This is a genomic window from Synechococcus sp. TAK9802 (assembly GCF_014279535.1).
Classification (GTDB): Bacteria; Cyanobacteriota; Cyanobacteriia; order PCC-6307; family Cyanobiaceae; genus Parasynechococcus.
Window position 1 is genome coordinate 916,797 of record NZ_CP047937.1, and the last position, 45,973, is coordinate 962,769.

Annotated in this window: 83 protein-coding genes (2 of these 83 only partly in view); 43 read left to right on the forward strand and 40 right to left on the reverse strand. The window is 60.5% G+C overall.

Annotation, left to right across the window (positions count from 1 at the left end; all coding sequences use genetic code 11):
* Together SynTAK9802_RS05230 and SynTAK9802_RS05235 are read right to left on the reverse strand one after the other, a co-directional pair.
* On the reverse strand, positions 1–113 hold the start of the coding sequence (locus tag SynTAK9802_RS05230; protein ID WP_186497642.1) for a lipocalin-like domain-containing protein. 343 nt of this gene lie to the left of the window's left edge; 113 of the gene's 456 nt are visible here — the first part of the coding sequence; the start codon lies at positions 111–113; its stop codon lies off the left edge, out of view.
* Positions 114–237: 124 nt separating this feature from the next.
* Entirely contained in the window at positions 238–447 is a 210-nt protein-coding gene (locus SynTAK9802_RS05235; RefSeq protein ID WP_255487868.1) for a DUF1651 domain-containing protein, read from the reverse strand.
* A gap of 245 nt (positions 448–692) precedes the next feature.
* On the opposite strand from SynTAK9802_RS05235, the gene SynTAK9802_RS05240 reads away from it, so the two are divergent.
* The 5 genes from SynTAK9802_RS05240 to SynTAK9802_RS05260 all read left to right on the forward strand — a co-directional run bounded on the left by SynTAK9802_RS05240 (position 693) and on the right by SynTAK9802_RS05260 (position 2,023).
* Positions 693–1,058, forward strand: a complete 366-nt coding sequence (locus SynTAK9802_RS05240; RefSeq protein ID WP_186497647.1) for an AbrB family transcriptional regulator — start codon at positions 693–695, stop codon at positions 1,056–1,058.
* Positions 1,059–1,119: 61 nt separating this feature from the next.
* The gene (locus SynTAK9802_RS05245) at positions 1,120–1,320 is read left to right on the forward strand and encodes a hypothetical protein (protein ID WP_186497648.1); all 201 of its coding nucleotides are present in this window, start codon (positions 1,120–1,122) and stop codon (positions 1,318–1,320) included.
* A gap of 48 nt (positions 1,321–1,368) precedes the next feature.
* A complete protein-coding gene (locus SynTAK9802_RS05250; RefSeq protein ID WP_170951960.1) occupies positions 1,369–1,536 on the forward strand; it encodes a hypothetical protein in 168 nt (55 codons plus the stop codon).
* Positions 1,537–1,644: 108 nt separating this feature from the next.
* Positions 1,645–1,827 carry a hypothetical protein gene (locus SynTAK9802_RS05255; RefSeq protein ID WP_186497649.1) on the forward strand — a complete coding sequence of 61 codons (183 nt, stop codon included), beginning with the start codon at positions 1,645–1,647 and terminating at the stop codon, positions 1,825–1,827.
* A gap of 46 nt (positions 1,828–1,873) precedes the next feature.
* Positions 1,874–2,023: a hypothetical protein gene (locus SynTAK9802_RS05260; protein ID WP_170950621.1), complete on the forward strand. Its 150-nt coding sequence runs from the start codon at positions 1,874–1,876 to the stop codon at positions 2,021–2,023.
* On the opposite strand, the gene SynTAK9802_RS05265 is transcribed toward SynTAK9802_RS05260, so the two are convergent.
* Positions 2,020–2,448, reverse strand: a complete 429-nt coding sequence (locus SynTAK9802_RS05265; RefSeq protein ID WP_186497650.1) for a tellurite resistance TerB family protein — start codon at positions 2,446–2,448, stop codon at positions 2,020–2,022. The two genes, SynTAK9802_RS05260 and SynTAK9802_RS05265, sit on opposite strands and share 4 nt — an antisense overlap.
* A gap of 110 nt (positions 2,449–2,558) precedes the next feature.
* The gene (locus tag SynTAK9802_RS05270) at positions 2,559–2,720 is read right to left on the reverse strand and encodes a hypothetical protein (protein WP_170950620.1); all 162 of its coding nucleotides are present in this window, start codon (positions 2,718–2,720) and stop codon (positions 2,559–2,561) included.
* A gap of 119 nt (positions 2,721–2,839) precedes the next feature.
* Here SynTAK9802_RS05270 and SynTAK9802_RS05275 point away from each other — a divergent pair, with 119 nt between their 5' ends.
* The 3 genes from SynTAK9802_RS05275 to SynTAK9802_RS05285 all read left to right on the forward strand — a co-directional run bounded on the left by SynTAK9802_RS05275 (position 2,840) and on the right by SynTAK9802_RS05285 (position 3,417).
* Positions 2,840–2,992: a hypothetical protein gene (locus tag SynTAK9802_RS05275; RefSeq protein ID WP_244272254.1), complete on the forward strand. Its 153-nt coding sequence runs from the start codon at positions 2,840–2,842 to the stop codon at positions 2,990–2,992.
* Between the two features lie 83 nt (positions 2,993–3,075).
* Positions 3,076–3,237, forward strand: coding sequence for a hypothetical protein (locus SynTAK9802_RS05280; RefSeq protein ID WP_170950619.1), 162 nt, complete (start codon positions 3,076–3,078; stop codon positions 3,235–3,237).
* A gap of 3 nt (positions 3,238–3,240) precedes the next feature.
* Positions 3,241–3,417 (forward strand): hypothetical protein, encoded by a 177-nt coding sequence (locus SynTAK9802_RS05285; protein WP_156783051.1) that lies wholly within the window; start codon positions 3,241–3,243, stop codon positions 3,415–3,417.
* Here the strand turns inward: SynTAK9802_RS05285 and SynTAK9802_RS05290 are convergent.
* Complete coding sequence (locus SynTAK9802_RS05290) at positions 3,411–3,560, reverse strand: hypothetical protein (protein ID WP_170950618.1); 150 nt, start codon at positions 3,558–3,560, stop codon at positions 3,411–3,413. The genes SynTAK9802_RS05285 and SynTAK9802_RS05290 overlap by 7 nt on opposite strands.
* A 108-nt stretch (positions 3,561–3,668) precedes the next feature.
* Here SynTAK9802_RS05290 and SynTAK9802_RS05295 point away from each other — a divergent pair, with 108 nt between their 5' ends.
* A complete protein-coding gene (locus SynTAK9802_RS05295) occupies positions 3,669–5,342 on the forward strand; it encodes a protein adenylyltransferase SelO family protein (protein ID WP_186497651.1) in 1,674 nt (557 codons plus the stop codon).
* Positions 5,339–5,875 carry a DUF924 family protein gene (locus SynTAK9802_RS05300; RefSeq protein WP_186497652.1) on the forward strand — a complete coding sequence of 179 codons (537 nt, stop codon included), beginning with the start codon at positions 5,339–5,341 and terminating at the stop codon, positions 5,873–5,875. Before SynTAK9802_RS05295 ends, SynTAK9802_RS05300 begins: the two co-directional genes overlap by 4 nt.
* Here SynTAK9802_RS05300 and SynTAK9802_RS05305 read toward each other — a convergent pair.
* The gene (locus tag SynTAK9802_RS05305; RefSeq protein WP_186497653.1) at positions 5,864–6,043 is read right to left on the reverse strand and encodes a hypothetical protein; all 180 of its coding nucleotides are present in this window, start codon (positions 6,041–6,043) and stop codon (positions 5,864–5,866) included. The genes SynTAK9802_RS05300 and SynTAK9802_RS05305 overlap by 12 nt on opposite strands.
* Positions 6,044–6,155: 112 nt before the next feature.
* Here SynTAK9802_RS05305 and SynTAK9802_RS05310 point away from each other — a divergent pair, with 112 nt between their 5' ends.
* The 3 genes from SynTAK9802_RS05310 to SynTAK9802_RS05320 all read left to right on the forward strand — a co-directional run bounded on the left by SynTAK9802_RS05310 (position 6,156) and on the right by SynTAK9802_RS05320 (position 7,956).
* A complete protein-coding gene (locus SynTAK9802_RS05310; RefSeq protein WP_186497654.1) occupies positions 6,156–7,349 on the forward strand; it encodes a glycosyltransferase family 2 protein in 1,194 nt (397 codons plus the stop codon).
* Positions 7,319–7,621, forward strand: a complete 303-nt coding sequence (locus tag SynTAK9802_RS05315; RefSeq protein WP_186497656.1) for a hypothetical protein — start codon at positions 7,319–7,321, stop codon at positions 7,619–7,621. The genes SynTAK9802_RS05310 and SynTAK9802_RS05315 overlap by 31 nt, the downstream gene beginning before the upstream one ends.
* Positions 7,622–7,710: 89 nt before the next feature.
* Positions 7,711–7,956 (forward strand): RNA-binding protein, encoded by a 246-nt coding sequence (locus tag SynTAK9802_RS05320; protein ID WP_006850138.1) that lies wholly within the window; start codon positions 7,711–7,713, stop codon positions 7,954–7,956.
* A gap of 19 nt (positions 7,957–7,975) precedes the next feature.
* Here the strand turns inward: SynTAK9802_RS05320 and SynTAK9802_RS05325 are convergent, their stop codons facing one another.
* Entirely contained in the window at positions 7,976–8,242 is a 267-nt protein-coding gene (locus SynTAK9802_RS05325; protein WP_255487869.1) for a hypothetical protein, read from the reverse strand.
* Between the two features lie 112 nt (positions 8,243–8,354).
* On the opposite strand from SynTAK9802_RS05325, the gene SynTAK9802_RS05330 reads away from it, so the two are divergent.
* Both SynTAK9802_RS05330 and SynTAK9802_RS05335 read left to right on the forward strand, forming a co-directional pair.
* A complete protein-coding gene (locus tag SynTAK9802_RS05330) occupies positions 8,355–8,525 on the forward strand; it encodes a hypothetical protein (protein ID WP_186497658.1) in 171 nt (56 codons plus the stop codon).
* Positions 8,525–8,719 (forward strand): hypothetical protein, encoded by a 195-nt coding sequence (locus tag SynTAK9802_RS05335; protein ID WP_186497660.1) that lies wholly within the window; start codon positions 8,525–8,527, stop codon positions 8,717–8,719. The genes SynTAK9802_RS05330 and SynTAK9802_RS05335 overlap by 1 nt, the downstream gene beginning before the upstream one ends.
* Position 8,720: 1 nt before the next feature.
* Here SynTAK9802_RS05335 and sodC read toward each other — a convergent pair whose 3' ends face one another.
* On the reverse strand, positions 8,721–9,257 hold the full coding sequence (gene sodC / locus SynTAK9802_RS05340) for a superoxide dismutase family protein (protein WP_186497662.1): 537 nt from the start codon (positions 9,255–9,257) through the stop codon (positions 8,721–8,723).
* Positions 9,258–9,342: 85 nt separating this feature from the next.
* On the opposite strand from sodC, the gene SynTAK9802_RS05345 reads away from it, so the two are divergent.
* Positions 9,343–9,579: a hypothetical protein gene (locus SynTAK9802_RS05345; RefSeq protein ID WP_006851383.1), complete on the forward strand. Its 237-nt coding sequence runs from the start codon at positions 9,343–9,345 to the stop codon at positions 9,577–9,579.
* Between the two features lie 9 nt (positions 9,580–9,588).
* Here the strand turns inward: SynTAK9802_RS05345 and SynTAK9802_RS12560 are convergent, their stop codons facing one another.
* A complete protein-coding gene (locus SynTAK9802_RS12560; RefSeq protein ID WP_255487870.1) occupies positions 9,589–9,711 on the reverse strand; it encodes a hypothetical protein in 123 nt (40 codons plus the stop codon).
* Positions 9,712–10,069: 358 nt separating this feature from the next.
* On the opposite strand from SynTAK9802_RS12560, the gene SynTAK9802_RS05350 reads away from it, so the two are divergent.
* Entirely contained in the window at positions 10,070–10,423 is a 354-nt protein-coding gene (locus SynTAK9802_RS05350; RefSeq protein ID WP_186497664.1) for a hypothetical protein, read from the forward strand.
* Positions 10,424–10,454: 31 nt separating this feature from the next.
* Here the strand turns inward: SynTAK9802_RS05350 and SynTAK9802_RS05355 are convergent, their stop codons facing one another.
* Positions 10,455–10,859 (reverse strand): YccF domain-containing protein, encoded by a 405-nt coding sequence (locus SynTAK9802_RS05355; protein WP_186497666.1) that lies wholly within the window; start codon positions 10,857–10,859, stop codon positions 10,455–10,457.
* A gap of 65 nt (positions 10,860–10,924) precedes the next feature.
* Here SynTAK9802_RS05355 and SynTAK9802_RS05360 point away from each other — a divergent pair, with 65 nt between their 5' ends.
* The 3 genes from SynTAK9802_RS05360 (at position 10,925) to SynTAK9802_RS05370 (ending at position 12,396) form a co-directional block, all read left to right on the forward strand.
* The gene (locus SynTAK9802_RS05360; protein ID WP_186497668.1) at positions 10,925–11,785 is read left to right on the forward strand and encodes an SDR family oxidoreductase; all 861 of its coding nucleotides are present in this window, start codon (positions 10,925–10,927) and stop codon (positions 11,783–11,785) included.
* A 171-nt stretch (positions 11,786–11,956) separates the two neighbouring features.
* A complete protein-coding gene (locus SynTAK9802_RS05365; protein ID WP_170951019.1) occupies positions 11,957–12,103 on the forward strand; it encodes a hypothetical protein in 147 nt (48 codons plus the stop codon).
* Positions 12,103–12,396 (forward strand): hypothetical protein, encoded by a 294-nt coding sequence (locus SynTAK9802_RS05370; RefSeq protein ID WP_186497674.1) that lies wholly within the window; start codon positions 12,103–12,105, stop codon positions 12,394–12,396. The genes SynTAK9802_RS05365 and SynTAK9802_RS05370 overlap by 1 nt, the downstream gene beginning before the upstream one ends.
* On the opposite strand, the gene SynTAK9802_RS05375 is transcribed toward SynTAK9802_RS05370, so the two are convergent.
* Entirely contained in the window at positions 12,381–12,602 is a 222-nt protein-coding gene (locus tag SynTAK9802_RS05375; RefSeq protein WP_244272250.1) for a hypothetical protein, read from the reverse strand. The genes SynTAK9802_RS05370 and SynTAK9802_RS05375 overlap by 16 nt on opposite strands.
* Positions 12,603–12,750: 148 nt before the next feature.
* A complete protein-coding gene (locus SynTAK9802_RS05380; RefSeq protein ID WP_186497675.1) occupies positions 12,751–13,137 on the reverse strand; it encodes a DCC1-like thiol-disulfide oxidoreductase family protein in 387 nt (128 codons plus the stop codon).
* Between SynTAK9802_RS05380 and SynTAK9802_RS05385 the strand changes: the two genes are divergently transcribed.
* Positions 13,137–13,502 (forward strand): hypothetical protein, encoded by a 366-nt coding sequence (locus tag SynTAK9802_RS05385; protein WP_255487871.1) that lies wholly within the window; start codon positions 13,137–13,139, stop codon positions 13,500–13,502. The two genes, SynTAK9802_RS05380 and SynTAK9802_RS05385, sit on opposite strands and share 1 nt — an antisense overlap.
* Before the next feature lie 12 nt (positions 13,503–13,514).
* Here the strand turns inward: SynTAK9802_RS05385 and SynTAK9802_RS05390 are convergent, their stop codons facing one another.
* Together SynTAK9802_RS05390 and SynTAK9802_RS05395 are read right to left on the reverse strand one after the other, a co-directional pair.
* The gene (locus tag SynTAK9802_RS05390) at positions 13,515–13,775 is read right to left on the reverse strand and encodes a hypothetical protein (RefSeq protein ID WP_114989305.1); all 261 of its coding nucleotides are present in this window, start codon (positions 13,773–13,775) and stop codon (positions 13,515–13,517) included.
* Between the two features lie 215 nt (positions 13,776–13,990).
* Positions 13,991–14,242 carry a hypothetical protein gene (locus tag SynTAK9802_RS05395; RefSeq protein ID WP_186497676.1) on the reverse strand — a complete coding sequence of 84 codons (252 nt, stop codon included), beginning with the start codon at positions 14,240–14,242 and terminating at the stop codon, positions 13,991–13,993.
* 97 nt (positions 14,243–14,339) lie between these two features.
* Between SynTAK9802_RS05395 and SynTAK9802_RS05400 the strand changes: the two genes are divergently transcribed.
* Positions 14,340–14,531 (forward strand): hypothetical protein, encoded by a 192-nt coding sequence (locus SynTAK9802_RS05400; protein WP_186497677.1) that lies wholly within the window; start codon positions 14,340–14,342, stop codon positions 14,529–14,531.
* Positions 14,532–14,758: 227 nt separating this feature from the next.
* Here the strand turns inward: SynTAK9802_RS05400 and SynTAK9802_RS05405 are convergent, their stop codons facing one another.
* Entirely contained in the window at positions 14,759–16,144 is a 1,386-nt protein-coding gene (locus tag SynTAK9802_RS05405; RefSeq protein WP_255487872.1) for a serine hydrolase, read from the reverse strand.
* Between the two features lie 61 nt (positions 16,145–16,205).
* Positions 16,206–16,448, reverse strand: coding sequence for a hypothetical protein (locus SynTAK9802_RS05410; RefSeq protein WP_170950614.1), 243 nt, complete (start codon positions 16,446–16,448; stop codon positions 16,206–16,208).
* A gap of 170 nt (positions 16,449–16,618) precedes the next feature.
* Here SynTAK9802_RS05410 and SynTAK9802_RS05415 point away from each other — a divergent pair, with 170 nt between their 5' ends.
* Positions 16,619–17,209, forward strand: a complete 591-nt coding sequence (locus SynTAK9802_RS05415; protein ID WP_186497681.1) for a nucleoside kinase — start codon at positions 16,619–16,621, stop codon at positions 17,207–17,209.
* 431 nt (positions 17,210–17,640) lie between these two features.
* Here SynTAK9802_RS05415 and SynTAK9802_RS05420 read toward each other — a convergent pair whose 3' ends face one another.
* Together SynTAK9802_RS05420 and SynTAK9802_RS05425 are read right to left on the reverse strand one after the other, a co-directional pair.
* Positions 17,641–18,024: a hypothetical protein gene (locus SynTAK9802_RS05420; RefSeq protein WP_255487873.1), complete on the reverse strand. Its 384-nt coding sequence runs from the start codon at positions 18,022–18,024 to the stop codon at positions 17,641–17,643.
* 60 nt (positions 18,025–18,084) lie between these two features.
* Positions 18,085–18,339 (reverse strand): DUF1651 domain-containing protein, encoded by a 255-nt coding sequence (locus SynTAK9802_RS05425; RefSeq protein ID WP_370586384.1) that lies wholly within the window; start codon positions 18,337–18,339, stop codon positions 18,085–18,087.
* 396 nt (positions 18,340–18,735) lie between these two features.
* Between SynTAK9802_RS05425 and SynTAK9802_RS05430 the strand changes: the two genes are divergently transcribed.
* The gene (locus tag SynTAK9802_RS05430; RefSeq protein WP_006849985.1) at positions 18,736–19,020 is read left to right on the forward strand and encodes a 2Fe-2S iron-sulfur cluster-binding protein; all 285 of its coding nucleotides are present in this window, start codon (positions 18,736–18,738) and stop codon (positions 19,018–19,020) included.
* Here the strand turns inward: SynTAK9802_RS05430 and nth are convergent, their stop codons facing one another.
* The gene (gene nth / locus SynTAK9802_RS05435; RefSeq protein ID WP_186497683.1) at positions 19,021–19,674 is read right to left on the reverse strand and encodes an endonuclease III; all 654 of its coding nucleotides are present in this window, start codon (positions 19,672–19,674) and stop codon (positions 19,021–19,023) included.
* A 188-nt stretch (positions 19,675–19,862) separates the two neighbouring features.
* Here nth and SynTAK9802_RS05440 point away from each other — a divergent pair, with 188 nt between their 5' ends.
* Positions 19,863–20,741, forward strand: coding sequence for a metal ABC transporter substrate-binding protein (locus SynTAK9802_RS05440; RefSeq protein ID WP_255487897.1), 879 nt, complete (start codon positions 19,863–19,865; stop codon positions 20,739–20,741).
* Entirely contained in the window at positions 20,741–21,496 is a 756-nt protein-coding gene (locus SynTAK9802_RS05445; RefSeq protein WP_186497685.1) for a metal ABC transporter ATP-binding protein, read from the forward strand. The genes SynTAK9802_RS05440 and SynTAK9802_RS05445 overlap by 1 nt, the downstream gene beginning before the upstream one ends.
* A 1-nt stretch (position 21,497) precedes the next feature.
* On the opposite strand, the gene SynTAK9802_RS12565 is transcribed toward SynTAK9802_RS05445, so the two are convergent.
* The gene (locus tag SynTAK9802_RS12565) at positions 21,498–22,262 is read right to left on the reverse strand and encodes a hypothetical protein (protein WP_255487874.1); all 765 of its coding nucleotides are present in this window, start codon (positions 22,260–22,262) and stop codon (positions 21,498–21,500) included.
* 9 nt (positions 22,263–22,271) lie between these two features.
* On the reverse strand, positions 22,272–22,862 hold the full coding sequence (locus SynTAK9802_RS12570; protein WP_255487875.1) for a 1-acyl-sn-glycerol-3-phosphate acyltransferase: 591 nt from the start codon (positions 22,860–22,862) through the stop codon (positions 22,272–22,274).
* 32 nt (positions 22,863–22,894) lie between these two features.
* On the opposite strand from SynTAK9802_RS12570, the gene SynTAK9802_RS05455 reads away from it, so the two are divergent.
* Positions 22,895–23,719 (forward strand): metal ABC transporter permease, encoded by an 825-nt coding sequence (locus SynTAK9802_RS05455; RefSeq protein ID WP_011364450.1) that lies wholly within the window; start codon positions 22,895–22,897, stop codon positions 23,717–23,719.
* A gap of 24 nt (positions 23,720–23,743) precedes the next feature.
* On the opposite strand, the gene SynTAK9802_RS05460 is transcribed toward SynTAK9802_RS05455, so the two are convergent.
* The 5 genes from SynTAK9802_RS05460 to SynTAK9802_RS05480 are packed head-to-tail and all read right to left on the reverse strand — an operon-like array spanning position 23,744 to position 25,860.
* Positions 23,744–23,899, reverse strand: coding sequence for a hypothetical protein (locus SynTAK9802_RS05460; protein ID WP_186497687.1), 156 nt, complete (start codon positions 23,897–23,899; stop codon positions 23,744–23,746).
* A 13-nt stretch (positions 23,900–23,912) separates the two neighbouring features.
* Positions 23,913–24,113, reverse strand: a complete 201-nt coding sequence (locus SynTAK9802_RS05465; RefSeq protein ID WP_006851769.1) for a hypothetical protein — start codon at positions 24,111–24,113, stop codon at positions 23,913–23,915.
* A 55-nt stretch (positions 24,114–24,168) separates the two neighbouring features.
* Positions 24,169–24,957 carry an ABC transporter ATP-binding protein gene (locus SynTAK9802_RS05470; RefSeq protein ID WP_186497695.1) on the reverse strand — a complete coding sequence of 263 codons (789 nt, stop codon included), beginning with the start codon at positions 24,955–24,957 and terminating at the stop codon, positions 24,169–24,171.
* A complete protein-coding gene (locus SynTAK9802_RS05475; protein ID WP_186497697.1) occupies positions 24,947–25,378 on the reverse strand; it encodes an NUDIX hydrolase in 432 nt (143 codons plus the stop codon). Before SynTAK9802_RS05475 ends, SynTAK9802_RS05470 begins: the two co-directional genes overlap by 11 nt.
* Positions 25,375–25,860 (reverse strand): hypothetical protein, encoded by a 486-nt coding sequence (locus tag SynTAK9802_RS05480; RefSeq protein ID WP_255487876.1) that lies wholly within the window; start codon positions 25,858–25,860, stop codon positions 25,375–25,377. Before SynTAK9802_RS05480 ends, SynTAK9802_RS05475 begins: the two co-directional genes overlap by 4 nt.
* Before the next feature lie 50 nt (positions 25,861–25,910).
* On the opposite strand from SynTAK9802_RS05480, the gene SynTAK9802_RS05485 reads away from it, so the two are divergent.
* Positions 25,911–26,102, forward strand: a complete 192-nt coding sequence (locus tag SynTAK9802_RS05485; RefSeq protein ID WP_114989292.1) for a hypothetical protein — start codon at positions 25,911–25,913, stop codon at positions 26,100–26,102.
* Here the strand turns inward: SynTAK9802_RS05485 and SynTAK9802_RS05490 are convergent.
* Positions 26,086–26,271: a hypothetical protein gene (locus SynTAK9802_RS05490; RefSeq protein WP_114989374.1), complete on the reverse strand. Its 186-nt coding sequence runs from the start codon at positions 26,269–26,271 to the stop codon at positions 26,086–26,088. The two genes, SynTAK9802_RS05485 and SynTAK9802_RS05490, sit on opposite strands and share 17 nt — an antisense overlap.
* Positions 26,272–26,336: 65 nt before the next feature.
* Between SynTAK9802_RS05490 and SynTAK9802_RS05495 the strand changes: the two genes are divergently transcribed.
* The 6 genes from SynTAK9802_RS05495 to SynTAK9802_RS05520 all read left to right on the forward strand — a co-directional run bounded on the left by SynTAK9802_RS05495 (position 26,337) and on the right by SynTAK9802_RS05520 (position 29,036).
* Positions 26,337–26,831 (forward strand): hypothetical protein, encoded by a 495-nt coding sequence (locus tag SynTAK9802_RS05495; RefSeq protein ID WP_255487877.1) that lies wholly within the window; start codon positions 26,337–26,339, stop codon positions 26,829–26,831.
* On the forward strand, positions 26,828–27,049 hold the full coding sequence (locus SynTAK9802_RS05500) for a chlorophyll a/b-binding protein (protein ID WP_115009146.1): 222 nt from the start codon (positions 26,828–26,830) through the stop codon (positions 27,047–27,049). The genes SynTAK9802_RS05495 and SynTAK9802_RS05500 overlap by 4 nt, the downstream gene beginning before the upstream one ends.
* A 3-nt stretch (positions 27,050–27,052) precedes the next feature.
* On the forward strand, positions 27,053–27,709 hold the full coding sequence (locus SynTAK9802_RS05505) for a methyltransferase domain-containing protein (RefSeq protein ID WP_011364441.1): 657 nt from the start codon (positions 27,053–27,055) through the stop codon (positions 27,707–27,709).
* 78 nt (positions 27,710–27,787) lie between these two features.
* Positions 27,788–27,937, forward strand: a complete 150-nt coding sequence (locus tag SynTAK9802_RS05510; RefSeq protein WP_255487878.1) for a hypothetical protein — start codon at positions 27,788–27,790, stop codon at positions 27,935–27,937.
* A gap of 13 nt (positions 27,938–27,950) precedes the next feature.
* The gene (locus SynTAK9802_RS05515) at positions 27,951–28,673 is read left to right on the forward strand and encodes an esterase (RefSeq protein WP_186497701.1); all 723 of its coding nucleotides are present in this window, start codon (positions 27,951–27,953) and stop codon (positions 28,671–28,673) included.
* 18 nt (positions 28,674–28,691) lie between these two features.
* Entirely contained in the window at positions 28,692–29,036 is a 345-nt protein-coding gene (locus tag SynTAK9802_RS05520) for a molecular chaperone DnaJ (RefSeq protein ID WP_115132713.1), read from the forward strand.
* A 25-nt stretch (positions 29,037–29,061) separates the two neighbouring features.
* Here SynTAK9802_RS05520 and SynTAK9802_RS05525 read toward each other — a convergent pair whose 3' ends face one another.
* The 6 genes from SynTAK9802_RS05525 to SynTAK9802_RS05550 all read right to left on the reverse strand — a co-directional run bounded on the left by SynTAK9802_RS05525 (position 29,062) and on the right by SynTAK9802_RS05550 (position 31,986).
* A complete protein-coding gene (locus SynTAK9802_RS05525) occupies positions 29,062–29,184 on the reverse strand; it encodes a hypothetical protein (RefSeq protein WP_006849913.1) in 123 nt (40 codons plus the stop codon).
* Positions 29,185–29,946: 762 nt separating this feature from the next.
* Positions 29,947–30,201, reverse strand: a complete 255-nt coding sequence (locus SynTAK9802_RS05530) for a hypothetical protein (protein ID WP_186497703.1) — start codon at positions 30,199–30,201, stop codon at positions 29,947–29,949.
* Positions 30,202–30,218: 17 nt separating this feature from the next.
* Positions 30,219–30,572 carry a hypothetical protein gene (locus SynTAK9802_RS05535; protein WP_186497705.1) on the reverse strand — a complete coding sequence of 118 codons (354 nt, stop codon included), beginning with the start codon at positions 30,570–30,572 and terminating at the stop codon, positions 30,219–30,221.
* Positions 30,573–30,819: 247 nt separating this feature from the next.
* Positions 30,820–31,365: a DUF1543 domain-containing protein gene (locus SynTAK9802_RS05540; RefSeq protein WP_186497707.1), complete on the reverse strand. Its 546-nt coding sequence runs from the start codon at positions 31,363–31,365 to the stop codon at positions 30,820–30,822.
* A complete protein-coding gene (locus SynTAK9802_RS05545) occupies positions 31,362–31,760 on the reverse strand; it encodes a hypothetical protein (RefSeq protein ID WP_186497709.1) in 399 nt (132 codons plus the stop codon). Before SynTAK9802_RS05545 ends, SynTAK9802_RS05540 begins: the two co-directional genes overlap by 4 nt.
* A 25-nt stretch (positions 31,761–31,785) precedes the next feature.
* The gene (locus SynTAK9802_RS05550; RefSeq protein WP_255487879.1) at positions 31,786–31,986 is read right to left on the reverse strand and encodes a hypothetical protein; all 201 of its coding nucleotides are present in this window, start codon (positions 31,984–31,986) and stop codon (positions 31,786–31,788) included.
* Positions 31,987–32,144: 158 nt separating this feature from the next.
* On the opposite strand from SynTAK9802_RS05550, the gene SynTAK9802_RS05555 reads away from it, so the two are divergent.
* Positions 32,145–32,303 (forward strand): hypothetical protein, encoded by a 159-nt coding sequence (locus tag SynTAK9802_RS05555; RefSeq protein WP_186497711.1) that lies wholly within the window; start codon positions 32,145–32,147, stop codon positions 32,301–32,303.
* A 2-nt stretch (positions 32,304–32,305) separates the two neighbouring features.
* Here SynTAK9802_RS05555 and SynTAK9802_RS12575 read toward each other — a convergent pair whose 3' ends face one another.
* Entirely contained in the window at positions 32,306–32,911 is a 606-nt protein-coding gene (locus tag SynTAK9802_RS12575) for a hypothetical protein (protein WP_255487880.1), read from the reverse strand.
* A gap of 425 nt (positions 32,912–33,336) precedes the next feature.
* On the opposite strand from SynTAK9802_RS12575, the gene SynTAK9802_RS05565 reads away from it, so the two are divergent.
* Together SynTAK9802_RS05565 and SynTAK9802_RS05570 are read left to right on the forward strand one after the other, a co-directional pair.
* A complete protein-coding gene (locus SynTAK9802_RS05565) occupies positions 33,337–34,137 on the forward strand; it encodes a PfkB family carbohydrate kinase (RefSeq protein ID WP_255487898.1) in 801 nt (266 codons plus the stop codon).
* Positions 34,138–34,197: 60 nt separating this feature from the next.
* Positions 34,198–34,494 (forward strand): hypothetical protein, encoded by a 297-nt coding sequence (locus SynTAK9802_RS05570; RefSeq protein ID WP_186497713.1) that lies wholly within the window; start codon positions 34,198–34,200, stop codon positions 34,492–34,494.
* An 83-nt stretch (positions 34,495–34,577) separates the two neighbouring features.
* Here SynTAK9802_RS05570 and SynTAK9802_RS05575 read toward each other — a convergent pair whose 3' ends face one another.
* Positions 34,578–37,079, reverse strand: coding sequence for a ligase-associated DNA damage response DEXH box helicase (locus tag SynTAK9802_RS05575; RefSeq protein ID WP_186497714.1), 2,502 nt, complete (start codon positions 37,077–37,079; stop codon positions 34,578–34,580).
* The gene (locus SynTAK9802_RS05580) at positions 37,079–38,734 is read right to left on the reverse strand and encodes an ATP-dependent DNA ligase (protein WP_186497715.1); all 1,656 of its coding nucleotides are present in this window, start codon (positions 38,732–38,734) and stop codon (positions 37,079–37,081) included. Before SynTAK9802_RS05580 ends, SynTAK9802_RS05575 begins: the two co-directional genes overlap by 1 nt.
* 119 nt (positions 38,735–38,853) lie before the next feature.
* Between SynTAK9802_RS05580 and SynTAK9802_RS05585 the strand changes: the two genes are divergently transcribed.
* Positions 38,854–39,114 (forward strand): hypothetical protein, encoded by a 261-nt coding sequence (locus SynTAK9802_RS05585; RefSeq protein ID WP_114989278.1) that lies wholly within the window; start codon positions 38,854–38,856, stop codon positions 39,112–39,114.
* On the opposite strand, the gene SynTAK9802_RS05590 is transcribed toward SynTAK9802_RS05585, so the two are convergent.
* Complete coding sequence (locus tag SynTAK9802_RS05590) at positions 39,111–40,097, reverse strand: ligase-associated DNA damage response exonuclease (protein WP_186497717.1); 987 nt, start codon at positions 40,095–40,097, stop codon at positions 39,111–39,113. The two genes, SynTAK9802_RS05585 and SynTAK9802_RS05590, sit on opposite strands and share 4 nt — an antisense overlap.
* A 73-nt stretch (positions 40,098–40,170) precedes the next feature.
* Between SynTAK9802_RS05590 and SynTAK9802_RS05595 the strand changes: the two genes are divergently transcribed.
* Positions 40,171–40,398 (forward strand): hypothetical protein, encoded by a 228-nt coding sequence (locus SynTAK9802_RS05595; RefSeq protein WP_186498050.1) that lies wholly within the window; start codon positions 40,171–40,173, stop codon positions 40,396–40,398.
* Here the strand turns inward: SynTAK9802_RS05595 and SynTAK9802_RS05600 are convergent, their stop codons facing one another.
* Both SynTAK9802_RS05600 and nadA read right to left on the reverse strand, forming a co-directional pair.
* Complete coding sequence (locus SynTAK9802_RS05600; protein ID WP_186497719.1) at positions 40,399–40,830, reverse strand: hypothetical protein; 432 nt, start codon at positions 40,828–40,830, stop codon at positions 40,399–40,401. It lies immediately after the preceding gene.
* Between the two features lie 67 nt (positions 40,831–40,897).
* Complete coding sequence (nadA, locus tag SynTAK9802_RS05605) at positions 40,898–41,830, reverse strand: quinolinate synthase NadA (protein ID WP_186497720.1); 933 nt, start codon at positions 41,828–41,830, stop codon at positions 40,898–40,900.
* Between the two features lie 53 nt (positions 41,831–41,883).
* On the opposite strand from nadA, the gene SynTAK9802_RS05610 reads away from it, so the two are divergent.
* The 3 genes from SynTAK9802_RS05610 (at position 41,884) to SynTAK9802_RS05620 (ending at position 44,738) form a co-directional block, all read left to right on the forward strand.
* Positions 41,884–42,732, forward strand: a complete 849-nt coding sequence (locus SynTAK9802_RS05610) for a TIGR04168 family protein (RefSeq protein WP_255487899.1) — start codon at positions 41,884–41,886, stop codon at positions 42,730–42,732.
* Positions 42,726–43,811, forward strand: coding sequence for a hypothetical protein (locus SynTAK9802_RS05615; RefSeq protein WP_186497721.1), 1,086 nt, complete (start codon positions 42,726–42,728; stop codon positions 43,809–43,811). Before SynTAK9802_RS05610 ends, SynTAK9802_RS05615 begins: the two co-directional genes overlap by 7 nt.
* Positions 43,812–44,018: 207 nt before the next feature.
* On the forward strand, positions 44,019–44,738 hold the full coding sequence (locus SynTAK9802_RS05620; RefSeq protein WP_186497722.1) for a glycoside hydrolase family 104 protein: 720 nt from the start codon (positions 44,019–44,021) through the stop codon (positions 44,736–44,738).
* 25 nt (positions 44,739–44,763) lie between these two features.
* Here SynTAK9802_RS05620 and SynTAK9802_RS05625 read toward each other — a convergent pair whose 3' ends face one another.
* On the reverse strand, positions 44,764–45,573 hold the full coding sequence (locus SynTAK9802_RS05625; RefSeq protein ID WP_115132697.1) for a TPM domain-containing protein: 810 nt from the start codon (positions 45,571–45,573) through the stop codon (positions 44,764–44,766).
* Between the two features lie 40 nt (positions 45,574–45,613).
* Between SynTAK9802_RS05625 and SynTAK9802_RS05630 the strand changes: the two genes are divergently transcribed.
* Positions 45,614–45,973 carry the 5' portion of a class I SAM-dependent methyltransferase gene (locus SynTAK9802_RS05630; protein WP_255487881.1) on the forward strand. It continues 813 nt past the right edge of the window, so the window shows 360 of its 1,173 coding nt (coding positions 1–360); the start codon lies at positions 45,614–45,616; its stop codon lies beyond the right edge, outside the window.

A 45,973-nucleotide genomic window follows, 5' to 3' on the forward strand; every position in this document is an offset into this window, starting at 1 on the left:
GCAAAGGTGTTGCCCTTGGCTTGTTCCTCAACGTCGTAGCTCAACAATTGCCAGGCGCCATGCACGCTGGTGGAACTGATCGCTTGGGCGGGCTGAACCGAACTGACGCTCACAACTGAATCTGTTCCTGAGCGGCAACCTATCGATCGTGGCTTGGCTTGGACAGCCTGAAGCGAGGCATTGCTGTGCAATTGATGCCATTGATTGCCGAACCAGTAGCAACAACAACGAAAGTGATCAGCGTGCTGGAGCGCGGCAGGGCCGCCAGCCCCGCTTCAACATCACACTCCAGGTGTCGATCGCGTTCTGATGCAGAACGCGGCGATGGTTGATGGGTTGCGGTGGTCGGGGCGGGTCGTAGTGATACGTCCTGATCGAAACCCAGGCCGTGGTTTCTGAATTCAGTTCCGGCTTGAAATGCACCAGCCGCTGTTGGGTTGTGTTCACCAACCATCCCCGCCCACCCTGGTCAGGGTTTGATTGGGATGTTGATTGGTGCTGGGAGTTGGCCATTTGAACGCATTCTCGAGGCCAACTGTTTGACGCCGAGGGCTTTGTCAAACCACCAACACAAGCTGCTCACACATGCTGATTTTTTGTTTTTCCAGCCACTCAACTGAATTCAATCCTTTTTCCCCCTTGTGAGCAGCACAATATTTGTTCTAATAGAGAAGTAACGACCTCACAGACCTATGCTTACCGGAGCTGAATTGCTCAACCGCGTCAAGGAACTTGGCGATTGCGCCAAAACAGATCTGGCCAGGGGTTGTGGTTACGTCGTCAAAAAGAAAGACGGCTCTGAGCAGGTGAAATTCACCGCGTTCTACGAGGCTCTGCTGGAAGCCAAGGGCCTTTCCTTCTCCACCGGTGGATCCGCTGTGGGCAAAGGTGGTCGCAAGCTGTCTTACAAAGCTGTGGTTCAGGGCAACGGCAATCTGTTGATTGGCAAGGCCTACACCGCTTTGCTGGAACTGCAGCCCGGCGATGAATATGAGATCAAGCTTGGACGCAAGCAGATCCGCCTGATCCCTGTTGGCGGTTCCGAAGAAGAGGATTGATCTCCGGTTCAGCAACAACACCATTCTCCCCGTGGTTCCCTTAGGTTCCACGGGGACTTTTTTGGCTCCGATGCCCTATCAACCCACCAAGGAGCATCTGGACCATCAGATTCCAGACGCGTTCAAGAGCATCAATAGTTTGATGCGACAGCTCAAGCAGGACATCGGCATGGATGACCGCTACATCGCCCTGATGCTTGATGCGCTCTCGCGGGAGTATTCCGCCAAGCAGCCGATCCGAGAAGGTTTCGGCTTCCGCTGAAGATCAAGCTGTTGCTATCAACCGGTGGAACGGCGTCTTCCTCCACCCATGAAACGACTCCTGCTCGTCCACAACCTGGTGCACGGTCAGAGCGTTGTGCACGAACTGGATGACAAGGATTTCGCTGTGGAGCTGGTGGAGGGCGATCCGGAGACCGATGATCAGGGCGAGATGGACGTGGAGAGTCGCTTTTTCATCCGCGTCGACAACGAATGAGCTCGCGTTGACCTCAGTGCCGAACCACGCCCGGTGCGCAGCTCAGCACAGAGATGATTGATCGGGTTGGATCAGCGCTATCGCGAAGGAACCTCTGGGTGGAAGGTGATGGCAACGCGCTACGTGCTTCGGACGGGGGAGGTGATCCACTCCAACCGCAATCCCGAGGAGCTCGACGTCTACTGCTACCGAACCGGCGCCAACGACCACACCTGCCTGCTGCTCTCCGATCAATCCGAAGCGGATTTCCTGCTCCGCTATGGATCAGACGAGTTGAACGTGGCCTATTGACGCCGCTCGGATCGTGGCCTGAATGGGTGGGCATCTAGGCAACGCCATGGACGACGTCAGGCTGCAACAGCTGCTTCAGGAGGCCGAAGAGCATCTCCGTGCCCGCAGCTGCCGCCAGCGCTATGAGCGCGCCGTGGTCCGTCTGCCCGACAGCCGCCGGGGCATCTGGTTCGGTGATGACAAGCGTGCGGCCTAAGGCGCGCCGTTGACCAGAAGGGCTGGCTCCAGGGGGGCGTGCAGTAACTCAAAAACCGAATCGATGCGCTCGGCTTCCACCTGCGAGATCGAGAGCATCAAGGCCAGCAGATCCAGCCTTCGCCGCTCCTCGGCGGAATAGGGCCCATCGGAGCGCATCAGTTCTGAGGCCATGGCGTAGGCCGTGAGCGCTTGATCGGCCGTGAGCGCCTTGGCTGCTTCCAGCATCAGCGCCTTGGTGCCCTTCTCAAGGCGCATGGCCAGCACCGCATCCATCAGCAGCACCACTTCGTTTTCACTCATCCGGCAGTAGGGCGCGCGGTAGTCGAGGGCATGCCGGAATGCCCTGGCCCCAGCCCGGCTGAGGGTGTCGTCCCACGACACCGCGGTGAGGCCGACGGCCGCAAAAGCAGTGACGACATTCATCAGGAATGGCGCAAGCGTTGGCCAACTGTCAACGAATGGTCGCGATCCCTGTTGTTAAAAGCGCAACAGCTCTGCGCAGATGAGTCGTTGCACCTAGTTGGCCTGTCGCCTCATTCCGGCAGGCGCTCCACGGCCACATGCATGAACCGCTTCACCATGGCGATCGGCCAGCCTTCCCGCTGCAGGTCTTCAGCGATCTGATCGATCTGAAAGCCGATCTCTTCGGCCACCAGCTCTTCCAGCAGCTGGTTCGAATGTTGCGTGGTGGTCATGGGCCGGTGCTCAAGCTAAGCAGCACTGCATCGGGCCTAACCCACCTCGGCTGTGTTTCGCCACCTTGATTTGGTCGCGTTCAGTTGCAGGCTTGCGGCGCCGTTGCCAGCTTGAAGGCATGAAACAGGCTTCCCTGCTCCGGCGCATCGGCACCTACCTGCTCGGCTTGGTGGATGAGTACTGGGCCATGCGTCGTCCCTGGCAGTACGGCGCCAAGCAACCCCAATGCGGCCTGCAGTGCGATGGCGATCACTGCGAACCCGTCGACTGAGTCAGCCCTGCGCACAATGCGCGTTTACACGGGTTGCCGCTCCTCCATGTCCCCACAACAGTGAGGTCAGCCAAGGAGATGAGATGGAGTTCAAAAGCCGCATTTTTGCCACCTCGCGTGGGTCCACCATCGACGCCATCGGCGACGGCAAATATCTGGTGTGCAATCCGGCCTATTGCTTCATGGTGCATGGCCTGCGCCAGGCCCATGAGGCCGTGCAACGTCAGGAAAAGCCCGCCCTCTGAGCCATGGCTGAATACCGGATTCACTGCAAGCACTGCGGCTATGAAGGGCAGGCCAACTCCCGTTGGATCCCCTTCGTTCAGGTGGAGAAGCGGGGGCAGGATTGCCCCCATTGCGGGCGCCCCACCCTGCTGGAGCCCTGGTGCAGGCTGCGGGCTGAGGCGTCCATGCCTGATTACTGAAAGGTCTGCCAGCTGCTGGTGAGCCACTGGGGAGCCACGCTCCACCAGATGGCCGTGGCCACAAAAATGGCAGTCAGCCCGATCAGGCTGGTGATCAGCTCCTCCTGCCGGTTGTCGGAGCGAAGTTTCCTGGCTTTGCCCACGGTTGTCCTTGGATGCTTCCCTCGGTGTAAGGCCTCGGCTCGGCATTGGCCATCGGTCAAAACACCCGGCCGCAGCTCTGGCGATGATGGGTTCAGCGTCATGGTCCGATGAGCACCGCCACGTTTGCTGAGTTCGCCGAACGGGCCGACTACTCCCTGCTGGAAGCCCTCACGCCTGACCCGGAGTCCACAGCGGATGGGGAGGACCACCGTCCCCGCCAGGTGCTCTCGGGCCACTACGTGCCGGTGACGCCCACCCCGATCCCCGAGCCCCAATACCTGGCGCACAGCCGCAGCCTGTTCAGCGAGCTGGGTCTCAACGACGACCTGGCCCAGGACGATCAGTTCCGCCGCATGTTTTCCGGTGATCTCGGTGTGGCCACCGGTCCGATGCGGCCCTGGGGCTGGGCCACCGGCTACGCCCTCTCGATCTACGGCACCGAATACACCCAGCAGTGCCCCTTCGGCAATGGCAACGGCTACGGCGATGGCCGAGCCATGTCGGTGTTCGAGGGCTTGTTTGAAGGGCGCCGCTGGGAGATGCAGCTCAAAGGTGGTGGTCCTACCCCTTACTGCCGTGGTGCTGATGGTCGCGCCGTGCTGCGCTCCAGCGTCCGTGAATTTCTGGCGCAGGACTTCATGCATGCCCTCGGTGTGCCCACCTCCCGGTCGTTGACGCTCTACGTCTCCCATGCCGAGACGGTGCGTCGCCCCTGGTATTCCGAGAACTCACGCTCGATGGATCCGGACGTGATGGTCGATAACCCGGCGGCCATCAGCACCCGGGTGGCGCCATCGTTTCTGCGGGTGGGGCAGCTGGAGTTGTTCGCCCGCCGTGCCCGCAGTGAGGCCCATCCCCGGGCGCATCAGGAATTGCACCAGATCGTGGTGCACTTGATCGAACGCAATTACCGCCAGGAGATCGATCCCGGCCTGCTCTTCAGCGACCAGGTTGTGCTGTTGGCGCGCTTGTTCCGTGATCGCCTCACGACCCTTGTGGCCAACTGGATCCGTGTGGGCTATTGCCAGGGCAACTTCAACAGCGACAACTGCGCCGCCGGTGGCTTCACTCTCGACTACGGCCCGTTTGGCTTCTGCGAGCTGTTCGATCCGCGCTTTCAGCCCTGGACCGGGGGCGGCGCCCACTTCTGCTTCTTCAACCAGCCGGTGGCCGCGGAGGCCAACTACCGCATGTTCTGGAAATCCCTGCGCACGCTGATGGAGGGCCAGGCGGAGGTCCAGGCCCAACTGGATCAGTTGCTGGAGCAGTTCCCCGCTGCCATGCAGGAGGCCATGCAACGGATGTGGAGCAGCAAACTCGGTCTGCCCAGTGCCGACGACGCCCTGGTGCAAGAGCTGTTGAAGCTCCTCGTGGAGTCCAGCGCCGATTACTCGATGTTTTTCCGCCGCTTGTCGGATCTGCCCGAGCAGATTGATCCGCTGCGGGACTGTTTCTATCTGCCCCTTTCGGCCCCCCTTGAATCCCAATGGAACGACTGGTTGCTGCGCTGGCGTGCCCAGTGGCCCAGTGGCGTTGATCCGGCCCTGATCTCTGCTGGCATGCGACGGGTCAACCCGGCCATCACCTGGCGTGAATGGTTGATCGCTCCGGCCTACCAGCAGGCTGGCGCAGGCGACACCTCCTTGATGGCTGAACTGCAGCAGCTGTTCAGCACCCCCTACGAGCCCCCTTCCGCTGAATTGGCGGCTCGCTACGACCGCTTGAAACCGCGGGAATTCTTCAGCGCCGGTGGGGTGTCCCACTACAGCTGTTCGTCTTGAGCGCTGACGACGTTCTGGAGTTCTGGTTCCAGCAGTGCTGTCCCTGGCAGTGGTTTCGTCGCCGCGACAGCTTCGATGCCCTGGTGCGAGAGCGATTCGGCGAGTCCGTTGAGCGTGCCCTCGCTGGAGAGCTGGACCACTGGAGCTGTGGACCCAGCAGTGGTCTGGCCCTCGTGCTGCTGCTGGATCAGTTCACCCGTCAGATCTGGCGGGGCCAGGCCCAAGCCTTTGCCGGAGATCCTCAGGCTCTGAAGCTGAGCCTGGAGGCGCTGGAGCGGGGATGGATCGCAGCGGAATCGCAACGACCGCGGCGGCAGTTCTGGCTGATGCCTCTTCTGCATAGCGAAGACATCAGCGTGGTGGCCAAGGCCATCCCTTTGCTGAAGCACTTCGCGGACGCTGCCACCGCCGATGTGGCCCGCCGCCATCTCCTCCAGCTGCAGCGCTTTGGCCGCTATCCCCATCGCAATGCTGCTCTTGGACGGGTGAGTTCACCGGAGGAAATGGTGTTTACGCAGCAATCACAACGTTGAGGGTCCCTCGCCTTCGTCTTTCATCAGACGCAGCGCTGCATTCATCACGGCAGCTTTCACGGCTCGGCGCTCCAGCCCCTGGCGTTCGAAGTGCCGAACGATGCGCGACAGGTCCCACCAGACCGCCACTTCCACTTCATCCATCTCATTGGCGACGTGGAGAGTCATGGTTGCGCTGGGTCTAATTCAGCTGTAGCCCCGTGCCAGCACCGCCTGAGGCGTCTGCGGAATGACTGCTGAATTCAGTTAAGACTGCTGCACTGCATGCCGTTGTTTGGCCTTGACGCTTGCCCTGCTTGAGCCCCTGCTGTTTCTTGCTGCGGCTGGTTCAGCTGCAGCGGGATTGCTGATCCTTCAGTTGGGGCTGCAACGGGTGTTTTCTGTGGCACCGCGCTTGAAGCCGGCCCAAGACGTTGCTGTTCCCGACACGTCGCTGACCGTGGTGATCCCGGCCTTCAACGAGGCCCACAACATTGAGGCCTGTGTCGCCAGCGTTCTGGCCAATCAGCCCCCCTGCCGGGACTGGTCGCTGCTGGTGGTGGATGACGAGTCCAGCGATGCAACGGTGGAGAACGCCCTCCGGGCTGGTTCTGCAGCGCCCCACTTTCGGCTGATCCAGGCCGGCCCCAGGCCCGTCAACGAACGCTGGGTGGGCAAGAACTGGGCCTGCAGCAGGGCCGTTGACCAGGTCTCCAGCGAGTGGCTGTTGTTCATCGATGCCGATGTTCGGCTCAAGCCCGATGCCCTCAAACGGTCCCTGGCTCAGGCCCTTGATGAGCAGGCCGATCTGCTGAGCCTGGCGCCGCGGTTGAGTTGCGGATGCCTGGCGGAATGGATGGTGCAGCCGATCATGGCCAGCCTCCTGGGCCTCGGCTTTCCCATCCTCGAAACCAACGACCCGGCATCGCCGGTGGCGTTTGCGGCGGGGCCCTTCATGTTGTTCAAGGCCTCCACCTATGCGCAGATTGGTGGGCACCGGGCCCTGGCTGGAGAGGTGGTGGAAGATCTGGCCCTCGCCCGTGCCATCAAGGGAGGAGGCCATCGGCTGCGTTACATCCTGGGGCTTGATGCGGTCGATCTGCGGATGTACAGCGACCTCGCGGCGCTCTGGGAGGGCTGGACCAAGAACTGGTTTCTGGGCCTGGACCGGGACCCCGTCAAAGCCCTTGGCGCCGCTTTGGTGGTGGTGTTGATGTTCACCGTGCCCTGGCTGTTGCTGCCGGCATCGCTGCTGCTGCTCTGGCTCCAACCCCTGCTGGCGTCGGCTTGGTGGTGGGTGTTGGCGCTGGCGAGCTTGGCCATCCTGCAACAGCTGCTGCTGCGGCTGTGGACGCGCAGCAACTTTGATGTGCCCCTCAGCTACTGGTGGCTGATGGGAGCCGGTGGGTTGCTGGTGGGTGCGATTGGCCCTGTCTCGATCTGGCGCACCCGCACGGGACGCGGTTGGACCTGGAAAGGCAGGGCTTTGAATTAGGCGTGGTGTCCCTTTTTGCGGGCATCTTCGGCCCGCCGCCGGATTGCCGCATGCCGGAATGCTTTTTCCAGCTTGGTCAATTTGGGTTGTTTGTCTTGCAGGGCAGCTTCGCCACGGGCTTTGGCTGCGTTGATGAAATCGTCCGATTTGGTACCGCTGAGTCCACCCATGTCCATGCCTCAACTGAATCAAGCCTGGTTTCGTTGCGGCTTCATTGGGCTCGAAGCAAAGGCTTTTTATCGAATTCAGGTTTGAACGGAATTGTTTGGTAGTCCTTGATCCCATTGATGAGCCATCCCTTTTGAAGGCTCGGCCTCAGGCCGCTGTGTGCGAAGGTAAGTAGTCTTGATCAATTCTTTTTTTGACGATCTTTATCGGAAATCTCTCCTGGGACGCTGAGCGGGAGGATCTCATTCATCTGTTCGGTCAGTACGGCGAAGTGAGCAAGTGCTCCTTGCCCCTCGACCGGGAGACGGGCCGCAAGCGTGGTTTCGCTTTTGTTGACCTCAGCAGCGAAGCCGATGAGCAGTCGGCAATCGACGACCTGCAGAACGTTGAGTGGATGGGTCGCGCCATCTCCGTTCGCAAGGCCGAACCCCGCCGCTGAGCTTCACAACAGCTTCGCTTCACCTCACTGTCCAAAACCGCGTTCCGTTGTGGATGGTGAGGTTTTGTTCTGCGTTGGGCTGTGGCTGTTGAGAGGCCTGCTGTTGTGAGGCCTGGTTGAACCGACTGTCGAGCCAACGCGAAACGATGTAGATCCCAATGAACATCGGGATGTAGATCTGATAGGCACTTTGTTGTTCAATCTCGAGCTGATTGACGACCGTGACAGCTGCGGTGCTGAGCACGAGGTAGATCCCGACGCGCCGAAACAGGGGAGATTTGAACAACGTTGTGAGAGCTCAAGCGTTTGATCATGTTCTCCTGCCGTTGAACTCCCTCAATTGGGGGATGTGCCTGACGTGCTTCACCTGCTGAATGGGGAGGCAATGCAACGCTCCGATGCCACCCGCCTATGACCTGATCATTGAGCGTGGGGGCTCGATCGTGGTGGAGACCATCGAGGCCTGTGACGAAGACGCCGCCTGGCGCGCTGGCCTGATGTTGCACATCGACGCGCTGATGGCCGTGGTCTGCAGGGATGAACACCACCACGAATCGACGCGGGCTTAGTGTTTCTTAAGAGTTGGAGCGATGCTGTGATCGGTTTGATCGCCTCAGGTTTGTTCCTGGTGTTTCCCTCAATTCCCGGAGGAGATCTTTCCCTGTTCCAGCAGCTGAACAGGGAACTCGGTGCCCTCTGTCAGGAGCCACCCGCTCAGGCCATCAGGGTCTGTCGCCTACATGCCCGCCTGGTGAACGGCTGAGTCAGCGCTCGTCCGGCACCACACCACAGGCAACCCGTGCTCCACCTCCACCGAGGGGGGGCTCATCCCTGTAGGTGTCGCCGCCTGCATGAACAATCAGTGCTTTTCCCTTCAGGTCAGCGGTGCTGAGCCGTGGCGCCACCACGCTGGTGTTGGTCTTGCCGTCGTCATCCACCACCAGCCTGCTTAGATCGCCCCGGTGACCGTTTCCGAAGGGGCCGAGGTGTTGACCCGTTTCGTCAGGGTCCCAGTGACCTCCGGCAGCCAAGCCGGCAACAGGTGTGCCTTCGGCGGTTACGCCCACGTCACAGCTTCCCGTGCTGTGGAGATGGAAGCCATGTTCTCCAGGGCTCAGCCCGGCCAGATCGGGATAAATCACCAGGCCCTGGTCGGTGTCTTGCGCGGTGACGCTGCCGATCGATTCGCCAATGCCGTTGGCATCAATGCGTTGCAGGCTCACCTCCAGGGCTCCGCACCAGCCCGGTGTGAGCGTGAGCAGGCCGATGAGCAGAACGAGCTGGGCGAGCAGGCGACGCATCACAGAACAGTGTGTTCTTGAATTGTCGCCCCCGGTTGGTGCCGTCTGCGGTGAAGATGGTGCGTCGTTCAGCTGATGCTTGGTGATGCGTTGGGAATACACCCAGTTGCGCTTCGTGCCCCGGGGGAAGTCGTGGACCGGGGAAATCGAGGAGCTCTGGCTGGATGATCGCCAGCTGATCTCCAGAAGTCATCCGCAGCGTGACGTCACCCTGGTGGGCTTGATGAATGAATTGGGAGAGCAGGGTTGGGAATTGGTGACCTACGCCCAACCCTTCACCGGCTACCACGGTGGTTGCTACACCTTCAAACGTCAGAAGTGAGCAGCTGCTTCAGAGCGGGCTGGCATTGATGTGCTGGGCCATGCCCATAAAACCGATCACGAGAAGAGCAACAGCAACGGTTGAGGCAATGGATGCCAAGCCCATTTGTGTTTGATGGCTCAGGCTTTTCATGCATCAACCTCGTTTTTCAGATGCACGAGAATGCATTGTTCATAACAACTGCCATCATCAAGATTGCAGAGGGTCAGGCATTCGAAATAGGCATTCACTTGTGATTCAGTGACGCAGGCTTGGGAGGCATTTGGTGACTCCAGGTTTGTATTCAGCACGCCTTTCTCAATTCGCAGAGCGACACTATGCCGATTTTCTTTTTTGGGCAATGAAATTATTGCGGCGGGTAAATACCTAGATAGGAATACCTATTCGAGTCAAATGTAGCTTCCAGCTTGATTCATTCTTGTCATTAATCCAGTGCTGGAGCGCTCTCCAGTCGATCTGATTGCAGGCCCAAGCTCTTTAAAGTGAGCCGATGAGCAAGGGCAACCCCGCTGAACGGCTCGAGGACGAGCTGGATCGTGCCAAGGCTCGTGGCCGTTGGCTCAGTGACGATGAGCAGGCTGCGCTTGATCGTGAAGCTGACGCCGAGGCCCTTCTGGTGGAGGCCAAGCAAAAGCGTGATCGCAAGCTGATGATCCTCACCGGGGTCTGCCTGTTGATTCCGCCGTTGTGGCCTGTGGCCCTCGGGCTGACCTTGTTTCTTCTCTATCCAGACACCATGGCCAGGATCGGGCTGGCGGCCGCCATCACCTTGCTGCTTGGCGGATTGCTGTTGGCCGGCTTGCTCGGTTTGGCGATGGTCTGGCTGATTCAGGTGCTGTTCTGATCAGGTGCTGTTCTGATCAGCTCTGCTGAGATCAGTTGCGAGATTTCACCACCGTCATGCCGACGGGAGCCAGGGCAATCAAAGCCAGCTTGATGTGCTGAATGCCGAAGGGAATGCCGATGATCGTGACAAAACAGGCCAGGGCACTGCTGAGGTGACCCAGGGCCAGCCACCAGCCGGCCACAAGGAACCAGATCAAATTACCGAGCGCCCCCAGGGGGCCCGTCCCCAGATCACCCCGTCCCCTGAGCTGACGACGGCTCACGACTTCGGAGCCGAAGGGCCAGAGCGAGAAACAACCGACCACCCAGCACGACCGTGCCCATGGCAGGCCAACGATGGTGATGGCGCAGATCAACGCGGCCAGCCACCAGGCCAGAGCCATGGGAAGTCCGCCGAGAACAACCCAGAGCAGGTTGAGGATCATCGAGATCATGTCTCCATTGTCACGGCAGGCCCAAGGCTCGTTCGTTAAATTCTGTAAAAGGTGTTTGACCGGGCATGGCGGGCAGTTGGGGGATTGTGGGTTGTGGATATGTGGGATCCGCTGTCGCCACCCATCTCAGGCGCCAGGGCCATGAGGTTGTCGGCACCACCACCAGCCCCGGACGGTTGGCTGAGCTATGCGATCTGGTCGACCACCCCCGCCTCTACAGCGCTGGCGATCCGATGGCGGATCCCAGTTTCCTGGATCGGCTCGATGGGGTTCTGATTGCGATGGCGCCCACCACCGCCACCTTTGAAGAAGATCAGTACGAGAAGGTTTACGGCCAGGCGGTACCGGCCCTTGTTGAGGCGCTGCGTCAGCGCCAGGGACACCGACCGCTGCATGTGACCTACCTGAGCAGTGCAGGGGTGTATGGCGATCAGGCCGGCGCGATCTGCAATGAGCTGACCCCTCCGGATTGTTCCAACAACGCCAACGCTCTTCTGGCCAGCGCCGAGGCCTCTGTTCTTTCCTTGAACGACGCTTCAACCCAGGCCTGTGTGCTGCGGCTGGGTGGTATTTACGGTCCTGGCAAGGACATCCCGTCGTACATCCGCAGTGCTGCTGGGCAGCCGGTTCGCAAGAACGGCAACCACATCAATGCCTGGGTTCATCTTCACGACATCATTCGCGGTGTTGATTTCGCCTTCGGCCGGCGCCTCCAAGGCATCTACAACCTTGTGGATGATCTCCAGTTCACCCGGCGTCAGCTTTCCAACGCCTTGTGTGATGACTTCGGACTGCCCCCTGTGATCTGGGACAACCACGATCGCCCCGGCGCACGCATCTTCAATGCCCGTGTCAGCAACGCGCGGCTGCGTGAAATCGGATTCCAGCCCAGCGTCAGCTCCATGCTGGAACCTGTTGCGGCCTGAGGGGCCAACCCCCGCATAGCGAAGCTGTTCAACGTTCGCGGCTGATTTGATTTTTCGATACAGATTGCGCATCGATTTCTCATTTTTCGTTGTTGTTGTAAAGCAGGATTGCGGAATCCACGTTCAACTTGCTGCGTTGATTAGACCCTGCACATTCAACGCGGCGGCGCTGTGAAAGACGAATCGTTCTGCATCGAATTTGCGTCCTCCTTGGCCTTGATGTTGCTGGAGCTCAACGCAGAACTTCTTGAGCTTGCAGACGAAGCCTCCAACGTCACAGCCGAGCTTTCTGTTGTTGAGCTTGAGCGTGCCTGCTGATGCTGGATCGCATTCGTGCCGTCTTTGCTGAAGCCCAAGCCGAGGGCATGGATCAGCTGTACGACGTCATCAATGCGGCGCGTGATCTTGCACCGGATTCAGATTTTCAGGCCTGCTACGACCTTGTGATGGCATCCGGCGGCCCTGAAGTGGAAACCTGGATCAACTTCACGGTGACCACAGCCACCCGCTTCGATCTTGACGATCAACCGGAGCCGGAACAGTTTCTTTCCGTTCTCGAGGAGTGTTGTGATGCCCGTCGTGAGCAGCAGCAGGCTCAGCCTTCGGAATAACGAAGGGCCTTGAGGCCCATCACCAGATGGGTGCGAAAACTTCCCAGCGCCATCACCTGCTTGGGCGATCGGGTGTCGCTCACTGCATCGCCCTGCCCTTCGATCCAGCGCAGCAACTCCTGGGTTTGGTCGGCCCATGCACTCAGTGCTGCGCGGAGCAATTCGTCATCGCTGAGTCGCCCTTCTGGGACGGCGGATGTGTCCATCGCCGCTTTCAGCAAGGCGTTGAGTTGCTGATGGCTCAGCGCGTCAGGAACAAAGGGATCAGGATCGATACTTAAGAGAATCTTTAGGCGTGCTTCGACCGTAGTTCAGGGGTATCGGTTGCGACCACCCGTGTTTTGGCTCATTCCGTCAGCTTGATCGAGCTTGATCCGGGTCAACGCTCAGTCCGCGGGTGGCAAGGGCCAGGCGCCGTGCTGCCAACAGGGCTGGATAAGCCAGTGCTGAACGTTGGTTGTCACTGAACAGCTTGGCCAGCAGTCCGAGCAGGGGATCGCTGGGGTTCATGCGCCGGCTGAGTTCCGCAATGGCTTCGCTGCCATGCCACGTCTGCTCTCCTTCGATCAGCACGGCGCCATTGCGCAGAGGCAGGCCGAGGGCATTGAGTTCGCGACGGATCGTGTGATCGGCGCGCCCATCAACAATGCGCAGGTTGGGAACACCCGCCTGGAGCTCACTGCGGAGGGCGAACTCTCGACAGAATGGGCATCCGCCGTCGTAGATGAGGGTCAACAGCATTGCTGAATTCTGTCGCGAAGGGCCTGGGCCTGGCGTTGTTGATGCTCTGTCTGCTGTTGGCTCCCCAGCCGTCATGGGCCGATTGGATCTGCGACGGGGATCGGCTCAGTGTTGAGATCACGCGGGGAGCCGTTGATCTCACTGGCCTGGCGGAAGGCATTCCCAACACGTTGGAGGGAACCCTGCCGGGGGACGGAGTTCTGCTGCGCTGGCGTGATCTGGAGTTGCAATTACCGCGCACCAACAATGCAGGTGCCCCCAGTTACACCGATGGCCGTTGGTGGTGGCGGGTCGTTGATCAATCAGCACCGGAATTTTGGGAACGCCGCGGCACGGTGATTCGCCACCAATGTGAACTGATCTGAGCCTTCCTCCAGCTACCGCCGTTTTCGCTTGCGACGGTTGGCCTTGCGGGTTCCTCCATAGCGATAACCAGCTTGTTCGCGAAAGTTCGGCCAGCAGGTTTCACACACCAGGATCCAGTCGGCGAGTCGGGCGGTGATCACCCGGAAATGCACGTCTCCCGGCTGTCTGCAGTGATCACAACAGAATCTTTTGTTTTTCCACAGTTTTTCAACCGACTCCTCTGGCGGATCGGTGCCCTGAAGCTTCTCCTGAGGATTGCTTGCTTCGTTCACAGCAGGGACCGCTTCGTTGCCACTTGAGGCGTCTTCGAAATCACTGATGCATTTGTTGCTTGAAAACAATGGCCAGCACAGCATTCTTCACATTGAGCGGCAGGATGTGCCGGGGACTGCCGAGCATCTGAGGCTTGTTTTCCACGCTGATGGCCAAAACCACTGTGATCGCCAGGATCAGCTGTTTTGGCCCTGTGGAAAAGCTGTGAATAACTCTACGAATCGCTTGGAACTTGGGCGTTGATGGAGGCTTTTAGGGCGGCCATCTCGTGGGCGGTGAGGTGAGCCTCGACGGCCTCAGGGGTGTTGTTCAGATAGTGGACCCATGCCTCGTAGCACTGTTCCTGCGTTGCTGATGGGTTCTGACCTTCGCCAACTCCTGCGTTGAGCAGAAGCTCTTCAATCCTGGCCAGCTGAGCTTCGATCCGGCTCAAGCGGCTGCCGATGGCGTCGTCCTGTTTCGTCACCTGCGGATGGGCAGTGGTTCCCGTGATTGTTGCGGAGAGCGCCTGGGTTGACGCTGTAGTACATGCGCACTAAAACAGATGTACTGTTCCGAAACTCATGGCTGCGAGTTCTCCTTACGCCACCTTCCGCGCTGACGAGTGGATGCGGCATTCCTTGATCCGACCCCGCAAGGCGTTTCCGCCGGCAGCCTCGGCGGTGGCGAAACCTCGTGCCAGGCCCACCGCTTCTGTTCGAGCCTGTGATGCCGTGCAGGGCGAACTTTTTCTCTTTCCCGTCGTGATCTGCTGAGCCTTCGTCTCTGCGACAAACATTTGCAGGAGTCGCTGTTTGCCCCCTGTTCTGCCAGGGTGATCAGTGGTTTTTATTGCCAGATCATGCTGTTGTTCGCCTCTCAGACAGCTCCAGGCGGTCCGACTGTCATTCTTCCGGCCCTGCTGATCACCGGACTTCTCGTTGCAGCATCCCAGGCGTTCGTTCCCAAGGGCGGCGACAAGAACTGAGTCCTGCCGTTCTCCTTATCGAAGGGCTGAAAGAACATCAGCCCCGAAAGCATTGGCATCAAATCCCGACTTTCTGGGTGTCTGTCCCAGTCGCACGATCACCGCGCGCTGGGATGGAGCCACCAGAAGAAGTTGTCCCTGATAGCCCTCAGCTGAATAGCTGTCATTGGGCAGATCCGGCCTTGACTTGCGGCGGCTGAGCCACCAGTGCGCGCCATAGGCCTGTTTGGATCCCCGCGACGCCGTCCGTGCCTGCCGCACCCAGGTTGCGGGCAGAAGTTGCTTGCCGTTCCAGCGGCCCTGATCGAGGTACAACTGGCCAAACCGGACCCAATCGCGGCCGCTGGCCCACACCAGGGATGAGCCCACCAAGGTTCCACTGTTGTCGTTTTCGAGAACGGCAGTTGTTATCCCGAGAGGCCCGAACAATGCCTTCTCGGGAAAGCTCCAGTAGCGCTGATCGTCATCGATGGCGTGTCTCAGGATCCGGCTGAGGATGTTGGTGGTTCCGGATGAATAGCTCCACTTCTTTCCCGGTTTTTTGCTGAGGGGTTGGCTGGCGGCGAACCCTGCCATGTCGGCTTCCTGGGTCAGCATCCGCACCAGGTCCGAGTTCAGTGTTCCCGTCGATTCCTCGAAAGCCAGTCCGCTGTTCATGCGCAGCAGTTGATCCAGGCTGATCCTTTGGCGTGGATCCTGCGGATCACTCCATTCAGGCACCTTCGGTGGCTTGCCTGGATCCAGAAGCCCTTCTTGGATGGCCCGTCCGATTAGGGCATGGGTGATGCTTTTGCTCATCGACCAGCCAATCAGTGGCATGTCGGGCTGGATGCCTTGGGCGTAGCGCTCGGCGATCACCCAGCCGTTCTGCACCACCACAACGGCGCGGGTGCGTTTGGGTGTGAGCGGCTCGTTCTCTTCAAAGGCGCGATCGAGAGCGTCCTTCAGTGCCTGCTCATCAACCTCTGGCGGTTCTGCGGCGGCTGTGTCGCTCAGGGGCCAGGCGGTGCCAATGGGATGGGGCGTCGCGGAGTCAGGCTGGTTTGGCTTGGGCAGCCGGGGTTTTGGATGCCCATCGATCTGCCATGTGCATCCCCGTTCGCCGTTCTGAATCGCTTCAGCACGAATCAGCCCGAACAGGGCGCTGGCCTCAACGCGTCCAGCGTTTGGTTTGATCCGGGTGTGGATCATCCCCTGGCCGGCGGCCAGATCTTCGTTGAGCACCTGCTCTGGATCCATTCCAGCCATCAGCACGCTGCTGCAGAGCTGCTTGGCGCTGAAACTCGTACCCGCCCTGGCGAATGTGATCAGGTTGCGCAGCGGAGGCTCCAGGCCTGCTGTGGCGCTGAAGGCCACGGCCGCCACGGAGATCACCACCGTCCGCCACTGCTGCTTTGTCACCCTCAATGGCCATGAAAAAAGCGGGGGTGTCCCCGCTTCAATCATGGATACAACGTTGGCTTCAGTACACGTCGTAACTGACGCCGCGGTAACGCAGTTCCCGCCCACCGCTTGGGTGCTGTTGTGGGTCGATTTGTTCGTAGGCAACGCCGCGATAGCGCAGCACCTTGGTTTTGCTTCCCACCGGGGTGTGGACCCGGTCGGTGTGGCCTTGGTGGCGGTAGGCCCGTGCCATCTGTGTTCTGGCCGTTTCGATGGCCTGATTGCGCACAGTCCGTGCCTTGATCAGTTGAAGGGTGTTCATCTCTCTCTTGCGCGGTGCCCACGCCCCCGTTGCCTGGCGTGGATCTGACTGCGGCCTGTTGATGAGGCTCAACGTGACCACACCCTAACCTCAATTGGTATCAACGGCTACTGTTTTTCCTGCTTCTTTTGGGGCGGCGTTTTCAGCATGGTTCTTGATGAAGGCGGCGCTTGTCTGGGGCAGTTCCTCTGGTGTGCATCTGCGGGCCGTCTGCGGCCGGCAAGACAACCCTTGCCGCCCGTCTGGCCGAACAGCTGCGTGCCAGAGGGCGTCATCCCCTGCTGATCGCCTGCGACGACTACTACCGCTGTGGTTGGTCGCCCAGCCCGCGCTATGGCTTCGACACGGTGGATGCCATTGATGCGGATCAGCTGAGGTTGCAGCTCAGCGCTGTTCGCTACCGCCAGTTGAACGCGCTGCGCAGCTACGACATGCGCAGCCGCAGGGTCAGCTCCAGGTTGTTGCAGCAGCCCTATGACCTGGTTCTGGTGGAAGGCTCCTACGGGCCACAGCACCTGTTGGAGGCTGTGCCCATCTCGCTGGTTGTGTACGTCGAAACCCCACTGCTTCAGAGGTTGATCAAGCGTCTCTGGCGTGATGTTCGCGACAGGCAGAGGCCAGCTTCCTATGTGATTCGCCAGATGCTGTGCGAAATGCTCCCGGGTGAGCGTCGCTTCATTCACCCTTTGAAGCGTCGCGCAGATCTTGTTGTTCGGGGCTACAACTTCGATCTGGAGCCAATTCTCAGCAGAATTGGATAGCTGCTTAAGCGTTGATCAGTCTCAGTGGTTTGTTTCTGCGTAGGCCTGTGCGTCTGGAGGCTGATTGATTGATGGTTTGCCCTGGCTGATTTGATCAGCGGGTCTGCTTTTTAGGGCGAGACAAAAAGCGCGAGATTTTCGCCATCCATCGATCCGGTGCAGCTTGTTGCGTCGAAACAAACGCTGCTCTTTGCTTGGCTGACGCAGGGTTAGGGCCTGAAGGTTCTGATAGCGCCCAGCGAAAATCCATCAAGGATCGTGGCTTGCCTGCCGGGGACTGAGCCAGCACCTGCTGGCGAAGCTGACGTTGAGTGCGCAACAGCCTTCAAAGGCACCTGCTTGCACCATGGCTCAAGCAGGTCCTGTTCCGCCAGCAGGGGCCTCTCGTTCATCAGAGGCCTCCGGCAGTGCCCCGCCCAGGGGCGACAGGTTCAGACCTTGTTTCCTTCGTCGTCCCAGTACTCGATTCTGTTCACTTCAAGATCGTCTTGTTTGAGTTTGGCGGCGATCTCCTTGGCCCTCGCCCTGAGATACAGCTCATCGGTCACCAGGCTTTGGTAGACAATCTCCTCCAGGGTTTCTGCGGGAGCTTCTGAGACGATCTGCTTTACGTCGTCCTTGCTCAGCTTCACGTCAGTTCGAATGCTGACGGTCTGCTCGAAGTTGAACTCGATTTCGTTGATGACCGATTCCATGGGCTCCCTGGCAGACAAAAAGAAACCCCCGCCAAAGGCAGGGGTTCCAAAACGGCTCGCAGGAGTGTGTCCTTGTTTCCACCCTGTGAGGCGTTTTTCCTCACAAATCCAACTTGCCAATTCGATGCGTGGGCTGGGGTTGCTGATGGACAGCCTCGCGGTTGGCCCCAGCGACCTGTCTCAGAGTTCAACCGCGTCGCCCCAGGCCGGAGATGCAAGGCGCTTCCAGCCCTGGGTCTGCAAGGACGTCCAGAGTTGTTCTGCTTCGGCCTTTCGCAGGTGTCGGCGTTCCTTCAGCAGGGGAGGGCCTTCAGGCAGGGGTCGGCCCCTGTCGATGAAGACCTTCGGCTCATGGATCCATCCTTTCTGATCGCGATGGAATCGCCAGATCCAGCGGTCGTCGCTGTCAATCAGCCAGCCCTCTCCCATGACCATGCTGCAAGTACATCAGTACTAGCAATGGTGGGTTTGGCTGGTCAAGTGGTCTCGTGGTTCAGGTCCAGGCCAAAAAAAAGGAGCAGGCCCCTCAGCCCACCCCCTCCGTGACGCATGGAAAGCACCACTGCTTTCGTGACGCACTGTCCAAGATGATGGCGCTTTGGCGGGTATCGATCCGCACGTTTTTAAGCATTACTGCTTAGTAAGAGCTGTTCTCATTCGCGGGATGATTCCGGTGGTGCGAGCATCACTGCCAACGCTTCGGGGAGTTGAATGAGCGCAGGTTCCCTCGCCTGCGCCTCCCCCAAACATTCATGGGAGCAGGGTGCGGATCCGGCTGCCTTGGCGCCGATGGGCTGATCCAGCTACCAACCCTTCAGGATCTTCCGCGTCATGGCCTCTTTCAACATCAGCATCGAGGGTGGTGCCAGCTTTTCGTGCCCTGATGACACGTACATCCTCGATGCAGCCGAGGAGGCTGGCGTGGATCTGCCCTATTCCTGCCGGGCCGGCGCCTGTTCCACCTGCGCCGGCCGTTTGGTGAGTGGCTCAGTGGATCAGACCGATCAGAGCTTTCTCGATGATGATCAGATCGGCCAGGGGTTTGCCCTCCTTTGTGTGAGCTACCCCACTGCTGATTGCGTGATTAAGGCCAACGCTGAAGAGCTGCTGTCTTGATCAGGGCTTGCGGGTGATCACAGGGCGGCGCCTTTTCGGATAGAGCTCACGGCACATGGGGCAGACGGTTCCGTCGCAGCCCCGTGCTGTGCAGAACTCACGGCCCCAGAAAATGATTTGCAGGTGCAGGCGGTTCCAGTGCTCCTTGGGGAAGAGGCGCTTGAGGTCCTGTTCCGTGCGCGCCACACTGCTGCCGTCACTTAATCCCCAGCGTTGGGCCAGCCGGTGGATGTGGGTGTCGACGGGGAAGGCGGGCACGCCGAAGGCCTGGGCCATCACCACGCTCGCTGTCTTGTGGCCCACGCCGGGTAAGGCTTCGAGCTCTTCAAAGCTCTGGGGAACATCGCCGTCGTAGGCCGTCACCAGAATCTGGGCAAGGCGGCGCACGTTTCTGGCCTTGGTTTTGGCCAGCCCGAGCTGCCGGATGAACGCCAGGATCTGCTCCTCCTCGAGTTCTGCCATGGCGGCGGGTGTTGGCCCAGCGGCAAACAGCGCCGGCGTCACCTCATTCACCTTCTTGTCTGTGCACTGGGCACTCAGCAGAACAGCGATTAGCAGGGTGAACGGATCACTGTGATCCAGGGGGATTGGTGTTTCCGGGTACTGCTCGTGGAGGCGCTGCAGAATCACCTCCACCCGTTCAGACCTGTGCACGGGTGTTCAGTGGGTGAGGTGATCTTGGCGCTTCGGTGATTGCATCGCTTCGTTGCAGCATTTCCCTGCCATTACCGAGATTGTTTTAGGACCCATTGATGCGATCCTCGATTAAGCCGCGTCGGCCCGCATTGCCTCTGTTGAAATGGAACCGTTCGGCAGCAGTGCTGATGGTTGTAGTGGCCGTGATGCTTGCTTCCTGCCGCAGCCGAGAGCAGGACGTCAGCGCGGATTCACGCCCCCAGGTGCTTACCACCTTCACGGTTTTGGCCGATCTGGCCCGCAACGTCGCGGGTGATCGGTTGCAGGTGGCTTCGATCGTCAAGCCCGGTGCCGAGATCCACGGGTACCAACCCACCCCCAGTGACATCGAGCGCGCCAGCAAGGCGGACCTGATTGTTGAGAACGGGTTGGGGCTGGAGTTGTGGGCCCAGCGTTTCACGGCTGCAGCGGGCGATGTGCCCACCATCACCCTTTCGGAAGGGATGAAGCCTCTGCTGATCACGGAGGACGCCTATTCCGGCAAGCCCAATCCCCATGCCTGGATGTCCCCCCAGCGCACGATGGGTTACGTGGACCATCTGGAGCGGGCCTTCAGCCAACTCGATCCAGCCGGGGCCGAGGACTTTGCCGCTAACGCGTCGGCCTACAAAGCCAAGCTCCAGGCCCTCGATCAGGAGCTGCGCAAGTCGATTGCCGCGCTACCGGCCCAGCAACGGCTGCTGGTGAGTTGCGAGGGAGCCTTCACCTATCTGGCAGCGGATTACGGACTTGAGGAGGCCTATCTCTGGCCGGTGAATGCCGAAAGCGAGATCACACCCAAACGCATGGCACGGTTGATCGACACTGTGCGAGAGCGCGAGGTGCCAGCCATTTTTTGTGAAAGCACCGTGAGCGATAAAGCCCAACGGGAGGTGGCAGCGGCGGCAGGGGCGCAATTCGGTGGAACCTTTTACGTGGATTCCCTCTCGCCTCCGGACGGGCCTGCCCCCACCCTGTTGGAATTGCAGCGGCACAATGTGGGTCTGATCCGCAAGGGCCTGGACCTGTCCGAGAGCAACCGCTGATGCGCATTCAGGCCGACCAGCTCTGTGTGGACTACAACGGCACCGTTGCCCTGTACGACGCCAGCCTGCACCTGCCAGCCGGTTGCATCTGCGGTTTGGTGGGCATGAACGGTGCCGGTAAATCGACGTTCTTCAAGGCTCTCACTGGGTTTGTACGCCCTTCACGCGGCAGAATCCGCATCAACGGCAGCAGCGTTGCCGAAGCCCAGCGGCATCAAGCGGTGGCCTATGTGCCGCAGAGCGAAGGGGTGGATGCCCAGTTCCCCGTTTCGGTGTGGGATGTGGTGATGATGGGCCGCTACGGCGCGATGAATGCGTTGCGGATTCCCCGTAGCTCCGACCGTGTGGCTGTGCGGGACGCCTTGACGCGGGTTGATCTGCTGGAGCTGGCCGATCGTCCCCTTGGCACCCTCTCCGGTGGTCAGCGCAAGCGCACGTTTCTGGCTCGAGCCATCGCCCAGCGCGCTGATGTGCTGCTGCTGGATGAGCCCTTCAATGGGGTTGATGTGCGCACGGAGCAGCTGATGGCTCAGCTGTTTCTTCAGTTCCGCGACGAGGGCCGCACGATCCTGATCTCCACCCACGACCTGGGCCACGTTCGTGATTTTTGCGATCTGGTGGTTCTGATCAACAAGACCGTGCTGGCCTACGGGGAAACCTCAGAGGTGTTCACCCCCGAGAACCTCGCCATGACTTTCGGTGGCGTGCCGCCCGATCTGCTGACGGGCAACAGCTCCCCGGAGGAGGCGTTCTAAATCAGAGCTCTACCGCGTCCGTCGTCATGGCCCGAGAGGCGTCGGGCATCAGGGCAACGAGAGCCTGCTCCAGGTCTTGCATGAACACCTGCATCGCCTCGCGACGGTTGCTGCGGTACTGATTCAGGCGAGGCCGCACGGGCAAGGCTCGTCCGAGTTGCACCTCCACCCGTTGTGGGCCGAGGCTGGGCTGACCCTTCCAGGGCTTGTCTTCGATCCAGCCGATCGCTTCCTCCACCAGCAGCAACATCTCGGCAAAGCGGTCAAAGTCGGGTCGATCACTGATGTAATGACCACTCACGCTGGTGAAATGCTCCACCAGTCGCATGCGGGTGAGTTGGAGGTCAGCTTCCCGTGCCTCCCAGTCCGCCAGGCTCCTCTCCAGTGGCGGAAGCTGATCAACACCCTCCCGGTAGATCCGATCCCAGGCGGCCTGCTCGATCCGGCGGCAGCGCTCCTGAAGATTGCCAACAGCACGCAGGCCGAAATGGGTCTCGGCTTTGGCCAGGCCATGCCGGCGGTAGGCATCAATCCGTTCGCTGAAGGTCTGAGCTGGATTGGGCTTCAGCCGTTCGAGCTGCTCGAGAGCTTTGAGCAGATTCATACCGATCAGGATCAGCCGGTCACGACTTCTGGTCTCGGGATTGTCCTGGCCGGTGTCTTGGGAGGGCATGCCGAGATGGCGTTCGAGGGACGCCAACCGCGCTTCGAGGGCGATCCAGTTGGGGTGCCTCCAGCTGTAGTGAATGCCGATGGGCAACACCACCAGTGGCCGCTAGTCGTTGGCTTTCTCCAGATCCTCAGCGGCCCAGAACGCCAGCTGGGCCACTCCCGGCTCCAAGGGCGCCATCTCGCCGGAGAGGTTGTTGGTGGCTCCTTCCGGTGCCACCACCAGCGGGTAGCGCCCCTGGGCCAGAGCCCCGCGGGCCTGGGCCAGCGCTGGGCGATCCAAGCGGCCGCGGTGGATGGCGATGCCGCCACTGCGTTGCAACAGCCAGCCGATCACCGGGCCAGCCCAGATCGGAATTCCGCGGTCGTAGAGAAAGCGCAGCTGGATGGGTCGTGGCAGCTGCAGCTTGAGTCGCCGTGCGGCCTGGGGAATGCCGTTCCAGAACAGATCCGCCATCACCACTGGATCACGGGTGCTGGGGTGCCGAAAGGCGATCAGCAGATTGCAGCCCCCCGTCTGCTGGGCTGCAAAGGCCTCGGCCAGGGCTTCTGCGGCATCACGGTGGCTCAGCTCAAGGCCCTGACTGCGGAAGAGCAGCGGAAGCAGACGGCTGACCACGGTCTGAACCATCCGGCTGGGACGGGTGGGCAGCCGGCGCAGTGCGGGACGAGCGTTCTGGGTGGAGGCGCGGGGCATCGAACCGACTGCAGCGCGCCCATACTGATCCGATGGAGCTTTTGCTGGAACCCCTCAGTCACGCCTTCATGGTGAAGGCGTTGATGATCAGTGCCCTGGTTGGGGGTGTTTGCGGGCTGTTGTCCTGCTTCATGACCCTGAAGGGATGGGCGTTGATGGGTGATGCCGTCTCCCATGCGGTCCTCCCTGGTGTGGTGGTTGCCTATGCCCTGGGCCTTCCCTTCTCCCTGGGGGCGTTCGTCTTCGGTGTGGGCTCCGTTGCCGCCATCGGCTTTGTGAAGCAGAAGTCGAGGGTGAAGGAAGACACCGTCATCGGGCTTGTCTTCACCGGTTTCTTCGCTCTGGGGCTCGTGCTCGTCTCTAAGACGCGCAGCAACATCGATCTCACCCACATCCTCTTCGGCAATGTGCTGGGGATCTCAGCGGGGGATGTGCAGCAGACCCTGGTGATTTCGGTGCTGGTGCTGGTGCTGCTGCTGCTGTTCCGGCGGGACCTGATGCTCTTCTGCTTCGATCCCACCCACGCCCGATCGATCGGGATCAACACCGGACTCCTGCACTACATGCTGTTGGGACTCCTCTCCCTGGCCGCCGTTGCCGGTCTGCAGACCGTGGGAATCATCCTGGTGGTGTCGATGCTCGTCACCCCTGGTGCCACGGCCTATCTGCTCACCGATCGGTTCGACCGGATGACGCTGCTGGCCGTCACCAGCAGCGTGCTCTCCAGTGTGCTGGGGGTGTTCATCAGCTACTGGACCGACAGCTCAACCGCTGGTTGCATCGTGCTGGCGCAAACCGCGCAATTCGTGCTCGCCTTCCTTCTTGCACCTGGGCAGGGGGTGCTGCGGCGTCTCTGACCAGTTGATGCGTGGATCAGTGGATCAGCGCTCGTCGTCGTCCCAGTCGTAGGTGTCGTTGAAGCGCTGAACGCCGGCTTCTCGAAAGTGAAAGTCCCTGGCGGAACGACCCTGATCAGATGCCGTTTGCTTGGAACCGTCTTGGTCCCACGGCTCGCGGTAATCAAGATCGTCCCGCATGTTCTGGAACGGCTCAGGAGGCTTCGCTGTCATCCCACTTGGCTTTGCCATCCAGCAGTTCGATCAGCTCCTGGAGCTTGCCCATGGTGACGCGCACATCAGCACCATCGGGCAGAACACCATCGGCCACCACGTTGTAGTGGTCACGGCACTGGTTGCGCAGCTCCTGCAGGCGCTTCTTGGTGATGGTCTTTTTCTGTTCTGCCGTTGCCATGGCGATTGCGTGGTCTTGCCCTCATCCCTAGCAGAGCAGGGTGCTGCCTACCGATCTACCCCGGAAGAACCTGGCGAAAGCCATGGGCTTCCACCACGTTGAGTGGGGTGTTGAACAGTTCACTCAGTTCGGCGGGCCGCAGCATCTCCCGTGGGCTTCCATCCCCAACAAGACGTCCCTCTGCCAGAAACAGCACCCGTTCCATCTCCGGAACGATCGTGTCCACCCGATGGGTGACCTGCACCACGGTGGTTCCCGCTTGGATCAAGCGCCGCAGGATCCCCAGCAACTGATGGCAGGCCTGGAGGTCGAGGGCACGGCTCGGCTCATCCAGCACCAGCACCTCCGGTTGGTGAACCAGGGCGCGAGCGATCAACAGGCGGCGCCGCTGTCCGTCCGACAGCTCTCCGCAGCAGCGTTCGCGGATGCTGTGGAGGTGCAGTTGATCGAGCAGATCCCGCGCCTGCTCCCATTGCCGCGCGCTGGGCTTCTGATCCCGGCCCAGTCGGGTGGCCCCAAAAAAATTGCTCACCACCGCCTCATCAACAGCTGTTTTGGGATGAAGCCGCTGTTCCATGTCGCTCGACACCACCCCAAGGCGGCTGCGCAGCGCCCAGAGGTTCACCGTCTCGCTGCCAAACAACCGCAGATGAGCGTCGGGGCGAACGATGGGATACAGGCTGCGGTCGATCAGTTTCACCAGGCTGCTTTTGCCTGCGCCATTGGGCCCCAACACCGTTGTGGACTGCCGCAGTTTCAGTTGCAGGTTGAGTTCGTGCAGCACCGGGCGATCGCCCAGCCATGCCTCCACATTGCGGAGATCGAGCCAGGTTTCAGTGGTCATGGCCCTCCTGCAGCAACCGATCGATCACGATCGACAGGCGCGGAGCGACGGGCCGGAGCTCCTGCTGCCGCTCACTCCAGATGGCGTCACGCACCAGATCACTGAGGGGCACCAACTTCATCTCCTGGCCCTCCTTCAACTGCAGTTGGCTCACGGGCACGCTGAGCGTTCCGCGGAACACGTGGGCCACCCGGTTGCCGCTGTCATCGCTGAACCATGGTTCGAGCGGCACGCTGGGTGACCAAGCGATCTCCTCCTGCAATTCGCGGTACACGGCTTCGCTGGCTGTTTCTCCCGGATCGAGATGGCCGCCAAACAACCCCCAGTGGCCCGGATAAATGATCGAGTCGATGTCGTCGCGCAGTTGGAGCAGCCATCGGCCTTCCCGCTCGAGCATGGCCAGGGCGACGGCGGGCTTCATGACGCCTCCGGTGTCTTGCGGGACCACTGGGCCAGTCCACCGCTCCGCCCCCGCGCTGTGAGTGTTCCCTGCTGCTCGTTCAGTTCAATCAGGGCAAAGAAGGGCAAGCGTTGGGGTTCCGGTGACGGCAGGCTTCGCTGCAGCAGCACCTGATCGGACCAGCTCAGCTCCAACGACGTGAAGCTGAACATCAGCAGTGGTCTGGAACCCTTCAGCTGGGCCTGGCCGCTGAACCGCAACCGGAAACCGGCCAGGCAGACCTGATTCACGATGCTCAGGCCCTGGTCGCCGTGGCTCAAGGTCAGGCTGGCCTGCAGCCAACGCAGCAGCGTTGCGGTGCCGGGCGCCGGTGGATCCCCGCTGCGCGTCCAGGTCTGCTGCAACATCCAGCAGCCCGGCAGCTGCTCGATCTGAATGCCGCTGCCCTTACGGCGGCTCTGGTCTTCCCTCGCCAGAAGAGCTGCGGCAGGAGAACCAGGCAAGGCTGAGATCATGGGGCTCTGCAACACCCCCATCTTTTCGGAGTCGGCCCATGCAGCGCGACAAGCGCCGGACACCTCCCATAACGGACCTGCTTCTACGGGGACTGCGCATCGGGGCCAGCACCGTTGCCCTGGTGGAACTGCTGCGCAGTGATTGGATCGGAGGGGGGCTCGCCAGCTTGGCCTGGCTGGTCTTCGTTCAGGTGGAGCGTCGCCGGGCGCCGCTCAAGCCTCCGTCCTGAGGATCGAATCGATGCAGTTCGGGTGCTGTCGGATATAAGCGTTGAACTCCATGGCCAGCAGACGGGCCTCAAAGGCATCGGTGGCGTAGAAGCAGGATTCCAGCTTTTCTCCGTTGGATGTCTTGTGTCGGACGGTGTAGGCAGCCCGTCCCTGAGCAATGCTGGCCATGGACTGATGAAGCAGTGGTTTCAAGCTGGCACTCCTGCCCTGAGAAATTCCATAACCATTCATTCATGTTTGCGTTTCAACGCTTCGTAAAGCTGTTTGAAGCGACCGACAGTCCGTCTCACCTCTCTGCCCGCATCCCGCTGCCTATGGCCTCCCCTGCTCTGGCCTTCAACGTTGCTCTCGCGTCATTCCTGTCCCTGATCGCAGGGCCTGTTCAGGCGGAATGGCAGCCGATGCAGGAGCCGGCGGTTTGGCAATCCCGTCGCGGCGATCTGCTGCCGGGCGACGGCTGGATCTTCATGGAAGCCCTCGACACCCCCGCGATCAAGGCGGCTGAATACATCCGGGCCCCCCAGAGCGTGGACGGTTCCGTTGAGGTGGAAGCAGGCCTGCTGATTCAGCGTGCTGGCCAGGACCGGTGGACCCAACGGGTTCTGCCGATGCGTGCTAACTGTGCCACAGGTCAGCTGGAGCAACGCCAGGCCGATGGTGCCTGGACCGTCTACCCCGGTCGCGATGGAACCGTGGTTAAGGTCCGCTGGATCTGTGCATTGCGATGAGTCGGCCTGCTTTTCGTTACGAGGAACCGGAACGCTTCGGCGAGTCGCTCACCACAGCACGCCCCTGGAACCGGTCTGCCCTGACCGATGTGGAGCGGCTCAATGGCCGGGTGGCCATGCTCGGTTTCTTGGCTGCTGTGGTGCTTGAAAAGGCCACGGGCTTGGGAATCGCGGGTCAGCTTGGTGCAGCTCTGCGCTGGTACCTGCAGCTGGGTTGATTGATGACGGTTGTTCCTGTTCTGAAGGACTCCCAACGCTTCAAGTTGGATGCCACCGACGACGCGATCTTCTACAGCGAGCCGCGTTTCGTTCACCATCTGGATGCGGGTTTTCGTGCTCGGCTGACCGCCCTCTACCGCGAGCGCATTCCTCCCTGTGCCCAGGTGCTGGATCTGATGAGCAGTTGGGTGAGCCACCTGCCTGACGACGTCAGTTACGACAACGTCATCGGCCATGGCCTCAATGCTGAGGAGCTGAGTGCCAACCCTCGATTGGATCGGCACTGGGTTCAGAACCTCAACCGCGACCAAACCCTTCCGGTTGAGGATGCATCGATCGATGCCACCTTGATCGTGGCCGGTTGGCAGTACCTGCAACAGCCCGAGCCGATCGCCGCTGAGCTGTGGCGGATCACCCGCCCCCGGGGCCAGGTGATCGTGGCGTTTTCCAATCGAATGTTCTTCACCAAGGCTCCCCAGGTCTGGACCGACGGTGATGACGGTGATCACCTGCGCTACGTCGCTGAGGTGTTGATGGCCCAGGGCTGGCCCCAGCCGGAGATCGTTGCCGAAGACACCCGCGCCGAGGGTGTGATGGGCTTGTTCGGCGGCAAGGGAGATCCTTTCTTTGCCGTTGTGGCCGAGAAACCTCTCTACTGATTCCTCGACTTTCCTTTGCCTTGCAGGGATGGACGTTGTTCTGAATTGCGGCAGCGTGAGGCGAGAACCAGGATCTCCATGAGCTTCACCCTTCCGGGTCCTCTCCCCTGGCGCTTCAGGATCGTGTTGATCGGTCAGCAGGTGGTTCTTGAGGCTTCGTCTGAGGATCAGCAGCTGAGCACGGTTCTGAACCTGGTGGAAGTCGCATTCGGCGTGGCTACGACTTGATCAAGGCTCCGCAATGTGCGTTCATCCGGTGAGCAGCACGTCTCGACTCACCCAGCCCGTCGTCATCTTCGGTGGTTTTTTGATCACGCAGGAGGCCTATCGCCCCCTCGCTGATTGGATTGATCAGGCCACCGGCGCTGCGGTGCGCATCGTGCCTGCGTCCAAATTGGATTGGCTGGCCACCAGCTGGGGCTTCGGTTGGCGTCGCCTGCTTGATCGCGTTGATGCCGCTGTGCGTGAGCTTCAAAGCCAGTCGCCTACAGGGCGCGTCACGTTGATTGGTCACAGCTCCGGCGGGGTGATGTTGCGGCCCTATCTGGCTGATCAGACCTTTTTGGGACGTCGTTTCAACGGTGCAGCCCGGTGCAATCGCCTGATCACGCTCGGCAGTCCCCATCAGGCCCTGCGTGCCACACCGCTGCGGGCTCGCGTGGATCGTGAGTTCCCGGGTTGCCCTGAAGCCGATCGGGTGGACTACGTCGCGGTTGCGGGTCGGCTTGATCCGCTGGGAGCGAATGCATCCAATTTTTCGCGCCGCAGCGCTGCCCGCAGCTATCGCCAGATCATGGGCGACCCGGATCTGCAGGGGGACGGTCTGGTTCCCCTTCCATCAGCCCTGCTGCGGGATGCCCGTTCGATTGAGCTGGCTGATACGGCCCACGGCGGATTGTTCGGCCAAAGCTGGTATGGCTCCACCGATCGCATCGAGCGCTGGTGGTCGCAGCTCGGAGACTGAACCAGGCGATCAGGCATTGTGGCCTGCTTCGGTGATCAGCTTGTGCAGGAATCGAAAGGGTTTGGGGGTCAGGCCAGGTCGGCCAAACGCAAATCCAGCAAGAAGCGCAAGCCGGGAACGTCAAACCATCGCCGTGATCAATGCCCAATGGGGCGCGACCCCGGCCTCGAGGCGATTCAGGCCAGGCAGTGCCTCGGCTTGCCGCTCACTGGGCGGTTAACTGTTGCCCAGGTGAAGCGGGCACACAAGCTTCTGGCTGTTCAACACCATCCCGATAAAGGGGGCGACCCTGAGGTGATGACACGGTTCAACACTGCCCGCGATGTGCTGCTTGAGCCCGAGATGGAGATGCTTGCTGCCTGACGCCCTTGACGTGCGTCCAAGTGGTTCAGCTGCCGCTGCTGCGGCCCAGCACCAGCCAGGTGATCAGCATCAAGCCACTCAGGCTGACCACGGTGTAGATCCAATCGGCGTATGGCGTCCAGAACAGTCCCGCAACTGGGGCTGTCATCGGTCCCAGACCAGCAGGAGCACCACAAACAAGGCCCCGAACACGAGGAAGGGTGTGAGCAGCGTCAGCAGAGACTGTGTTTCGATCGTTCCGGTTGCAGCAAGCGGATCATCCGGCGGTCTGTTTTGATCTGTCAAATCTCCGTTATTCACTGAGATTGAGGCCAGAGCTCGCGGCCAATCAACCTTCATCGGGATCGAGCAGTGAGATGAACAACCGTCAGCGTCTAATTCTTGTTGCTTTTTCGGCCTCGATGGGGCTTGGCTTGCTTGGCGGGTTGGCGTTCAACGTCACGTCCCAACTGATCCGGCCCGGCAAGATTGACTTGGGCCCGGCATCGCCGGGAGGGCCTGGCCGATCTCCTGCGCTGCCTGAGCAGAACACAGGCTCATCCGATCCAAGCTGTGTTGTTCCTCCTGGAGGTGGTCCGCCTGTCACGACGAATTTCCAGCCCTGTTGATTGCATCGCGAGGACGGGTTTTATGGCTAAACTTTCAAAAGAAAAGATAAAAAAGTGCTTCAGCGATACCCAGGATTGTTTCGGTTGTTCGCTCTGATACCGAAATTCAAGACTGGCTGAGGTGATCGTTTGACTCTCTTCTAGTCCATGCATGAACAGTGATCAGCGTCTCAGCTATCTGCACTTGATGAACAAAGCTGCTGAGTCGGAAGACAGACAAAGCTATTTCTATTACCTCAAGCTGGCTGAACAAACCCTGCAACGCCAGGATCCCGAGGTGATCTGGAAGCCTGCAGGTTGATTCAGCGAATCATGTTGGCCTTGAAAAAACCAAATCCAAGGCCAAAGGATGAGGATTGATCGCGATGCAGCGTCACTGAAACATCGAAATCGAGAAGATCGGAATGTTCGATGTCTTCACGCTTCAAGTTGTGAGCGTTCTTCGCTTCGAAGCCATCGATGATTTCATCGCGATTTCTTTCCAGGTAATCCACCACCTGCTTCAGCACATGGTCGCGCCAGGCCTCGCTGGCGTCTTTGCTGATTCGATCAGACATGGTGGATGACGCGGTGTCTAGAGATGGAACCCGTGCCCAACGTTGACGCGGGTGCCGTGGTGATGCGGGTGAACCGGAACCATCCAAGGCGTTGGGGTGACGATGACGCGCCGGGGCATTGGTGAAACCATGGGGCCGTACAGCGGGGAATAGCTGCGGTAGTGCCTTCGATGGTGGGGGCGGTAGCTGTTTTCGATGGCCTTTCTGTAGCCATGCTTGTAGCCCCTGTTGTAGGCCTTCTTTTTTTTGTGTTTGCGGGAGTGGTGGTGATGGTGGTGATGAGCGCTATGGGCTTCCACCGCAGGACTCAGGCCGACACCGGTGATGACCACCACGAACGCAGCGATGCCAAGACGTTGAACAAGCGACATGGGGCGTCGATGGACTGATGAGAACGTATTCCGGCTCTGCCTGCTGAACGTGACAGCACCTCGGCCAGATGTGACTGGATGCGTCTTGAGGTCGTGATTCCCTATTCGGCGTCTGTGCGTTGTTCGAGCACGAAACGCAGGGCCCACAGTCCGGCGTAGGAGCCCGTCAGCACGAGGAGGATCAGGATCAGCACGACACATCCTCAACGTGGTGGTTTGTTGTAGCTGAGCTGTGTTGGTTCTGTGGTCAGATCTTCCAGTAGCCGTACCAATCAGGATGGCCTGGGCCGTCGTCAACTTGGCCATCCGCGATCAGTTTCAAGTGCCACTGGCCATTGCCGTGAATCGGCAGCAGATTATCGAGCGCGCTGTCCATTTCGACAGGGTGAAGATCGTCCTTGTGCACCTGCTCCTGTCCGTTCAGCCAACGCTGCCGTGCCCGCGCCTTGGCGGAGGCTGAAGAGCGGGCCACGATCACCCCGAAGGCATGCTGTTCTGCCATCGAGGTGGGGTCATAGGCGCCAAGGTTGACGAACCACAGCTGCGGACCGTCAACACTGGATGGATCCTGCGCTCGCTCAACAACCTCAACGCGATAGCCATCGACATGGTCGATGCAGCGGTAGCTGTCGATGTGCAAGCCACGACGGAGGCCGATCCATTCCTGCCGCAGCGCCGGCAGCGTTGCGTCGATGGTCTCGCCCACGACCCAGCGAACATCGTGCTGCTCCACATGGCAGCCCTTGCAACGGCCCCCCAGCACCACCAGGAACAGCTTCTTGGCGCTGCTCATCGCTGGGCCGGTGATGACGCTTTGGCATGGGCGACGACGGCACGGCAGTGGGCGATGAACTCCTCGCCGTTCCTCTCCCCTTTGGCTTCCTTGGTCTCCAGGCTGAGAATCTCAAAGGTCGCGGTGGTGCTGCTGCTCACCGGGGAGACGGTCGGACTGCGGTTTCCATCATGAAGGCGATTGTCCAAAGGCAGTCCGTCGTAGGGATCGGTGCCGTCATAACGCTGAAAGGCTGCATGGATGGCATCGATGGCCTCCCTCACCTGATACCTCGCCCCTCGCTTTCTGGCGCGCTTGGTGATCGTCACCGCCATGCGGTTCAGCAGCCGCTTGTAGCTGTCGGGGTCGATGTCCAGCCAGCTGGGGGGCGTGACCGACAACGGATTGCGTTCCATGCACCCCTTCGGTGGCTCCAGGTGTTCAGACTTTTTCGAGCCAGGCCAAGAACAACCGGAGGATTTCCTTTTCGTTGGTCACCCGTTCGCTCAGAGATGCCGTGACTGCGCCGGGGTGCTCGCGCTGCACGATTTGCTCAGCCTCGTAGGCATCCGCCGCTTCGACAGGCTTGAAGCCATCATCAACGGCCTCTGGAGCGCAATAGAAGACGGGGTAACGGCTCATCGGGGTGCCGCAACCTCCAACCGATAGCAACGATTCTGCGATCGAGGGAATGGCTGCGGGGAGCTCACCCCCACATCTGTTGAGTTCAGGCATCTTTATTAAGTCCTGAGCCTCAACAGGTGCTGATCCATACCTTTGGTGGTTCTTGCTGAGGAACCGTGGCTTTTGATTCTGGAGATAAAACGGATCGCTTCATTGCCGCAGCCAAGACACGGGCGGAAGCTGCATTGAACGAGCCGGCACCAAAACTGACGGCCTTGGAAAAGGGAATGTTGGAGTCGCTGCGACGGGGTGGAAGGCCCGTGCGTCATGGCTGAGCTCAGCGCATGAGCAGCCAAACGGCCAAAGCACCGCAACCAAACCCCTTGATGAACTGGGCCCAGGTGAGCCCGTAGGTATCGAGGGAAAGCATTCTCATCATCAGATTCAGAACCTCTTTGTGTTTCCGAATCAAGGGTGAGCTGTTGGCCGTGTTCAGTTGCGGAATCTGTTTGAGCCTGATCTCCCCGAGCTTGGCCAACGTTGCTGGTCGCGTGTGCTGCTGGAGCTTAAGGCGCGCCTGTTGGTCCGAAACGAACAAACCTTTCTTGGGTGGCTGTTCATCGGGTGACACGTTGCTAGGCAGTGGAAGCCCCTCCAATTGATTCATCTTGAAAAGAGTCGTCAGTCTGTCGACGGGATTCCTGGTGAGTGCACTGCTGGTGTCCCCCGCTTTTGCCCAAAAGGTTTGAAATAAAACGTCCGTGCGCTGAACACCGCCAGGATGCAAGCTGAGTCCATCAACGGTGGACTCAACAACTAAAGAGCTTCGAAATGCATGTACGCCACCGGTAAGGGAGGTGGCAACTGCTTGAAGAATGCAGGCGATGGCTACCTGTTCGTGTTTGATGGTGGCTCTCCAGGCTGGCAAGAGGCTGGTGGTCAACCCACTGTTGAAACTGAAATTCTTGTCTCTCGAGACGGAGCTTCGATTATTGATGTTGTCTACAACGGTTCACCGCGTTAATTGAAGAATCCTTCCAAGAATGTGGTTTGAATGGCCCCGCTGCTCAGGCGGGGCTTTTTTGTGGCTTGACTGAGCTCCATATCATTCGGGCATTAGAAGAACTGCAATCGGTCTAAATAATCAATCGACTGGAAGATGTGAGCCTCAGCAGTGTGCAAGATGCTGTGAATACAGGGGTTTAACTCATCAAATACAGCAAGAGAAAAACTCATGCAAACGATAAATATCGGATCTGAGTGCCTCGTTCTCTATCCTCGTCCATTCTGTTGTTGAGCCGTTCCTGCAGAGAGGATGGTGCCAAGCAGCTTCAACGGCCCTTGTCTTCTGGCTCAGCCTTGCCGCCCCTGCGCTTGGCCGTTGTGGGTCATGTGGAATGGGTGGAATTTCTGGCGGTGGATCAGTTGCCCCGCCCCGGGGCCATTGGTCACGCCTTGCAGACTCTGCAGGAACCTGCTGGTGGTGGAGCCGTCGTTGCGGTGCAGATGGCACGGTTGCAGCAGCAACCCGTCCAGTTCTTTACGGCTTTAGGTCGCGATTCGGTCGGTGAAGCCTGCGTCAAGCGACTCGAGGATCTGGGCCTTGAGGTTCATGTCGCCTGGAGGGAGGTGCCAACCCGTCGTGGCGTGAGCATGGTTGATGGTGAGGGGGATCGGGCGATCACGGTGATCGGCGAGCGGCTCACCCCATCACTGGCTGACGACCTTCCCTGGAACGCCCTTGGCCAATGCGACGGCCTGTTCGTCACGGCCGCTGATGCTCCTCTGTTGAAAGCCTGCCGTTCTGCTGCAGTTTTGGCGGCGACCCCGCGCGTTCGTTTGCCCGTGCTTCAGCAGGCCGGGGTGCCCCTCGATGCCTTGATTGGCAGTGGCCTTGATCCGGGTGAACGGGTGGAGTCGGGGCAGTTGAATCCAGCTCCCCACACAGTGATTCGCACGGAAGGTGCCGCAGGCGGTGTTAGTCATCCAGGCGGTCGTTACGACCCATCACCCCTTCCGGGGCCCTTGGTTGAGAGCTATGGCTGCGGCGACAGCTTTGCGGCAGGGGTGGTCATGGGTCTGGCGGCGCGCTGGCCCCTGGCGGAGGCCATCGCGTTGGGTGCCCGGTGTGGTGCTGCCTGTGCGACGCGATTTGGGCCCTATGGATGAGTGCTCGCCACGCGCGATGGCTCTCAATAACGACAAAAATGCAATGAAACACCTGTTGTTATGGCGCCCACCAAAAGAGAGATCCTTGCCGCATCGGCAGGCTGGGTTGCCGTCATGTTGAACGTGGTTCCGGGCTTGGGTGCCGGCTACCTCTACCAGCGCCGCTGGAAGGCGTACTGGATCACGTCTGCTTTGGCGACGACCTGGTTTGTCCTGGGTGGAGTGCTGGGACAGGGGGCTGAGGCTGCCGAAGAAATCCAAAACCCATGGATTGGCTTGCTTGGGCTCGTTGCTCTCGCGGCTGGAACAGCAGTTGAAGCCGGCCTCGCAGTGAAGCAATCTCGTGAACAGACCTGATCCGGGTTGAGGCCAGAACGCTCAGCGCCTGGGTTTTGTATGGCCTCAGCGACATCTGCCCTTGGCGGTGCTTGGAGTGATCGCTACCCCTCGCGCCTGATCGCCTCGTCCTTCATCCGTTGAACCCGCTCCAAAACGGATTCATTGCTCATCCTGTTGTTCAGCCGTTCCACCAACAGTGGAAAGGCCAATGGGCTGGGCCGCGGAGTTTCAACGTGCAGCCATTCCTGGTTTGCAGCGCGCTCCAAGGCCGCCTCCAGGCGTGAGATCTCCAACTGGTCATCGAGCACCTCCTGCTGCGCCTGCAGCAGCAAGCGGTTGTTCGGCTCATGGCGGCTGAACACATCGAACAGCAGCGATGCACTGATCTGAAGCTGACCGGTGCTTTTGCTCGATCCAGGGAATCCCCGGTTCATCAGGCCTGCGATCTGGGCGATGGCGCGGAAGCGTCGCCGTTGCAGCTCGGAAAGATTCAGTGCGTTCTTCAGATCCCGCTCCAGCTTTTGGCGATCGAGCAGCAGATCGATGTGGTCTTCCAGCAACTCCGCCATCGGGTAGCTCTTCGGCGCCAACAGCTCAAAGCCGTAGTCGTTCACCGACACCGTGATCGTGCCCCGCTCCAGACGGGTGAGCCGCGACGCCCATAGGAAGCCGATTCCCTCATGCACGAACCGCCCTTCAAAGGGGAAGGCATACAGATGTGTGCCTTCCCGGGTGCGACAGGTCTCAATCAGCAGCTGTCCCACCGTCGGCAACACCGAGATGTCCTGTTGTCGATCAAACAGGGGCTTCAGAGCCTGAAGTTCAGCGTTGTCGAGATCACCACGGCTGGCGCGGTCCACCTCAAGACGCAGGTGATGAGTCAGCAGATCGGAGAGAGCCATCTGCCCCCCAGCCCAGGCAGGCACCGTGCGCGTTTTCTTGGTGCTCACCTTCACGTAGGCGGTCATGTCGCGCAGCCGCACGAATTCCAGCTGGCGGCCGGAGAAGAAGAACACATCCTTCGGCTTCAGCTGGCTGATGAAGGTCTCTTCCACATGTCCGAGCACGGCACCACGAACAAAGCGCACGGTGATCGCCGGTGCGGCTGTAATCGTTCCAACGTTGAGACGGTGCAGCCGGGCGATGGCCTTCTCGCGAACCCGGTAGCGCTGGCTTGTCTCCTCCCACTCGAGCTTGCGGTAGCGGGGGTAGGCACCGAGGCACTCTCCGCCCTGCTCCAGAAACAGCATGCACCAGTCCCAATCCTCCTGGCTCAGCTCGGCATAGGCCGCACAGCTGCGCACGGCCTGCAAGGTCTGCTCCGGATGGAAGCCAGGGCCGCAGGCCAACCCCGTGAGGTGCTGCAGCAGCACATCCAGAGGGGCTTTCGGCGGCTTGCGTTGTTCCACCAGCCCCTCCGCCAGTCCCCGACGCACAGCACTGAGTTCGAGTAGCTCGAGCGCATTGGTGGGCATGAACAGCACCTGGGATGTTCCGCCGGGCAAGTGCGCTGACCGCCCCGCCCGCTGCAGCAGTCGCGCCAGATTCTTCGGACTGCCGATCTGCACCACCTGTTCCACGGGTTGGAAGTCCACCCCGAGGTCCAGGGAGCTGGTGCAGACCACCCAACGAATGCCGCCGGCCTTCACGGAGGCTTCGATCGCTTCCCGCTCGCTGCGATCAATGGCGCTGTGGTGGAGGGCCAACCCCTCCTCCATTTCCGGGCAGGCGAAGCGCAGGCACTGGTGCCACCGCTCCGACTGATTGCGGGTGTTGGTGAAAAGCAAGGTGCTGATGCCGGGATTGAGGCGTGCCACCAGCTCCTCGTACATCCGCAACCCGAGGTGTCCGGCCCAGGGGAAGCCATCGATCGTCTCCGGAAGGATGCTCTGAATCTCCGTGCTGCGGGCAGGAGCGTCCCCGATCAGCTGTGGCTCACTTGCCGTTCCCAGGGCATGGCGCGCTGCCTGCTCGAGGTTGCCGATGGTGGCACTGATGGCCCAGGTCTGGAGCTGGGGGCGCAGCTGGCGCAACCAGCTCAGGCACAGCTCCGTCTGGCTGCCCCGTTTGCTGCCCATCAACTCGTGCCATTCATCGAGGATCACCGTCTCGAGTTGGCCAAACAGCGCTTCGGCCTTGGCATTGCTCAGCAGCAGGGCGAGGGACTCCGGAGTTGTCACCAGAATCTGTGGTGGTGCCTTGAGCTGTTTGGTGCGTTCGCTGCTGCTGCTGTCGCCATTGCGGATGCCCACCCGAATCGGCCAGCCCATCGCCTCGATCGGTTCGCGGATCGCCAGCGATAAGTCGCGGCTGAGGGCCCGCAAGGGCGTGATGTAGAGCAGTCGTATTCCCTTCAACGGCTCCTCCTCCGCCAACATCCGCGCGATCGGTCCCATCACGGCGGCGAAGGTTTTGCCAGACCCTGTGGGCACTTGGATCAAGCCATTCCGTCCCGCCAGATAGGCGCTCCAGGTCTGCTGCTGAAACGGCAGCGGTGTCCAGCTCCTTTGCGCGAACCAGGCATGAATCGGCTCCAAGCGAGGGTCGTTGGTTGTTGGCTTTGGCCTCGCCTTCGCTTTTGCCTTCTTTTCTGAAGCTGCCATCAGCGGTTCTCGATCAATGCCATCGCGGTCTGGAGTGAATCCGCTTCATCGGCGGGTTTGTCGCGTCGCCAGCGCAGGATCCGCGGGAAACGCACGGCGATGCCGGATTTGTGGCGTTTTGAGGGGTGGATGCCCTCAAAACCGATTTCAAACACCAGCTCGGTTTTCAGGGACCGTGCCGGCCCGAAGCGCTGCAGGGTGTTGCGTCGGATCCAGCGGTCCAGCTCGAGGATTTCGGCATCGTTGAGGCCGGAATAGGCCTTGGCGAAGGTCACCAACTGCGGCTCTTCAGCGTTGGTCCAGAGGCCGAAGGTGTAGTCGGTGAAGAGGTTGGCGCGACGCCCACTGCCGGCCTGGGCATAGAGGAGCACCGCATCGAGGGTCATCGGCCCCAGCTTGTATTTCCACCAGTTGCCGCGTTTGCGGCCGCTCAGATAGGGCGATTCCGCCTGTTTGAGCATCAGCCCTTCGGCGTTGTGCTGACGGGCCTGGTTGCGCTGTGTCTCCAGGTCCTCCCAGGAGTCGATCGACCAGGACGGGCTCTGCTTCAGCCGCCACGACTCGGGATGCTCGATGCTGCCCAGCAGCGCAGCCAGCTGCTGCTGGCGCTGCCGTAATCCTTGCTGGCGGATGTCGACGCCTTGATGTTCCAGCAGGTCGTAGGCGATGAACCGCATCGGGCAATCCCGTTTCAACGTTGCTCCAACGCTTTTGCGGCCCAGCCGTCGTTGCAGCTGATCAAAGCCAAGCGGTTCGGCGGCGTCCTGTTGCCAGCAGATCAACTCGCCGTCCAGAACGCTGCCGGATGGCAAGGCCTTGGCCACCTCCACAAGTTCAGGGAAGCTCTCGTTGACCAGCTCTTCTCCACGGCTCCAGAGGTAGACACCGGAGCCGCGATGAATCAGCTGACCGCGGATTCCATCCCATTTCCACTCCAGTTGCCAATCGCTTGCCGATGTCTCCAGCAGTCGTTCGGGTTCCAGGGGACTGGCGAGATAGAAGGGGTAGGGGGTACCGCTGGAACGGTGTTCATCCGCCGTTGCGCAGGCGGTGAGTTGCCTGAAGCGCTCTGCGGAGGGCTCAAAGCCGCCCATCAGCCGTTGCGCCACAAGGCTTTCTTCGAGATCAAACGCTTCGGCGATGGCCCGGCTGATCAGCCCTGTCGACACGCCGACACGGAATCCCCCCGTGAGCAACTTGTTGACGATGAAGTGTTGGTCGAGCGGGGTTCGGTGCCAGAGCCAGATCATGGCATTGGCCTGATCGTCGTCGCTTCTGGTGCTGATGGCCGGCAGCAGGGTGTCCATCCACCAGCTCAGGGGCATGTCTCCATCTCCGCTCGGCAGATCCGGATCGCTTGCTTCGACGCGCTCTTGCACGGCGGGCCAGAGCAGGCTGATGGTTTCAGCTGAGTCGCCCACCTGGCCGTAGCAGTCGTCGATCAGCCAATCCGGAAGACCACCGCGGTCCCGCAGGATGTCGCGGAGTCGGCGACCGGTGATCAGGCGCCTGCGGCGTTTGCCCAGCAGCAGCGTCAACGCCCAGGCCGCCTCCCCTGGTTCGACCCCCTGAAAGTGATCCACCAGCGCTTGCACCTTGGCCTTGGTGCCCGTGACCTGATCCAACTGATTGAACAGGTTCTGTAAGGCACGCATGCGCGCTGGAACGGGATGGATGGAAAGCCCCGCCATCCTGACAAGACATTTTGTGAGCAGTGCTGGAAATCCGGCGGAGACCTGTGTTGATCTGAGCCACAGATTCCTGAATCAGCCGGATGGCACTCCTCTGGGACAACCTCGCGCAACAACTCAGCAGCGTGCGCGCTACCGCCTCAGCCACGGCCGTCGTCACCCCCGTGGCTGGCTCCGGCACATCGGATGATCCATCCGACCGTCGTCGTCGTCTTCAGAAGGCGCTTGAGGCCGTCAAAGACAGCGGCAACGCCATGATGATCGAATCGCTCACAGCCGCGATCGAAGGTCGCGAAGCAAACCTCAACCTCCCCGAGCTGCCGGACGGCATAGCCAAGTTCTAGTCCGACTCCCCTTCAAACAGGGTGTCCAGCGGTTCCGCATCCACACCCTCCACCTCCCGCAGGTAACGGGCCAGAACGTCACTCTGTCCATGGGTGACGTACACCTTGCGGGCGCCGCTGTCGCGAACGGTCTGGATCAGTCCAGGCCAGTCGGCATGATCGCTGAGCACGAATCCCCGCTCGAAGCCCCGCCGTCGACGGGCTCCGCGCACGGCCATCCAGCCGGAGGCAAAGGCGGTTTGGGGTGACTTGAAGCGGCGCATCCAGCTGGAGCGATGGGCCGACGGTGGCGCCAGGATCAGCCGCCCTTCGAGCGGATTCTTTCGGGGCAGTTCGCTGACGGGACGACTGGGGGTCATCGGAACCCCTGCCTCGCGGTAGTGGCGGGTCACGGTTTCAACAGCGCCGTGCAGCAGCACCTCCTCCTCCACGCCGATGGCCTTCAGTTCAGCCAGCAAGCGTTGGGCTTTGCCGAAGGCATAGCAGAACAGCAGGGATGGTCTGCTGCGATCACGGCTCCACCAGGCATGGATCTCCCTGGCCACCTGCTCACCGCTTTGCCAGCGATAGATCGGCATTCCGAAGGTGGCTTCGGTGATCAACACATCGCAGCGCACTGGTTCGAAGGAGTCGCAGCTGGGGTCGTCATCACGTTTGTAATCACCACTGACCACCCACACCTCACCCTCTGATTCCAGACGGATCTGCGCCGAACCGAGCACGTGTCCGGCACTGTGAAACGAGACCTTGCATTGCCCCAGCCAGTGTTCTTCGCCGTAGGCCACTGGGTGAAGGGTGATGTCCTTGCCGAGCCTCTGGCGCAGCACCCCTTCACTGGAGGCCACAGCCCAGTACTCCCCGCATCCGGGGCGGGCGTGGTCGGCATGGGCGTGGGTGATCAGGGCCCGGGGTACCGGACGCCATGGGTCGACCCAGGCCTTCGCGGCACGGCAATACAACCCCTCCGGTGTGCGTTCGATCAAGCTCCGCCATCGATCGCTGCAGACAGTCTGAAAGGTCCATACCTCGAGCGCGTTCGACTCGCTTGCCACGAAGCTGCTCGCTGCCGCTCTGTTTGTTTCAGCCCTGGCTGTGCCCAGTTCCGCTTTGGCTCAGAAAAAGATTCCCAAGGCCCAAGGCCACAACCAATGCCCCCTGGGTTACGTCAACACCCTGGACACCACTTGTGTGTCTCCCATTTATTACGAGATGAAGCCCACCAACGGTGAAGCATGCCCCTCCGGTTGGATGAATGTTGGCGTTGGCTATTGCCGTAAGAAGTAATCAATTCAGTGGCTGAGGCCTCAGGCCACTCCAGCGCTCCAGGGTGTTGATCGATTGAACACCCTGGAGTCGCGTTGATCCCGGCCGTGTCCAGGTGGGGATGGACCGAATGTTTTCATCCCTGCACTGCCTGAGCTGGTCGGGGTATTTGTCGGGCAGACCGCATTCCACGTAGTTCAGGTTGGCTCCGGCCTGTTTGCCGAAGAGCTTCATCTGTTCTTTGCAGGCGGGGCACCAATGGGCGCCAAAAAACCTGGCGCCCACCGTGTTGAGTTGCTCGGCCAACTTGATTGTTTGTGCTGTGGACTCCGTTGCGGGTTCAGGAATCGGTTGGTTCCACGGTTGTGCAGCCGCTGCGGTGCACCACGTCCCCGCAATCACTGCCATCAAGGTCAGAACCCTGATGCCCTGGGGCTGGATGACGGGGGCCATGAATCGCAGGGGTTGGATTGTCGAAAATTTATTCGCGTACCCCGTCGTTCTTTGATCTGTTGGCGCGTCACCGGCTCATTTCGAGCATGCGCTGCATGGGTTTCATGGCCTTCAGACGCATCGATTCATCCATCTCGATCGCAGGCGTGAGGGTCTCCAGGCATGCCTTCAGTTTTTCAAGGGTGTTGAGCCGCATGTAGGGGCAGGCATTGCAGCTGCATCCATCGATCCCTGGAACGTCGAGCAGAGTTTTTTCAGGAACCCGCTGCTGCATCTGATGGAGGATCCCCGGTTCCGTCAGAACGATGAAGCTGTTGCAGGAGCTTTGTTCGGCGTAATTCAACAGTTTGCTGGTGGATCCAATGAAATCCGCCAGGTCCAGCAGATTCTGCTGGCACTCGGGGTGGGCGATCACTTCAGCCCCGGGATGTTCGTGCTTGAGGGCCAGCACGGCTTCTTCGCTGAAGGTCTCATGAACAATGCAGCGTCCCGGCCAGAGGGTCAGCTCCCGACCGCTCTGTTGCTTAACCCAGCGCCCCAGGTTCTGATCGGGGGCGAACAGCACGGGCTGGTCGGCAGGTAGCTGATTCACCAGATCAACGGCATTGCTGCTGGTGCAGATCAGATCGCTTTGCGCCTTCACTGCGGCCGTGCAGTTGATGTAGCTCACCACGAAGTGGTCGGGGTGCTCTGCCCGGAAGCGGGCGAACTCATCGGCGGGGCAGTCGTCCGCCAGGGAGCATCCGGCCTCCAGATCCGGTAGCACCACCGTCTTTTCCGGACTAAGAATCTTGGCGGTCTCCGCCATGAAGTGCACGCCGCAGAACACGATCACGTCTGCATCGGTGCTGGCGGCCTTGCGCGACAGCTCCAGGGAGTCACCAACGAAATCGGCGATGTCCTGAATCTCCGGCTCCTGGTAGTAGTGCGCCAGGATCACGGCATTGCGGTCCTGGCGAAGCCGGTTGATCGCCGCAACAAGGGCGGTGTCAGCGCTCATCAGGACCGGTTCGGGGCAGGATGGCCACAGCCTAGGCATTCGCTCTGAAGCACCTGCGACTTGCCATTGCCGGTGATCTGCACGGCGCCTGGGGCGACGCGGATGAGCAGCTGCTGAAGCAGCTCAAGCCCGACGCTGTTCTTTTCGTTGGCGATCTTGCTGATGGGGATCTGCGTCTGACGCGCCGGATCACGCGGCTTCCCTTCCCCGTGGCCGTGATCCTGGGGAACCACGACCGCGGGCGTGATCGCAGTGGCGGCATCCTCGAGCAACAACGCGCTGTGCTCGGCGATCTCCATTGCGCCTGGCGCTCAATTCAATGGCCGGAACTCCCGTTGACGGTTGTGGGTGCGCGTCCATGCAGTGCTGGTGGAGGTTTTCACCTGTCGAAAGCGGTGGAGGCGGTGTACGGCCCGGTGTCGCTTGAGGCTTCAGCCGAGCGGATTGTGCAGGCCGCCGCTGATGTACCCGCTGATCAGCCCCTGATCGTCATGGCCCACTGCGGTCCCTCAGGCTTGGGATCCGAGGCCGCCAGTCCCTGTGGACGCGACTGGAAGACGCCGGCGGTGGACTGGGGGGATCAGGATCTGGCCCTTGCCCTGGACCGCATGGCCAAAGACCGACCTGCCGATCTGGTGATCTTTGGGCACATGCACCATGCCCTCAAGCGGGGCTCTGGTTTCCGCCAGACCCTGTTGCGTCATCGCCATGGAACCGCGCTGATCAATGCCGCCTGTGTGCCCCGTTCAGGTGTGGATGGGCAAGGTCGAACGCTGCTGCATCTCTCCTGGGCTGAATTCCAGGGGGCCCGCCTCACGCAGCTCGCCCATCGCTGGTACACCCCAGAAGCTGAGTTGATCCATCAGGAGCAGTTGCCGATCGATGCTCCGTTGCCGTGCTGATTTATTTCTGCAGCAGCAGCCATGGCTTCGGCCATGCGGCTCGCGATGCTGCGGTGCTCCAGCAACTGCGCCGCCTGCGTCCTGAATGGACCTTGGTGATGAGCTCGGGTCTGCCCTCCCCCGTACTCAACCTGCTGTTGGGGGATGCAGCGATTGAGCAGCGGTCCTGTCAATGGGATGTGGGCATGGTGCAGGCCGACGCGCTCGGTGTGGATTGCGCCGCCACCTTCAGGGCCCTGGATGAGCTGGATCAACGGCTGCCGGCCCTGATCGAGGCTGAGGCTCTCTGGCTTGCGTCGCAGGGGCAGCCGGTCTTGATCATCGGGGACATTCCCCCGGCCGCAGCCGCCCTGGCCCAGCGCCTCGATGCACCTCTGGTGTGGATGAGCAATTTCGGGTGGGATGACATCTATCGCCCCTTGGGCTCAGCCTTCCAACGCTGGGCCGATGCTGCCGCTGAGGCCTACCGCTGCGGTGATCTGTTGCTGCGCTGCCCGTTTGACCTCGCCATGCATTGGGGGTTGCCTGAACAGAGGCTCGGTTTGGTTCGCGCCAGCCCGCGGCCCGTTCCGGCGGATCTTGAGGCTCGCCTGGATGCCCTGGATGCTCCCCTGGTGTTGGTGGGGTTTGGAGGCCTGGGCTTGTCCCTTTCGCGGGATCTGTTTCAGCTCTGGTCCAACCACCATTTCCTGCTTCCGGCTTCAGCAGATGCCTCGCAAGCGCCTGAGTTGGCGGCGCTCCCCAACCTCACGTTTCTGCCGGATGGGCTACGCCCCGTCGATGTGCTCGGCCATTGCTCCCGTTTTCTGGGCAAGCCGGGTTTCAGCAGCTTCTGCGAGGCGATGGCCCAAGGGGTTGGAATGCACGTCGTGGAGCGCAGCGGATTTGCCGAAGCTTCGGCGCTGATGGATGGTTTGCGTCGCCACGGCCAGCACCGCTGCCTCAGCCGTCAGGAGCTGGACACCGGCGCATGGCAGCTGGACCAGCCGTTGCTGGCGCCAAGCGAAGCCCCTCTTTCTGCATCAGGGGCTGAAGAAGCCGCTTTGGCACTGGTGGGTTGGGTTGCAAGTCGTTTTTAATTTTTGGTCTTTTTCATCACCTTTCTAAGCTGGTTTTCCTGCCTGATAGTGGTCTGGCCGATTATTTGACTGGCATATATACCTATTGATTTGAGCCTTTAATTCGAGAAGGTCATTTCGTGTGGAAATTTTTTCCGCTCGAGCATTTCATCCGCTTCTGATCTGCTCATCGTCCTCTTTCGAGGGCATGCTCCTTGAACGCTCTTTATGGCTATCTCTGCATTCATCGGTCGTCAGACGCTTCATGCGGCCGTGATCGTCGGAGTTTTGCCTGCCCTCAGTTCCCTTCTTCCTGCCCAGGCGAGCCTGCTCCCCCCCGCCTCTCGGGCGCAGCTGATCCATACCTCTGACTTCCAGCCCAGCCGGGCCATTCCCTACGTGATTACGCCCGAACGTCGGGCGATGCTCAACACGATCCGTTTTGCGGAAGGCACCTGGAAAGGTGGTTTGGATGTGGGCTATCGCGTGATGTTCGGCGGTGGCTTGATGCCTTCGCTCGACCGGCATCCCAACCGGGTGATCTACAGCTCCCGCTACGCCAGTGCAGCTGCGGGGGCTTACCAGTTCATGCCCTTCACCTGGAATCTGGTTCAGCGCAGCATCGGCGTGCGCGGTTTCGGCCCTGAGGCTCAGGACCAGGGCGCGTTGTTTCTGATTCAGCGGCGCAAAGCCCTGGGTCTGACCGACACCGGCGTTCTCAGCCCGCTTCTCGCCGCCATGCTGGCTCCGGAATGGGCGTCGTTTCCAACCCTCGCCGGTCGCAGCTACTACGGCCAGCCCGTCAAGAAATACGCCCGACTGCGTTCTTTCTATGACGTGAACCTCGCGGAGTTGCGGCGTCTGCGTGACGTCAAGCGCCAGGCGCTCGTCACTCCCCCTCCGGCCCTTTGCACCGGGTCGCGCATTGAATGCGCCACCCGGCTCTGACGGCATTCACGTTTCTCGACGTTCCTCAGCCTTCGGCGTCGTTCTGAAGCTTTCGACCAACCGTGGCCTGGGCGATCAAATAGGCGGCGATGCCTCCCGCCAGGAAGCCGACTCCATTGCGCAGAAGGGGCATCACTTCAGACGTGCGTGTGATCACAGGGGCAACGCCGAAGACGCCGAACAGCATCACCCACAGCGGTGAAAGCAGCAGCAACCAGGCCCAGGCGATGGTTTCGCCCTCCTTGCGGGGATAGGCCGCAAAGCCAGCAATCAAGCCTCCAAAGATTGAGGTGGTCAGCGTCCAAAGCCACTGTTCCTGGGGAAGGCCAGGCACCACCTGACAGCCACCACGGTCCAGACAGATTTCCACCGCATTGAGGGCATCCAGCACGGCTCCGTCTTCGCCGTGATCCTTCACGTAGTACTGGTTGCCGTAGCGGGTCTGCAGCTCCACCCAGTAAGTGCGTGGCATCATCGCGAAGTAGGCATCGCCAACGTTGAAGTTCAGCAGGTTCCCGCCGCGGGGATCGGCCACCAGCAGCAGGCTGCTTTCATCCAGCCCCCAGAACTCGCGAATGGCCAGACCTGGTGTGCGTTCGTACTGGGTCAACACCCGCATCTTCCAGCCTGTGCGTTCCTCCACATCCGCCAGGGATGCTTCGAGCTGGGCCCGCTGGGTGTCACTGAACACCTTGGCGAGGTCGATCACCGGGGTGGGGTGATCCGGCAGCAGCTCCGGGTTGTCGTAGGCCTCAGCCGGGGTCACCAGAACACCCAGGCTGACCAGAGCCACCACGACGAGGCTCCACAGATGTCGGATGTGATGTGTTCCCATGGAACTGCTGCAGCGACCGGCATTCTCTCCAATGGAACCGATGGCTGCGTCCTGTCCCGACTGGTTGGCAACGCATCTGCATCAGGCGGGGGGTGCCGTTCCGTTTTCCCGGTTCATGGATCTGGCTCTGAATGAGCCGGAGCACGGGTATTACGGCTCAGGCCGCGCACGCATCGGAGCCCAGGGTGATTTCGTCACCTCCCCCTCGCTGGGCAGTGATTTCGCAGCCCTTCTGGCTCCTCAGATCCTGGCCTGGCTGACGTCGATGTCCCGAAGTGATCCGGATCAACGTCTGTCGATCGTGGAAATCGGCCCTGGCGAGGGCCATCTGGCCCGGGATCTCGTTGCTGCGTTGCGTGGTGCTGATCCAGAGCTGTTGGCTCGGCTCGAATTGGTGTTG

Excerpts from the sequence above, each read along its gene's own strand:
- SynTAK9802_RS05240 (WP_186497647.1), top strand. The coding sequence starts at position 693 with ATGCTTACCGGAGCTGAATTGCTCAACCGCGTCAAGGAACTTGGCGAT.
- SynTAK9802_RS05250 (WP_170951960.1), top strand. The coding sequence starts at position 1,369 with ATGAAACGACTCCTGCTCGTCCACAACCTGGTGCACGGTCAGAGCGTT.
- SynTAK9802_RS05255 (WP_186497649.1), top strand. The coding sequence starts at position 1,645 with ATGGCAACGCGCTACGTGCTTCGGACGGGGGAGGTGATCCACTCCAAC.
- SynTAK9802_RS05260 (WP_170950621.1), top strand. The coding sequence starts at position 1,874 with ATGGACGACGTCAGGCTGCAACAGCTGCTTCAGGAGGCCGAAGAGCAT.
- SynTAK9802_RS05265 (WP_186497650.1), bottom strand. The coding sequence starts at position 2,448 with ATGAATGTCGTCACTGCTTTTGCGGCCGTCGGCCTCACCGCGGTGTCG.
- SynTAK9802_RS05270 (WP_170950620.1), bottom strand. The coding sequence starts at position 2,720 with ATGACCACCACGCAACATTCGAACCAGCTGCTGGAAGAGCTGGTGGCC.
- SynTAK9802_RS05275 (WP_244272254.1), top strand. The coding sequence starts at position 2,840 with ATGAAACAGGCTTCCCTGCTCCGGCGCATCGGCACCTACCTGCTCGGC.
- SynTAK9802_RS05280 (WP_170950619.1), top strand. The coding sequence starts at position 3,076 with ATGGAGTTCAAAAGCCGCATTTTTGCCACCTCGCGTGGGTCCACCATC.
- SynTAK9802_RS05285 (WP_156783051.1), top strand. The coding sequence starts at position 3,241 with ATGGCTGAATACCGGATTCACTGCAAGCACTGCGGCTATGAAGGGCAG.
- SynTAK9802_RS05295 (WP_186497651.1), top strand. The coding sequence starts at position 3,669 with ATGAGCACCGCCACGTTTGCTGAGTTCGCCGAACGGGCCGACTACTCC.
- SynTAK9802_RS05305 (WP_186497653.1), bottom strand. The coding sequence starts at position 6,043 with ATGACTCTCCACGTCGCCAATGAGATGGATGAAGTGGAAGTGGCGGTC.
- SynTAK9802_RS05330 (WP_186497658.1), top strand. The coding sequence starts at position 8,355 with ATGCCACCCGCCTATGACCTGATCATTGAGCGTGGGGGCTCGATCGTG.
- sodC (WP_186497662.1), bottom strand. The coding sequence starts at position 9,257 with ATGCGTCGCCTGCTCGCCCAGCTCGTTCTGCTCATCGGCCTGCTCACG.
- SynTAK9802_RS05345 (WP_006851383.1), top strand. The coding sequence starts at position 9,343 with ATGCGTTGGGAATACACCCAGTTGCGCTTCGTGCCCCGGGGGAAGTCG.
- SynTAK9802_RS12560 (WP_255487870.1), bottom strand. The coding sequence starts at position 9,711 with ATGAAAAGCCTGAGCCATCAAACACAAATGGGCTTGGCATCCATTGCC.
- SynTAK9802_RS05350 (WP_186497664.1), top strand. The coding sequence starts at position 10,070 with ATGAGCAAGGGCAACCCCGCTGAACGGCTCGAGGACGAGCTGGATCGT.
- SynTAK9802_RS05355 (WP_186497666.1), bottom strand. The coding sequence starts at position 10,859 with ATGATCTCGATGATCCTCAACCTGCTCTGGGTTGTTCTCGGCGGACTT.
- SynTAK9802_RS05360 (WP_186497668.1), top strand. The coding sequence starts at position 10,925 with ATGGCGGGCAGTTGGGGGATTGTGGGTTGTGGATATGTGGGATCCGCT.
- SynTAK9802_RS05370 (WP_186497674.1), top strand. The coding sequence starts at position 12,103 with ATGCTGGATCGCATTCGTGCCGTCTTTGCTGAAGCCCAAGCCGAGGGC.
- SynTAK9802_RS05375 (WP_244272250.1), bottom strand. The coding sequence starts at position 12,602 with ATGGACACATCCGCCGTCCCAGAAGGGCGACTCAGCGATGACGAATTG.
- SynTAK9802_RS05380 (WP_186497675.1), bottom strand. The coding sequence starts at position 13,137 with ATGCTGTTGACCCTCATCTACGACGGCGGATGCCCATTCTGTCGAGAG.
- SynTAK9802_RS05400 (WP_186497677.1), top strand. The coding sequence starts at position 14,340 with ATGGCTGCGAGTTCTCCTTACGCCACCTTCCGCGCTGACGAGTGGATG.
- SynTAK9802_RS05410 (WP_170950614.1), bottom strand. The coding sequence starts at position 16,448 with ATGAACACCCTTCAACTGATCAAGGCACGGACTGTGCGCAATCAGGCC.
- SynTAK9802_RS05425 (WP_370586384.1), bottom strand. The coding sequence starts at position 18,339 with ATGGTCATGGGAGAGGGCTGGCTGATTGACAGCGACGACCGCTGGATC.
- SynTAK9802_RS05430 (WP_006849985.1), top strand. The coding sequence starts at position 18,736 with ATGGCCTCTTTCAACATCAGCATCGAGGGTGGTGCCAGCTTTTCGTGC.
- SynTAK9802_RS05440 (WP_255487897.1), top strand. The coding sequence starts at position 19,863 with ATGCTTGCTTCCTGCCGCAGCCGAGAGCAGGACGTCAGCGCGGATTCA.
- SynTAK9802_RS05445 (WP_186497685.1), top strand. The coding sequence starts at position 20,741 with ATGCGCATTCAGGCCGACCAGCTCTGTGTGGACTACAACGGCACCGTT.
- SynTAK9802_RS12570 (WP_255487875.1), bottom strand. The coding sequence starts at position 22,862 with ATGCCCCGCGCCTCCACCCAGAACGCTCGTCCCGCACTGCGCCGGCTG.
- SynTAK9802_RS05455 (WP_011364450.1), top strand. The coding sequence starts at position 22,895 with ATGGAGCTTTTGCTGGAACCCCTCAGTCACGCCTTCATGGTGAAGGCG.
- SynTAK9802_RS05460 (WP_186497687.1), bottom strand. The coding sequence starts at position 23,899 with ATGCGGGACGATCTTGATTACCGCGAGCCGTGGGACCAAGACGGTTCC.
- SynTAK9802_RS05465 (WP_006851769.1), bottom strand. The coding sequence starts at position 24,113 with ATGGCAACGGCAGAACAGAAAAAGACCATCACCAAGAAGCGCCTGCAG.
- SynTAK9802_RS05470 (WP_186497695.1), bottom strand. The coding sequence starts at position 24,957 with ATGACCACTGAAACCTGGCTCGATCTCCGCAATGTGGAGGCATGGCTG.
- SynTAK9802_RS05475 (WP_186497697.1), bottom strand. The coding sequence starts at position 25,378 with ATGAAGCCCGCCGTCGCCCTGGCCATGCTCGAGCGGGAAGGCCGATGG.
- SynTAK9802_RS05485 (WP_114989292.1), top strand. The coding sequence starts at position 25,911 with ATGCAGCGCGACAAGCGCCGGACACCTCCCATAACGGACCTGCTTCTA.
- SynTAK9802_RS05490 (WP_114989374.1), bottom strand. The coding sequence starts at position 26,271 with ATGGCCAGCATTGCTCAGGGACGGGCTGCCTACACCGTCCGACACAAG.
- SynTAK9802_RS05495 (WP_255487877.1), top strand. The coding sequence starts at position 26,337 with ATGTTTGCGTTTCAACGCTTCGTAAAGCTGTTTGAAGCGACCGACAGT.
- SynTAK9802_RS05500 (WP_115009146.1), top strand. The coding sequence starts at position 26,828 with ATGAGTCGGCCTGCTTTTCGTTACGAGGAACCGGAACGCTTCGGCGAG.
- SynTAK9802_RS05505 (WP_011364441.1), top strand. The coding sequence starts at position 27,053 with ATGACGGTTGTTCCTGTTCTGAAGGACTCCCAACGCTTCAAGTTGGAT.
- SynTAK9802_RS05510 (WP_255487878.1), top strand. The coding sequence starts at position 27,788 with ATGAGCTTCACCCTTCCGGGTCCTCTCCCCTGGCGCTTCAGGATCGTG.
- SynTAK9802_RS05515 (WP_186497701.1), top strand. The coding sequence starts at position 27,951 with ATGTGCGTTCATCCGGTGAGCAGCACGTCTCGACTCACCCAGCCCGTC.
- SynTAK9802_RS05525 (WP_006849913.1), bottom strand. The coding sequence starts at position 29,184 with ATGACAGCCCCAGTTGCGGGACTGTTCTGGACGCCATACGCCGATTGG.
- SynTAK9802_RS05530 (WP_186497703.1), bottom strand. The coding sequence starts at position 30,201 with ATGTCTGATCGAATCAGCAAAGACGCCAGCGAGGCCTGGCGCGACCAT.
- SynTAK9802_RS05535 (WP_186497705.1), bottom strand. The coding sequence starts at position 30,572 with ATGTCGCTTGTTCAACGTCTTGGCATCGCTGCGTTCGTGGTGGTCATC.
- SynTAK9802_RS05540 (WP_186497707.1), bottom strand. The coding sequence starts at position 31,365 with ATGAGCAGCGCCAAGAAGCTGTTCCTGGTGGTGCTGGGGGGCCGTTGC.
- SynTAK9802_RS05545 (WP_186497709.1), bottom strand. The coding sequence starts at position 31,760 with ATGGAACGCAATCCGTTGTCGGTCACGCCCCCCAGCTGGCTGGACATC.
- SynTAK9802_RS05550 (WP_255487879.1), bottom strand. The coding sequence starts at position 31,986 with ATGAGCCGTTACCCCGTCTTCTATTGCGCTCCAGAGGCCGTTGATGAT.
- SynTAK9802_RS05570 (WP_186497713.1), top strand. The coding sequence starts at position 34,198 with ATGGCGCCCACCAAAAGAGAGATCCTTGCCGCATCGGCAGGCTGGGTT.
- SynTAK9802_RS05575 (WP_186497714.1), bottom strand. The coding sequence starts at position 37,079 with ATGGCAGCTTCAGAAAAGAAGGCAAAAGCGAAGGCGAGGCCAAAGCCA.
- SynTAK9802_RS05580 (WP_186497715.1), bottom strand. The coding sequence starts at position 38,734 with ATGCGTGCCTTACAGAACCTGTTCAATCAGTTGGATCAGGTCACGGGC.
- SynTAK9802_RS05585 (WP_114989278.1), top strand. The coding sequence starts at position 38,854 with ATGGCACTCCTCTGGGACAACCTCGCGCAACAACTCAGCAGCGTGCGC.
- SynTAK9802_RS05600 (WP_186497719.1), bottom strand. The coding sequence starts at position 40,830 with ATGGCCCCCGTCATCCAGCCCCAGGGCATCAGGGTTCTGACCTTGATG.
- nadA (WP_186497720.1), bottom strand. The coding sequence starts at position 41,830 with ATGAGCGCTGACACCGCCCTTGTTGCGGCGATCAACCGGCTTCGCCAG.
- SynTAK9802_RS05620 (WP_186497722.1), top strand. The coding sequence starts at position 44,019 with ATGGCTATCTCTGCATTCATCGGTCGTCAGACGCTTCATGCGGCCGTG.
- SynTAK9802_RS05625 (WP_115132697.1), bottom strand. The coding sequence starts at position 45,573 with ATGGGAACACATCACATCCGACATCTGTGGAGCCTCGTCGTGGTGGCT.